The sequence below is a fragment of the Streptomyces sp. NPDC093544 genome, from assembly GCF_040683495.1.
In the GTDB taxonomy this organism is placed as follows: domain Bacteria; phylum Actinomycetota; class Actinomycetes; order Streptomycetales; family Streptomycetaceae; genus Streptomyces.
This window is the reverse complement of sequence record NZ_JBFBEA010000013.1, coordinates 1-56,335: the sequence shown is the minus strand read 5'-3', so window position 1 is coordinate 56,335 and position 56,335 is coordinate 1. Positions and strand designations below refer to the sequence as shown.

The 56,335-nt window shown below is 69.7% G+C and carries 54 protein-coding genes and 1 pseudogene (1 of these 55 cut by a window edge); 15 read left to right on the top strand and 40 right to left on the bottom strand.

The window, feature by feature from the left end; genetic code table 11:
* The 3 genes from AB0N66_RS20925 to AB0N66_RS20915 form a co-directional block, all read right to left on the bottom strand.
* Positions 1-425: the 5' portion of a serine/threonine-protein kinase gene (locus AB0N66_RS20925; RefSeq protein WP_365437501.1), read on the bottom strand. Its footprint begins 1,300 nt before the window's first position; the window shows 425 of its 1,725 coding nt (coding positions 1-425); its start codon is at positions 423-425; the stop codon falls past the left edge of the window.
* 221 nt (positions 426-646) lie between these two features.
* Entirely contained in the window at positions 647-3,814 is a 3,168-nt protein-coding gene (locus AB0N66_RS20920) for a protein kinase (RefSeq protein ID WP_365436996.1), read from the bottom strand.
* A gap of 170 nt (positions 3,815-3,984) precedes the next feature.
* Complete coding sequence (locus tag AB0N66_RS20915) at positions 3,985-6,183, bottom strand: serine/threonine-protein kinase (protein ID WP_365436993.1); 2,199 nt, start codon at positions 6,181-6,183, stop codon at positions 3,985-3,987.
* Positions 6,184-6,518: 335 nt separating this feature from the next.
* Between AB0N66_RS20915 and AB0N66_RS20910 the strand changes: the two genes are divergently transcribed.
* Entirely contained in the window at positions 6,519-7,574 is a 1,056-nt protein-coding gene (locus tag AB0N66_RS20910) for a serine hydrolase domain-containing protein (protein WP_365436990.1), read from the top strand.
* A gap of 131 nt (positions 7,575-7,705) precedes the next feature.
* Here the strand turns inward: AB0N66_RS20910 and AB0N66_RS20905 are convergent, their stop codons facing one another.
* A complete protein-coding gene (locus tag AB0N66_RS20905; protein WP_365436987.1) occupies positions 7,706-9,412 on the bottom strand; it encodes a glycerol-3-phosphate dehydrogenase/oxidase in 1,707 nt (568 codons plus the stop codon).
* Positions 9,413-9,673: 261 nt separating this feature from the next.
* Between AB0N66_RS20905 and AB0N66_RS20900 the strand changes: the two genes are divergently transcribed.
* Both AB0N66_RS20900 and AB0N66_RS20895 read left to right on the top strand, forming a co-directional pair.
* Positions 9,674-10,882 (top strand): nucleotide sugar dehydrogenase, encoded by a 1,209-nt coding sequence (locus AB0N66_RS20900; RefSeq protein WP_365436983.1) that lies wholly within the window; start codon positions 9,674-9,676, stop codon positions 10,880-10,882.
* A gap of 132 nt (positions 10,883-11,014) precedes the next feature.
* The gene (locus tag AB0N66_RS20895) at positions 11,015-11,608 is read left to right on the top strand and encodes a hypothetical protein (RefSeq protein ID WP_365436980.1); all 594 of its coding nucleotides are present in this window, start codon (positions 11,015-11,017) and stop codon (positions 11,606-11,608) included.
* A 104-nt stretch (positions 11,609-11,712) separates the two neighbouring features.
* Here AB0N66_RS20895 and AB0N66_RS20890 read toward each other — a convergent pair whose 3' ends face one another.
* The 4 genes from AB0N66_RS20890 to AB0N66_RS20875 all read right to left on the bottom strand — a co-directional run bounded on the left by AB0N66_RS20890 (position 11,713) and on the right by AB0N66_RS20875 (position 16,468).
* On the bottom strand, positions 11,713-12,837 hold the full coding sequence (locus tag AB0N66_RS20890; protein WP_365436977.1) for a GuaB3 family IMP dehydrogenase-related protein: 1,125 nt from the start codon (positions 12,835-12,837) through the stop codon (positions 11,713-11,715).
* A gap of 128 nt (positions 12,838-12,965) precedes the next feature.
* Complete coding sequence (gene guaB / locus AB0N66_RS20885; RefSeq protein ID WP_365436974.1) at positions 12,966-14,471, bottom strand: IMP dehydrogenase; 1,506 nt, start codon at positions 14,469-14,471, stop codon at positions 12,966-12,968.
* Between the two features lie 541 nt (positions 14,472-15,012).
* Positions 15,013-15,588 (bottom strand): sigma-70 family RNA polymerase sigma factor, encoded by a 576-nt coding sequence (locus AB0N66_RS20880; protein WP_365436972.1) that lies wholly within the window; start codon positions 15,586-15,588, stop codon positions 15,013-15,015.
* A 268-nt stretch (positions 15,589-15,856) separates the two neighbouring features.
* On the bottom strand, positions 15,857-16,468 hold the full coding sequence (locus AB0N66_RS20875; RefSeq protein WP_003948568.1) for a response regulator transcription factor: 612 nt from the start codon (positions 16,466-16,468) through the stop codon (positions 15,857-15,859).
* A 390-nt stretch (positions 16,469-16,858) separates the two neighbouring features.
* On the opposite strand from AB0N66_RS20875, the gene AB0N66_RS20870 reads away from it, so the two are divergent.
* Positions 16,859-17,188, top strand: a complete 330-nt coding sequence (locus AB0N66_RS20870; protein WP_365436969.1) for a WhiB family transcriptional regulator — start codon at positions 16,859-16,861, stop codon at positions 17,186-17,188.
* 108 nt (positions 17,189-17,296) lie between these two features.
* Here the strand turns inward: AB0N66_RS20870 and AB0N66_RS20865 are convergent, their stop codons facing one another.
* Positions 17,297-18,202, bottom strand: a complete 906-nt coding sequence (locus AB0N66_RS20865; RefSeq protein ID WP_365436966.1) for a LysR family transcriptional regulator — start codon at positions 18,200-18,202, stop codon at positions 17,297-17,299.
* 81 nt (positions 18,203-18,283) lie between these two features.
* Between AB0N66_RS20865 and AB0N66_RS20860 the strand changes: the two genes are divergently transcribed.
* Positions 18,284-18,952: an MOSC domain-containing protein gene (locus AB0N66_RS20860; RefSeq protein WP_365436963.1), complete on the top strand. Its 669-nt coding sequence runs from the start codon at positions 18,284-18,286 to the stop codon at positions 18,950-18,952.
* 177 nt (positions 18,953-19,129) lie between these two features.
* Positions 19,130-19,903, top strand: coding sequence for an SDR family oxidoreductase (locus AB0N66_RS20855; RefSeq protein WP_365436960.1), 774 nt, complete (start codon positions 19,130-19,132; stop codon positions 19,901-19,903).
* 100 nt (positions 19,904-20,003) lie between these two features.
* Here the strand turns inward: AB0N66_RS20855 and groL are convergent, their stop codons facing one another.
* The 4 genes from groL to AB0N66_RS20835 form a co-directional block, all read right to left on the bottom strand.
* The gene (gene groL, locus AB0N66_RS20850; protein WP_365436957.1) at positions 20,004-21,626 is read right to left on the bottom strand and encodes a chaperonin GroEL; all 1,623 of its coding nucleotides are present in this window, start codon (positions 21,624-21,626) and stop codon (positions 20,004-20,006) included.
* Between the two features lie 133 nt (positions 21,627-21,759).
* Positions 21,760-22,068, bottom strand: a complete 309-nt coding sequence (groES, locus tag AB0N66_RS20845) for a co-chaperone GroES (protein WP_266455850.1) — start codon at positions 22,066-22,068, stop codon at positions 21,760-21,762.
* 234 nt (positions 22,069-22,302) lie between these two features.
* Entirely contained in the window at positions 22,303-23,079 is a 777-nt protein-coding gene (locus AB0N66_RS20840; protein WP_365436954.1) for a polysaccharide deacetylase family protein, read from the bottom strand.
* Entirely contained in the window at positions 23,076-23,939 is an 864-nt protein-coding gene (locus AB0N66_RS20835) for a polysaccharide deacetylase family protein (RefSeq protein ID WP_365436951.1), read from the bottom strand. Before AB0N66_RS20835 ends, AB0N66_RS20840 begins: the two co-directional genes overlap by 4 nt.
* A 105-nt stretch (positions 23,940-24,044) precedes the next feature.
* Here AB0N66_RS20835 and AB0N66_RS20830 point away from each other — a divergent pair, with 105 nt between their 5' ends.
* The gene (locus AB0N66_RS20830; RefSeq protein WP_365437498.1) at positions 24,045-25,262 is read left to right on the top strand and encodes a class I SAM-dependent methyltransferase; all 1,218 of its coding nucleotides are present in this window, start codon (positions 24,045-24,047) and stop codon (positions 25,260-25,262) included.
* A 10-nt stretch (positions 25,263-25,272) separates the two neighbouring features.
* Here the strand turns inward: AB0N66_RS20830 and AB0N66_RS20825 are convergent, their stop codons facing one another.
* Together AB0N66_RS20825 and AB0N66_RS20820 are read right to left on the bottom strand one after the other, a co-directional pair.
* Complete coding sequence (locus tag AB0N66_RS20825; RefSeq protein ID WP_365436948.1) at positions 25,273-26,559, bottom strand: RNA polymerase sigma factor; 1,287 nt, start codon at positions 26,557-26,559, stop codon at positions 25,273-25,275.
* 29 nt (positions 26,560-26,588) lie between these two features.
* Entirely contained in the window at positions 26,589-26,795 is a 207-nt protein-coding gene (locus AB0N66_RS20820) for an Arc family DNA-binding protein (RefSeq protein ID WP_365436945.1), read from the bottom strand.
* A gap of 28 nt (positions 26,796-26,823) precedes the next feature.
* On the opposite strand from AB0N66_RS20820, the pseudogene AB0N66_RS20815 reads away from it, so the two are divergent.
* Positions 26,824-27,978 (top strand): annotated as a pseudogene (locus tag AB0N66_RS20815) (transposase); the annotation flags it as partial.
* Positions 27,979-28,167: 189 nt separating this feature from the next.
* Here AB0N66_RS20815 and AB0N66_RS20810 read toward each other — a convergent pair.
* Positions 28,168-28,524, bottom strand: a complete 357-nt coding sequence (locus tag AB0N66_RS20810) for a YciI family protein (RefSeq protein ID WP_365436942.1) — start codon at positions 28,522-28,524, stop codon at positions 28,168-28,170.
* 40 nt (positions 28,525-28,564) lie between these two features.
* Complete coding sequence (locus AB0N66_RS20805; RefSeq protein ID WP_365436939.1) at positions 28,565-30,052, bottom strand: MFS transporter; 1,488 nt, start codon at positions 30,050-30,052, stop codon at positions 28,565-28,567.
* A 52-nt stretch (positions 30,053-30,104) separates the two neighbouring features.
* On the opposite strand from AB0N66_RS20805, the gene AB0N66_RS20800 reads away from it, so the two are divergent.
* Positions 30,105-30,782 (top strand): helix-turn-helix domain-containing protein, encoded by a 678-nt coding sequence (locus AB0N66_RS20800; protein WP_365436936.1) that lies wholly within the window; start codon positions 30,105-30,107, stop codon positions 30,780-30,782.
* A gap of 37 nt (positions 30,783-30,819) precedes the next feature.
* Here the strand turns inward: AB0N66_RS20800 and AB0N66_RS20795 are convergent, their stop codons facing one another.
* The 6 genes from AB0N66_RS20795 to tsaB form a co-directional block, all read right to left on the bottom strand.
* Positions 30,820-30,999 carry a hypothetical protein gene (locus AB0N66_RS20795; protein ID WP_365436933.1) on the bottom strand — a complete coding sequence of 60 codons (180 nt, stop codon included), beginning with the start codon at positions 30,997-30,999 and terminating at the stop codon, positions 30,820-30,822.
* 35 nt (positions 31,000-31,034) lie between these two features.
* Positions 31,035-32,120, bottom strand: coding sequence for an LCP family protein (locus tag AB0N66_RS20790; protein ID WP_365436930.1), 1,086 nt, complete (start codon positions 32,118-32,120; stop codon positions 31,035-31,037).
* A gap of 151 nt (positions 32,121-32,271) precedes the next feature.
* Positions 32,272-32,523 (bottom strand): hypothetical protein, encoded by a 252-nt coding sequence (locus AB0N66_RS20785; RefSeq protein WP_365436927.1) that lies wholly within the window; start codon positions 32,521-32,523, stop codon positions 32,272-32,274.
* Entirely contained in the window at positions 32,520-33,635 is a 1,116-nt protein-coding gene (gene tsaD, locus AB0N66_RS20780; protein ID WP_365436924.1) for a tRNA (adenosine(37)-N6)-threonylcarbamoyltransferase complex transferase subunit TsaD, read from the bottom strand. The genes AB0N66_RS20785 and tsaD overlap by 4 nt, the downstream gene beginning before the upstream one ends.
* Positions 33,636-33,640: 5 nt before the next feature.
* Positions 33,641-34,123, bottom strand: a complete 483-nt coding sequence (gene rimI, locus AB0N66_RS20775; RefSeq protein WP_365436921.1) for a ribosomal protein S18-alanine N-acetyltransferase — start codon at positions 34,121-34,123, stop codon at positions 33,641-33,643.
* 71 nt (positions 34,124-34,194) lie between these two features.
* Positions 34,195-34,842 carry a tRNA (adenosine(37)-N6)-threonylcarbamoyltransferase complex dimerization subunit type 1 TsaB gene (tsaB, locus tag AB0N66_RS20770; protein ID WP_365436918.1) on the bottom strand — a complete coding sequence of 216 codons (648 nt, stop codon included), beginning with the start codon at positions 34,840-34,842 and terminating at the stop codon, positions 34,195-34,197.
* A gap of 122 nt (positions 34,843-34,964) precedes the next feature.
* On the opposite strand from tsaB, the gene AB0N66_RS20765 reads away from it, so the two are divergent.
* On the top strand, positions 34,965-35,519 hold the full coding sequence (locus AB0N66_RS20765) for a hypothetical protein (protein ID WP_365436915.1): 555 nt from the start codon (positions 34,965-34,967) through the stop codon (positions 35,517-35,519).
* An 18-nt stretch (positions 35,520-35,537) separates the two neighbouring features.
* On the opposite strand, the gene AB0N66_RS20760 is transcribed toward AB0N66_RS20765, so the two are convergent.
* The 10 genes from AB0N66_RS20760 to AB0N66_RS20715 all read right to left on the bottom strand — a co-directional run bounded on the left by AB0N66_RS20760 (position 35,538) and on the right by AB0N66_RS20715 (position 44,997).
* On the bottom strand, positions 35,538-35,729 hold the full coding sequence (locus tag AB0N66_RS20760; RefSeq protein ID WP_365436912.1) for a hypothetical protein: 192 nt from the start codon (positions 35,727-35,729) through the stop codon (positions 35,538-35,540).
* A gap of 239 nt (positions 35,730-35,968) precedes the next feature.
* Positions 35,969-36,502 (bottom strand): tRNA (adenosine(37)-N6)-threonylcarbamoyltransferase complex ATPase subunit type 1 TsaE, encoded by a 534-nt coding sequence (gene tsaE, locus AB0N66_RS20755; RefSeq protein WP_365436909.1) that lies wholly within the window; start codon positions 36,500-36,502, stop codon positions 35,969-35,971.
* Positions 36,468-37,706, bottom strand: a complete 1,239-nt coding sequence (locus tag AB0N66_RS20750) for an alpha/beta hydrolase (RefSeq protein ID WP_365436906.1) — start codon at positions 37,704-37,706, stop codon at positions 36,468-36,470. The genes tsaE and AB0N66_RS20750 overlap by 35 nt, the downstream gene beginning before the upstream one ends.
* A gap of 87 nt (positions 37,707-37,793) precedes the next feature.
* A complete protein-coding gene (gene alr, locus AB0N66_RS20745) occupies positions 37,794-38,951 on the bottom strand; it encodes an alanine racemase (protein WP_365436903.1) in 1,158 nt (385 codons plus the stop codon).
* 52 nt (positions 38,952-39,003) lie between these two features.
* Entirely contained in the window at positions 39,004-39,852 is an 849-nt protein-coding gene (locus AB0N66_RS20740) for a L,D-transpeptidase (RefSeq protein WP_365436900.1), read from the bottom strand.
* A gap of 274 nt (positions 39,853-40,126) precedes the next feature.
* Entirely contained in the window at positions 40,127-41,557 is a 1,431-nt protein-coding gene (locus AB0N66_RS20735) for an NAD(P)H-hydrate dehydratase (protein WP_365436897.1), read from the bottom strand.
* Between the two features lie 66 nt (positions 41,558-41,623).
* Entirely contained in the window at positions 41,624-41,995 is a 372-nt protein-coding gene (locus AB0N66_RS20730; RefSeq protein WP_365436895.1) for a holo-ACP synthase, read from the bottom strand.
* Between the two features lie 105 nt (positions 41,996-42,100).
* Entirely contained in the window at positions 42,101-42,952 is an 852-nt protein-coding gene (locus AB0N66_RS20725) for a hypothetical protein (protein ID WP_365436892.1), read from the bottom strand.
* Between the two features lie 115 nt (positions 42,953-43,067).
* Complete coding sequence (locus AB0N66_RS20720) at positions 43,068-43,970, bottom strand: GNAT family N-acetyltransferase (protein WP_365436889.1); 903 nt, start codon at positions 43,968-43,970, stop codon at positions 43,068-43,070.
* Between the two features lie 619 nt (positions 43,971-44,589).
* Entirely contained in the window at positions 44,590-44,997 is a 408-nt protein-coding gene (locus tag AB0N66_RS20715) for an ATP-binding protein (protein ID WP_365436886.1), read from the bottom strand.
* 221 nt (positions 44,998-45,218) lie between these two features.
* On the opposite strand from AB0N66_RS20715, the gene AB0N66_RS20710 reads away from it, so the two are divergent.
* A complete protein-coding gene (locus AB0N66_RS20710; protein WP_365436883.1) occupies positions 45,219-46,070 on the top strand; it encodes a helix-turn-helix transcriptional regulator in 852 nt (283 codons plus the stop codon).
* Between the two features lie 8 nt (positions 46,071-46,078).
* The gene (locus AB0N66_RS20705; RefSeq protein ID WP_365436880.1) at positions 46,079-46,321 is read left to right on the top strand and encodes a DUF397 domain-containing protein; all 243 of its coding nucleotides are present in this window, start codon (positions 46,079-46,081) and stop codon (positions 46,319-46,321) included.
* On the opposite strand, the gene glmS is transcribed toward AB0N66_RS20705, so the two are convergent.
* A complete protein-coding gene (glmS, locus tag AB0N66_RS20700) occupies positions 46,282-48,129 on the bottom strand; it encodes a glutamine--fructose-6-phosphate transaminase (isomerizing) (RefSeq protein WP_365436877.1) in 1,848 nt (615 codons plus the stop codon). The genes AB0N66_RS20705 and glmS overlap by 40 nt on opposite strands.
* Before the next feature lie 240 nt (positions 48,130-48,369).
* Between glmS and coaA the strand changes: the two genes are divergently transcribed.
* A complete protein-coding gene (gene coaA / locus AB0N66_RS20695) occupies positions 48,370-49,338 on the top strand; it encodes a type I pantothenate kinase (protein ID WP_365436874.1) in 969 nt (322 codons plus the stop codon).
* Between the two features lie 13 nt (positions 49,339-49,351).
* The gene (locus AB0N66_RS20690) at positions 49,352-50,293 is read left to right on the top strand and encodes a DUF389 domain-containing protein (protein ID WP_365436871.1); all 942 of its coding nucleotides are present in this window, start codon (positions 49,352-49,354) and stop codon (positions 50,291-50,293) included.
* A gap of 42 nt (positions 50,294-50,335) precedes the next feature.
* Here the strand turns inward: AB0N66_RS20690 and glmM are convergent, their stop codons facing one another.
* From glmM to rplM, 3 genes are all read right to left on the bottom strand, one after another.
* Complete coding sequence (gene glmM / locus AB0N66_RS20685; RefSeq protein WP_365436868.1) at positions 50,336-51,694, bottom strand: phosphoglucosamine mutase; 1,359 nt, start codon at positions 51,692-51,694, stop codon at positions 50,336-50,338.
* Positions 51,695-51,900: 206 nt separating this feature from the next.
* Positions 51,901-52,443, bottom strand: a complete 543-nt coding sequence (gene rpsI, locus AB0N66_RS20680; RefSeq protein WP_365436865.1) for a 30S ribosomal protein S9 — start codon at positions 52,441-52,443, stop codon at positions 51,901-51,903.
* A 41-nt stretch (positions 52,444-52,484) separates the two neighbouring features.
* Entirely contained in the window at positions 52,485-52,928 is a 444-nt protein-coding gene (rplM, locus tag AB0N66_RS20675) for a 50S ribosomal protein L13 (RefSeq protein WP_365436862.1), read from the bottom strand.
* Between the two features lie 415 nt (positions 52,929-53,343).
* Between rplM and AB0N66_RS20670 the strand changes: the two genes are divergently transcribed.
* Positions 53,344-54,231, top strand: a complete 888-nt coding sequence (locus tag AB0N66_RS20670) for a hypothetical protein (RefSeq protein ID WP_365436859.1) — start codon at positions 53,344-53,346, stop codon at positions 54,229-54,231.
* Between the two features lie 103 nt (positions 54,232-54,334).
* Here the strand turns inward: AB0N66_RS20670 and truA are convergent, their stop codons facing one another.
* From truA to AB0N66_RS20655, 3 genes are all read right to left on the bottom strand, one after another.
* Positions 54,335-55,192: a tRNA pseudouridine(38-40) synthase TruA gene (gene truA / locus AB0N66_RS20665; RefSeq protein WP_365436856.1), complete on the bottom strand. Its 858-nt coding sequence runs from the start codon at positions 55,190-55,192 to the stop codon at positions 54,335-54,337.
* Positions 55,193-55,283: 91 nt separating this feature from the next.
* The gene (gene rplQ / locus AB0N66_RS20660) at positions 55,284-55,829 is read right to left on the bottom strand and encodes a 50S ribosomal protein L17 (protein ID WP_365436853.1); all 546 of its coding nucleotides are present in this window, start codon (positions 55,827-55,829) and stop codon (positions 55,284-55,286) included.
* A 130-nt stretch (positions 55,830-55,959) separates the two neighbouring features.
* A partial coding sequence (locus tag AB0N66_RS20655; RefSeq protein ID WP_365436850.1) for a DNA-directed RNA polymerase subunit alpha C-terminal domain-containing protein occupies positions 55,960-56,335 on the bottom strand: 376 nt, incomplete at its 5' end.

Sequence of the window (56,335 nt, the reverse complement as noted above, 5' to 3'; positions counted from 1 at the left end):
TTCCCGGGCTTCACGTCACGGTGCAGCACACCGGCGGCATGAGCGGCCCGCAGCGCGCGCAGCACCCACAGCCCTATCCGCGCCGCCTCGGCCGGTTCGACGCGCCCCTTCTCCTTGACCTCGTCGGCAAGCGAGTTGCCCTCGACCAGTTCCATGACGATCCACGGCCGGTTGTCGTGGTCCAGGACGTCATGAACGGTGACGACGGCCGGGTGGTTGATCCGCGCGGCGGCCCGCGCCTCGGCGCGCGTCCGGGCGAGCATCGGAGCCCGGTCGCTCTCGGCGACGTACAGCGCGGCCGTCAACTCCTTGACCGCGACCACACGGTGCAGCACCTCGTCATGTGCGCGCCACACCCGGCCCATGCCACCGCTGCCGATGGTTTCAACAAGCCGGTAGCGGCCCGCGAGGAGCAGGCCCTGCATCTGATTCACGTTTCCCCGCAGTGGTCTTGACAGGGTCAGACTAAGGAGCGGCCCCCCGCGCAGGGAACCGCCGAAGCCGTACGGAAACCGCACTGTGACGGTTATCCCTTCCGCGCGCGGACGGGAACCAAGGGAACCTTGGGCCTACGGAGGCATCTGCCGGTGCCCTGAGTCAGTGTCACCCATGTCCTGAGCAGTGTCACCCATGCCCTGAGCCGGTGTCATCCCATGACCTGATACGTCCCCGACGCCTGCTCATAAAGCCGCGTCACTTCGTCCCGTTCGGCCTCCGGGCCGCGCACCTGCACCACGTGGTAGTGCCCGTCGATGATGATCGCGAGATTGCGCACGAAGAGCTCGTGCCCTTGCCCATCGGTCCAGGTGAACTGCCCCTCGGCCATGGCCAGCCCGCCCACGTCGATCCGCCGCATCCCACTGGACGTGGCCCAGGTCGAGTCGCGGAACGGCTGCAACTCGCCCTCCCGCTCCCGCTGGTACGTCATCGGATCACTGCCGAACGTGCTCGTGCTGTCCCGACCGGGTACGAGGATCAGCTCGAAGTCTCCGTGGGAGTAGATGACTTGGCCACTCCCGTTCTTCGCCGTACGGTCCCAGCCGTTGGCCACGGCCACCCGGAAGCCCTCGGCGTCGTCACGCAGCGTGAACCCCTGGGCGACTTCGGGATCGTTGCCCGTCGAACCCGTCGAACCTGTTGAACCCGTCGAACTCGTCGACGCCGAGGGACTCTTGTCCCCGCTCGGAGACGTCTGATCGGGGCGCGGCTCGCTGCTCGCGCTCCCTCCCGCGCCGGTGTCGGGGGCGGGACTGACCTCTCCGGCGGAACCTGTCCGCTCGCCGTCCGTGCCGCTGTCCGACTCGGACTTCGGCATGAACAGCATGGCGTACGCGACCGCCGCGGCCAGCAGGAGCAGGACCAGCAGAACCAGGTTCCGCCCGAGCCGTCGGGGCTTGACCTGCTTGTTCTGCTTGGCCCGCTTGTGGCGGGCGTGCGGACTGGTCGCGGGGAGCCCGGCCCGGCGCCTGCGGACGAGCTCGCCCCGCCGCCGTACGATCGGCAGCCGACTGGGATTGACCGGGGGCGCGGCGACGACATGGGCGCCCGCCTCGGCCTCCGGTGCCGACCGCACCAAGGACCGCAGCCAGCCGCGCAGTTCCTCGAAGTCGAGCCGCTCGGTGGGGTCCTGCCGCAGCAGTGACTCCACGACCGGCCTGAGCGGCCCGCACTCCTCCGCGAACGCGGGCGGTTCCGCGCACACGAGCTGTACCAGTTCGGCGGTGTTCTCCTCCGGGTAGGGCGCGTGCCCCTGCACGGCCCGGAAGAGCAGCGCCCCCAGTGCCCAGAGATCGGTCGCGGGCCCGATCGGCGCCGCCAACTGCCAGTTCTCGTGCACCGGCCCTGCCTGCTCGGGCGCCCACCGCTCGGTCACGGGCCCGACCACGGACATCCGCGCCTGCCGGGCCCGCTCCGCGGCGAGCGCGGTGGCAGGTCCCCGCCGCGGCGGCGGCGCACCGACGACGATCTGGTCCCAACGGGTGCCCTGCCCTTGGGCGTTACCGGCGGGTGCGCCGGCCACTCCGGGTGCGCCGGCCGCTCCGGGAGCGGGGTGCACTCCGGGGGCACCGACCGCTCCGGGGACTGGGTGTCCGCCGGGGACGGGTGTGGGGACGCTGGTCGCCGGGGCCACGCCGGTGGACGTACCGCTCCCCGCGTACACGCCGGCCGAGGTGTCGCTCCCCTGAACCGTCCCGCGGTTCGCGGCTCCCGGGAGCGCGGGGCGGCCTTCACCGCCGCTGCCGGCTCCTGTTCCGGCTCCGGTCCCAGCCCCCGCCCCGGCTCCGGGACGTGGCTGGGCGCCATGCCAGGGGTTGCTGCGCCCCACTCCATACGGGTCGGCTATCTGGCCGGGAGGCGCGGGGTTCGGGCGGTGCTCCATGCCGTGGCCGGGAACCTGGTACGGGGCCTGGGCCTGACTGTGGCCGGCACCCTGCGCCGGGACCTGCCCGTGGCCGAGCCCCTGAGCCTGGGCCTGCCCGGGACCGGACCTCTGGGCCTGAGCCGGCCCACCGTGCTCCGGGGCCTGCGAGTACCCGCCACCCCCGGATGCCTGCGGATACCCGCTGTACCCCGCGACCTCACGCCCGGATGCCGACGGCGGCCCCTGCCCCTGGGCCTGGGCCTGGGCCTGGGCAGGAGCCTGAGCCTGGATCTGAGGCGCCGATGCATCGCTTTGCGGTGCAGGCCGAGCCGCGGGCAACGCCGCCTGACCGCCCCGCTGCTCTTCCTGTACCCGGGCGGCCGCGCGCGCTCCGGCACGGTAGGCGGCAATGGCCCCGGCACGCGCCGCACGAATGTCGCCCCCGCCGCCTCCAGCGCCCCCCGCGCCGCCGGTTCCCCCGGCACCCGGCGCTTCGAGCGCACGTGGACCTACGCCTCCCGCACCACGGGCCGCCGCCTCCGCGACAGGTCCTCCACGCTCCGCCCGAGCTTCGATCGCGGCCCGCCTCGCGGCTTCGGGATCCCCTCCAGCCGCAGCACCAGCCACACCGCCGACCCCGGCACCCGGCGCAACGGCCGGCCCACCAGAACCGAACCCGCGAGAGGCCCCACCGCCAGCACCACCCGACCGCCCAGCCCCCGCACCACCGGGACCACCAGGACCTCCGGGACCACTCGACCCACCGGGGCCACCCGGCCCAACACCCGCGCCACGGGCTACTACTCCCGCACCCCCACCGACTTCCCCCTCGAAGTCCCGCACCGGCACAGGGTCATATCCGCACAGCGCCTCCTCCGCGGCTCCGGCCGCCAGGCCGGTCAGCATCACGCGGCCGTCGTCGCAGACGAGCACCGTGCGTACGGTGATGTTCCGGTGCACCCACCCGTGGGCGTGCAGCACCCGCAGGGCGGTGAGGACGTCGGCGGCGATCTCGGCCGCGCGATACGGGCTCAGCGGCTTGTCGGCAAGCAACGCGGCCAGCGGCCTCGCCGCCACCAACTCGCTGACGATCCACAGCGACCCGCCCTCGGCGAACACGTCGAAGACCTGGTCGAGCCGAGGATGGTCGGGTATCTGGGCGGCAGCCTGCGCGGCGTCGATCGCCCGCCGTACGGCCGGTTCGGTGGGCCGTCGCGTGGTCCGCGCGGACGCCCGGCGCACCCCGCCGTCCCGCGCCACGAACCCCTCGGGCAGCCCGTCCGCATCGAGCACCTCGGCCTCGACGACCTCTGGCAACGGCACCTGCCGGACCAGGACTTCCTGCCCGCTGTAGGTGTCGTACGCCCGGGTCTCGGCGAGTTCGTACTCGTCGGACGGCGGCAGCGGCAAGCGGTAGCGATCGGCGAGAACCCGTCCCGCGTACTCGTCCACAATGCCTCCCCCGGCCGCCCGGTTGGTCAATTCCGTTCGCCTTGCGTCCCGTTGTGGTTCCGTACGGTCCGCAACCACTCACGATACGTGCCGGAGGCAACTCGCAAAGTAGGGATGCGATATCTCAGGGTGCCCATGCATGGCGGAACGTCACATCGGCGAGTGGTACGTCATGACTTCGGCTGGAACGTCTCGGTCAGCGTCTTCCACGTGTCCTCACGCAGATCACCGTCCCAGTCGGCCGCCTTCGCCGTATACATCAAGGCGTATCCCTGTTGCGGGCTGACGACGAACCCGCGGTCGATCGACCGGTACTTCGTGCCGCCGTCCTCGTAGGTGAACTCCCAGTCGGCCGTGTTCCAGCCTCGGTAGTCCACCGCCTCTATTCGCACCCGCTTATACTTCGACCGCGTCATGCTCCGCTCTTGGTTCTCCCAGTCCGCCACCGGGTCGTCCTTGGGCGTGGTCGTCCAGCCGATCAGGAGCTTCTGCCCGTCGGGACCGGTGAACCGGGCACCCGCCGCGTCCGTGGACGCGTAACTCCACCCGTCAGGCAGCACGATCGAGAACCCTTGACTGCCGTTGTACGTCTTTCCGTCCGCGGAGTCCGAGTCCGACGCCTCGTCGTCACTGTCCGCCCCGCTCGACGTACCGGCCTCGGCGCTGACATCGGTACTCGGCGTGCCGCCCGAGGCCGCTTCCCCGGCCGAACCCGCGGCAGAGTCGTCCGCCCCGGCACCGCTGTCCGGGTTGGTGCCGCTGTTCTCCTCGCTGCCACTTCCGGCGGTCGCCGCACCGGACGCGGCCTTGGTGCCACCGCTCTTGGAGTCACCCGAGCTGTCGTCACCCCCGTTGAGCGTGAGGGCCAGCACGATCCCGATCAACGCCAGCGCCACGACCACCGCGATGATCACCAGCGTCCGCCGCGGCACCACATCCGTCAACGGCGCCCGAGGCACCGGCCGCGGCGGCCGCTCCGGAGCCACGGGCCACCCGGAAGCCTTGGCGGCGGGCGTCGAAGCAGCGGGCGTATCAGCCGAGACAGACGCGGAGACAGAAGTAACGGCAGCAGTGCCATCCTTCCTCGACACAGGCTTGGACGCAGGTGCGGCCGGAGGCGTGGCCTTCGGTGCGAACGAAGGCGCTGACTGAGGCGTGGACTTAGATGCGGACGCAGGCTTGGCCGCGCCCGTACCCGCCGCACCCGCAGCTACCCCCGCACTGCCCGTCGACCCAGAAGCCCCCGGGCCCGAGCCCGAGCCCGAGCCCCCTGACTTGGCCCGCGCCGTCGCCGCAGCGCCGGCCGCAGCCGTGGCCGCCCCGGCCGCCGAGGCTGCCTGCCGCACGGAACGCATCGCCCCACGCAGCCGCTCCCCGGCCTCCTCACCCCGCTTGGCCCCGGAACCACCCGAGCCGGCAGAACCCGAACTCCCCTTGCCCGACTCCTCGTCCGGCAGCGGCGGCATCGCCACGACCTTCGTCGCGTCCACCTGCTCCGGCACGACGACCCTGGGCGCGGGCGCGTGCAGCACCTCGGTGAGCATCGCCCGCGCACCCTCGACATCGAGCCGCTGCTCGGGGTCCTTGGCGAGCAGCCCGTAAATCACGTCTTCCAGCGGGCCCGCGTTCTTCGGCTGCTCCACCGGCTCGGTCATCACCGCGGTGAGCGTCGCGATCGCGGAACCCTTGTCGTACGGCGGCGCACCCTCCACCGACGCGTACAACAGACCGCCCAGCGACCACAGGTCGGCGGCAGGCCCGGGCTTGTGCCCGCGCGCCCGCTCCGGCGAGATGTACGAGGGCGCGCCGACGAGCATGCCGGTCGAGGTGATGGACGGGTCACCCTCGACCTGCGCGATCCCGAAGTCGGTCAGCACGACCCGGCCGTCCTCGGAGATCAGCACGTTCGACGGCTTCACGTCGCGGTGCAGGATGCCCTCGCGGTGCGCCGAACGCAGCACATCGAGAATCGCCAGCCCGACCTCGGCCGCCCGAGTGGGGGTGAGCACGCCGTCCTCGCGGATGACCTCGGCGAGCGACTTGCCCTCGACGAGCTCCATCACGATCCACGGCCGGTTGTCCTCGTCGACCACGTCGAAGACCGTCACCGCGCCGTTGTTACGGATCCGCGCGATCGCCTTGGCCTCGCGCAGGGTGCGCGTGATCAGCCGCCGCTTTTCGTCCTCGTCGATGCTCGACGGGAACCGCAGCTCCTTGACGGCGACCGTACGGCCCAAGGTCTCGTCCTCGGCCCGCCACACCGTGCCCATGCCACCGCGGCCGAGAACATCTCCCAGCCGGTACCGCCCGGCGAGGAGACGTTCGCTCCTGTCCTGACGGGATGCTCCCGCCCGCTCCGCCTCCGACATGCGTCCCCTCAAGCAACCCGCCCTGACAGAGCCTTCATTGTCCCTCACCCGACAAGTGCCCGATGCCGTGGGGCCCCTCAAGAGTGGACCGCCCGACGTCCCGTACCCCGCGGTCCCGCATGATGGCCCTCAACAAGGAAGGACCGCCGATGCCGCCCCGCCGGACACCTCGGACACTCCTGGCGATACCCGCCGTCCTGGCGTTCCTCGGCCTGGCCCCGACCGGCGTGCTCGCCTCGGCTCCAACCAGCGCGCAAACCCCCACGTCCCAGCCCTCGGCCGGCGTGCAAGCCCACACGTCCGAGCCCTCAGCCGGCGCGCAATCCTCCACGTCCGTGCCCCCAACCGGCCCGCGAACCCCCACGTCCGCGCCCTCCACCACCTCTCGAACCCTCACGTCCCCGGCACCAGCCGAATCGCAAGCCCCCGCCGCCCCTTCCACGGACGCCGCCCTCGCCGCCTTCGTCACCCGCGGCAAGGCCCCCGGCGCAGCCCTGCTGGCTCAGGACGACTCCGGCTCACGCTTCGCCACCGCCGGTGACGGAATCGGCCGCTCCGACCACTTCCGCGCGGGCAGCATCACCAAGACGTTCATCGCGACCGTGGTCCTGCAACTGGCCGCCGAACACCGGCTGTCCCTGTCGGACACCGTGGACGCCCACCTCCCGGGCCTGGTGAGCGGCGCGGGCAACGACGGCAGCCGTCTGACCCTGCGCACCCTGCTCACCCACACGAGCGGCCTGTACGACTTCACCGCCGACACCTTGGGCACCGTCCCCGTGACCCCGCTTCAGGCCGTACGCATCGCGCTCACCCACCCCCCGGCCGCCCCCGGCCACTACGCCTACTCGAACACCAATTACGTACTGCTCGGCATGATCATCGAGCAGGTCACCGGCAACTCGTACGCCACCGAGGCCGAGCGCCGCATCCTCACCCCCCTCCGTCTGACCGGCACCTCCTTCCCAGGCACCCGCACCTCTCTCCCCGCACCGCACGGCCGCGCATACGCCGCCGACGGCTCCGACGTCACCGAACTCGACCCGCGCGTGGCCGGCGCGGCGGGCGAGCTGGTCACCACGCTCACCGACCTGGACCGCTTCTACTCGGCCCTCCTCACCGGCGAGCTGCTCCCGCCCGGCCAACTGCGGGAGATGCTCGACACCCGCGCCGCACACGGCTCGTACGGCATGGGCCTCTACCCGGTGAAGCTGCCGTGCGGCACCACCGTGTGGGGCCACAACGGCCGCATATCCGGCAGCTACGTGCGCACCGCAGCCACCGTCGACGGTCGTCGTGTCCTCACCTTCCGGGTGAACACGGACGGGATCGCAGACCCTGACCTCGAACCGGCCCTGCTCGCCGCCGAGTTCTGCCCCCGCACCCAGTAGAACGGACACGTTCCGAGCAAAGATCCCAGCTCACGACACTCGTTCGAGTGACATCAACGGGAGCCATCAGCGGGAGCCATCAGCAGGAGCCATCAGCAGCCGGAGTCCAGGTAGCCAGCGGTGCCCGCCGGTCAGAGCGGCACGATGTCCGGCGCCCCCAGCCGCGCCGCGTCCGCCGTCAGGTCGTCCGGCTGCCGCTGCGACTCCCGCTCGGCCTCGACCCGCTTTTCGTAGTGCTCCACTTCCCGTTCGATCTGGTCCTTGTCCCAGCCGAGCACCGGCGCCATGAGCTCCGCGGCCTCCCGAGCACTGCGCGTTCCACGGTCGAAGGTCTCGATCGAGATGCGGGTGCGCCGGGTCAGCACGTCGTCCAGGTGCCGGGCTCCCTCGTGCGAGGCGGCGTAGACGACCTCGGCCCGCAGATAGTCCTCGGCGGCCCCCAGGGGCTCACCGAGTGAGGGATTGACGGCGATGAGGTCGAGCAGTTCCTCGGCGAGTACGCCGTACCGGTTCAACAGGTGCTCCACGCGCACCACATGGAGCCCGGTGCGTGCCGCGATCCGTGCCCGCGCGTTCCACAGCGCCCGGTACCCCTCGGCACCGAGCAGCGGAATGTCCTCCGTGACGCACTCGGCGACCCGCTGGTCGAGACCGTGCACCGCCTCGTCCACCGCGTCCTTGGCCATCACCCGGTACGTCGTGTACTTGCCGCCCGCCACGACCACGAGCCCGGGCACCGGATGCGCCACGGTGTGCTCGCGCGACAGCTTGCTGGTGGCGTCCGACTCACCGGCGAGCAACGGCCGCAGCCCCGCGTACACACCCTGGACGTCGTCGCGGGTGAGCGGCACCGAGAGCACCGAGTTCACGTGCTCCAGCAGATAGTCGATGTCCGCGCTGGACGCCGCCGGATGGGCCTTGTCGAGGTCCCAGTCGGTGTCGGTGGTGCCGATGATCCAGTGGCGCCCCCACGGGATCACGAAGAGCACGGACTTCTCGGTGCGCAGGATCAGCCCCGACGTCGAGTTGATCCGGTCCTTCGGTACGACCAGATGGATGCCCTTGGACGCCCGTACATGGAACTGTCCCCGCTCCCCCACCATCGCCTGGGTGTCGTCGGTCCACACACCCGTGGCGTTCACCACCTGCTTGGCGCGGACCTCGTACTCCCCGCCCCCTTCGACATCCTGCACCTTGGCACCGACAACGCGCTCGCCCTCGCGCAGGAAGCCGGTCACGCGCGCGCGGTTGGCGACCTTCGCGCCGTACGCCGCCGCCGTACGCACCAGGGTCGCCACATAGCGGGCGTCATCCATCTGCGCGTCGTAGTACTGCAGGGCGCCGATCAGCGCGTCCTTCTTCAGGGCGGGGGCGACGCGTAGGGCGTGGCGGCGGGTCAGATGGCGGTGATGGGGCAGGCCCCGGCCGTGTCCACGGGCCATCGCCATGGCGTCGTAGAGCGCGACGCCCGAGCCCGCGTACAGCCGCTCCCAGCCCTTGTGCTGGAGCGGGTAGAGGAACGGAACGGGTTTCACGAGGTGTGGCGCGAGCCGTTCGAGGAGGAGCCCGCGTTCCTTCAGGGCCTCGCGCACCAGTGTGAAGTCGAGCATCTCCAGATAGCGCAGGCCACCGTGGATCAGTTTGCTGGACCTGCTCGACGTGCCCGACGCCCAGTCGCGCGCCTCGACCAGGCCTGTGGACAGGCCGCGTGTCACGGCGTCCAGCGCGGTGCCCGCACCGACCACGCCCGCGCCCACGACCAGCACATCCAGTTCACGCTCGGCCATTCCCGCCAGTGCCTCGGCGCGCTCCGCCGGCCCCAGTGTCGCTGTCCTCACCGCTGCCTCCCGCTCTTGGTCGCGCCGGCCTCACCTGTCAGGCGGGCCCGTGCTCACATCCCCCATGCCCAAAGTCTGACCTTCTTCCCCTCCTTCGGCCACCAGTCACCGGCAGCCTGTGGACAACACTCGGGGAATCCCGAACGCGCAATCCCGCAAATCGGTCATATTTACTCCTAGTCTGACATTGCGCTCGCCCGTCCTGTCCACAGGGCTTGCGCACCTGTCCCGCTTCGGCTATTGGGAAGGACGGCCCACTCCATGCCCGCAGACCTCGCCGTCATCGGACTCGGTCATCTCGGCCTGCCCCTGGCCCAGGCCGCCGTCGCGGCCGGCATCCCCACACTCGGCTACAAGACCGGCCCTGAAGGCGGCTCCCTCAGCCCCGCCGAACTGCGCCGGATGCTCTCGGGGGGCTTCCGGCCCGCCACCGACCCCGCGGAACTCGGCCGCGTCCGCACCGCGGTCATCTGCGCCCCGACCTCGCGCGGCGCGGACGGCGCACTGGACCTGAGCCAGCTGGAGGCGGCCGCCCGCACCCTGGCCGCACAGCTGCGCCCGCACACCACGGTGATCCTCGAATCGCCCGTGCGCCCGGGCACCACCGAGGAATTCCTCCGCCCGCTCCTCGAAGAGGGCTCCGGACTGCGCGCGGGGCGCGATTTCCATCTCGCCTATTCGCCCAGTCGGGTCGACCCCGGCAACCGCGACTTCGGCCCCGCCAACACCCCGAAGGTCATCGGCGGCCTGACACCCGCCTGCACCGAGTCGGCCGCCGCCTTCTACGGACGCCTCACCGACAAGGTGGTACGCGCGCGTGGCCCACGCGAAGCGGAAACCGTGCAGCTCCTTGAGACCAATTTCCGGCACGTCAACATCGCCCTGGTCAACGAGATGGCCGTGCTCTGCCACGACCTGGGCGTCGACCTGTGGGACGTCATCCGCTGCGCCGAGACCAAGCCGTTCGGCTTCCAGGCGTTCCGGCCGGGCCCCGGAGTCGGCGGCCACGGAATCGCCCAGGACCTGACAGGCCACTCCGGGCGCACCCTACGGATGGTCGAACTCGCCCAGCAGGTCAACAACCACATGCCCCAGTACGTCATCCAGCGCGCCGCCACGCTCCTCAACGAGCACGGCAAATCTGCCCGCGCCGCGCGCGTGCTCCTCCTCGGCGTCACCTACAAGGCCGACCTCGCCGACCAACAGGGCACCCCCGCCCACGAGATCGCCCTGCGTCTGATGGAACTCGGCGCGTCCGTCAGCTACCACGACCCGCTCGTCCCGGCGTGGCGTGTCCTCGGCCGCCCGGTCCCGCGTGCCGACTCCCTCTACGAGGCCGCGGCCGACGCAGACCTCACGATCCTGCTCCAGCAGCACCGCACGTACGACCTCCAAGGACTGTCCGTGAAGGCCCAACTCCTCCTGGACACACGAGGAGCGACCCCGACCGGGGCGGCCCACCGGCTCTGACCCCCCGGAAATACCTCTCCCGTATGTCAGTGGTGACTGCTAGTGTCCGGGGCCGTTGTCGCACACGCGTGCGCCCACGTCCCACGCACATCAGTGCGCCCACCATCCAGACATCTTCGGGGGATCTCCACCATGAGCCAGCCCACGCCGCCTTCCCAGCCCACCGAGGGCAACCCGTACGCCGGCCAGCAGCCTGTCGGCGGCAATCCGTACGCCGATCAGCAGCCCACGGGCGGCAACCCGTTCGCGGGTCAGCAGCAGCCCACCGGTGGCAACCCGTTCGCGGGCCAGCAGCAGCCCGGCTTCGTCCCGCCGGCGCCGCGCCGGGGCAATGTCGGCCTCGGCATCGTGGCCGCCGTTGTCGCGGCGCTGGTGACCGCAGGTATTTACGGCGCCATAGTCGGCGCCACGGGGTACGAGATCGGCTACGCCGCGGTCGGTGTCGGCTTCCTCATAGGCCTCGCCGCGGGCAAGGTCGGCGGCAGCAACCCCGTACTGCCGGTCGTGAGCGCCGTCGTCTCCCTGGGCGCCGTCTACATGGGCCAGCTCATCGGTGTCGCGATGATCGGAGCCGACGAGTCCGGTATCTCCGCGACCACGCTCCTCACCGACCACTTCGACCTGGTGCGCGCGGCCTGGAAGGAGACGGCCGACTTCATGACCTACCTGTTCTTCGCGATCGGCGCCTTCGCCGCTTTCTCGGGGACCAAGAAGGCCGCCGCGTAACCCGGTTCACGTACCGGTTCACGTAAGGCGAAGGGGCCCGCATCACCACCAGGTGACCGGGCCCCTTCGTGCCGTACGAGCTGTCCCACGAGCTGTCGCACGACCTACCGCTTGTGCTGCGAGTCCGCCACCGTCACCTCGACGCGCTGGAACTCCTTGAGCTCGCTGTAGCCGGTCGTGGCCATCGCCCGACGCAGCGCGCCGAAGATGTTCATGGAGCCGTCCGGGATGTGCGAGGGGCCGGCCAGGATCTCCTCGATGGTGCCCACCGTGCCGAGGTCGACCTTCTTGCCGCGCGGGAGCTCGTCGTTGACGGCCTCCATGCCCCAGTGGTGGCCCTTGCCGGGCGCGTCGGTGGCGCGGGCCAGCGGAGAGCCCATCATCACGGAGTCGGCGCCGCAGGCGATCGCCTTGGGGAGGTCGCCGGACCAGCCCACACCGCCGTCGGCGATGACGTGCACATAGCGACCGCCGGACTCGTCCATGTAGTCACGGCGGGCGGCCGCGACATCGGCGACCGCGGTCGCCATCGGGACCTGGATGCCCAGCACGTTGCGCGTGGTGTGCGCGGCGCCGCCGCCGAAGCCGACGAGGACACCGGCCGCGCCCGTACGCATCAGGTGCAGGGCCGCGGTGTACGTGGCGCAGCCGCCGACGATCACCGGGACGTCGAGCTCGTAGATGAACTGCTTGAGGTTCAGCGGCTCGGCGGCACCGGAGACGTGCTCCGCCGACACCGTCGTACCGCGGATGACGAAGATGTCCACACCCGCGTCCACGACGGCCTTGGAGAACTGCGCCGTGCGCTGCGGTGACAGGGCCGCGGCGGTGACGACGCCGGAGTCGCGCACCTCCTTGATGCGCTGCCCGATCAGCTCCTCCTTGATGGGAGCCGCGTAGATCTCCTGGAGGCGGCGGGTCGCGGTGTCCGAGTCCAGCTCCGCGATCTCGTCGAGCAACGGCTGCGGGTCCTCGTACCGCGTCCACAGCCCTTCGAGGTTGAGCACGCCCAGTCCGCCGAGCTCTCCGATACGGATCGCGGTGGCCGGGGAGACGACCGAGTCCATCGGGGCGGCCAGGAAGGGCAGCTCGAAGCGGTAGGCGTCGATCTGCCAGGCGATCGAGACCTCCTTCGGGTCCCGGGTACGGCGGCTCGGGACGACGGCGATGTCGTCGAAGGCGTACGCCCGGCGGCCGCGCTTGCCGCGCCCGATCTCGATCTCAGTCACGTGTGTGGCCTTTCCCTCTTTGGTTCTGCGTCTCCCAGTATCGCCGACGCCCACGACAAGGGCGGCCCCGGGAACCCCCGGGACCGCCCTCAAGCCGTACGGCTACTGGTTACGGCTGCTGCTGACGACTACTGACTACGGCTGTAGTTCGGCGCCTCGACCGTCATCTGGATGTCGTGCGGGTGGCTCTCCTTGAGGCCCGCCGAGGTGATGCGGACGAAGCGGCCCTTGGACTCCATCTCGTCGATGGAGGCGGCGCCCACGTAGCCCATGGTCTGGCGCAGACCGCCGACGAGCTGGTGAAGTACGTTGCCCAGCGGGCCGCGGTAGGGCACCTGGCCCTCGATGCCCTCGGGGACGAGCTTGTCGTCGGAGGCCACGTCGGCCTGGAAGTAGCGGTCCTTGGAGTACGACCGGCCCTGGCCCCTGGACTGCATGGCGCCGAGGGAGCCCATACCGCGGTACGACTTGAACTGCTTGCCGTTGATGAAGAGCAGCTCGCCGGGTGACTCCTCACAGCCCGCGAGGAGGCTGCCGAGCATCACCGTGTCGGCGCCGGCCGCGAGGGCCTTGCCGATGTCGCCGGAGTACTGGAGGCCTCCGTCGCCGATCACCGGGACACCTGCGGCGCGCGCCGCGAGGGCCGCTTCGTAGATGGCGGTGACCTGGGGGACGCCGATGCCGGCGACCACGCGGGTGGTACAGATCGAGCCGGGGCCCACGCCCACCTTGACGCCGTCGACACCGGCGTCGATCAGGGCCTGGGCGCCGTCACGGGTGGCTACGTTGCCGCCGATCACGTCGACGCCGACGCTCGACTTGATCTTCGCCATCCAGTTGAGGGCGTTGCTGTTGTGTCCGTGCGAGGTGTCGACGATCAGGAAGTCCACACCGGCCTCGGCCAGCGCCTGAGCCCGCTCCAGGGCCTCGGGGCTGGCGCCGACGGCGGCACCCACCAGCAGGCGGCCCTCGGCGTCCTTGGCGGCGTTCGGGTACTTCTCGGCCTTCACGAAGTCCTTGACCGTGATGAGGCCCTTGAGGATGCCCGCGTCGTCGACCAGCGGAAGCTTCTCGATCTTGTGGCGGCGCAGCAGCTGCATCGCGTCGTTGCCCGAGATGCCGACCTTGCCGGTGACCAGGGGCATCGGGGTCATGACCTCGCGCACCTGGCGCGAGCGGTCGGTCTCGAAGGCCATGTCGCGGTTGGTGACGATGCCGAGCAGCTTGCCGTTGCCGTCGGTGACGGGGACACCGCTGATGCGGAACTTGGCGCACAGCGCGTCGGCCTCGCCCAGCGTCGCGTCCGGGTGCACCGTGATCGGGTCGGTGACCATGCCGGACTCGGAGCGCTTCACGAGGTCGACCTGGTTGACCTGGTCCTCGATGGAGAGGTTCCGGTGCAGCACGCCCACGCCGCCCTGCCGTGCCATGGCGATCGCCATGCGCGACTCGGTCACTTTGTCCATCGCCGCCGAGAGCAGCGGGATGTTCACACGTACGTTGCGGGAGATGCGGGACGAGGTGTCGACCGCGTTGGGCAGCACTTCCGAAGCGCCCGGCAGCAACAGCACGTCGTCGTAGGTCAGCCCGAGTGTCGCGAATTTGGCGGGCACTCCGTCGACGTTGGCAGTCATGACACCTTCCCCAAATGGCCTTGATCGGTGCGGATGTCCATGCTAACGGGAAGCAAGGGTCTCTCATTCCATGGCCTGGGTAAGCCCGGGGCTTCGTACTTTCGTACGGGTCTCGAGGCGTCGCCGTTCATCCCGGCACCGGAAGCCCTGTCCTGGGCTCGAGCCCAGCTCCGTGAACCCGGCCCGCTCGGCGCGGGCCGGTACCTTTCGGCGCGAGCCGGTCACTTCAGCGCGGGCCGGTTTTCGACGTCCGGCTCCCCGCTGTCGCGGTGGACAACAACAGCCGCCCCGGCCGAGCCAAGCCCGGCACCGCCGGAAACCGCCGTCCAGCTCCCCACCGTCGCGGCGGGAAAACCCGCCGTCCCGGCCGGGCCGCACACGGCACCGCCGTCCCGGCCGAGCCAAGCCCGGCACCGCCGGAAACCACAGTGCAGCTCCCCCACCATCGCGGCGGGGGAAAACCCGCCATCCCAGCTGGACAAGCCCGGCACCGCCATCGCGACCGAAAGGAACCGGAAACCCGCCCCCGAACAACGCTCGACTACTGCTCCGCCAACGCCCGCAGCCGGCTCAACGCCCGGTGCTGAGCCACCCGCACCGCCCCGGGTGACATTCCCAACATCTGTCCGGTCTCCTCGGCCGTGAGGCCCACCGCGATCCTCAGCAGGAGTAGCTCGCGTTGGTTGTCGGGGAGGTTGGCCAGGAGTTTCTTGGCCCATTCGGCGTCGCTGCTGAGCAGGGCGCGCTCTTCGGGGCCGAGGGAGTCGTCGGGCCGCTCGGGCATCTCGTCCGAGGGAACAGCGGTGGAACCGGGGTGTCGCATCGCCGCGCGCTGCAGGTCGGCGACCTTGTGCCCGGCGATGGCGAAGACGAACGCCTCGAAGGGGCGCCCGGTGTCCTTGTAGCGCGGCAGCGCGAGAAGCACCGCGACGCAGACCTCCTGCGCCAGGTCCTCCACGAAGTGCCGCGCGTCACCGGGAAGCCGGGACAGCCGAGTGCGGCAGTAGCGCAGCGCGAGGGGGTGAACATGGGCGAGCAGATCGTGCGTGGCCTGCTCGTCACCGTCGACCGCGCGATGGACGAGCCCACCGATCCCCGTCGTCTCGTCGTCGCGCATCGGTCCATGGTGCCTCGGCGTCGTCCGATCCGTGGCACCGCGTCCGTAGTTGTGCACCGAAGCGTTATGAGCAGGTGCGCCGGAACTCATCTCCTGCGCCCTCCCCTTCCGCTCGACCGAATCGTCCCCGAGGAACTCCACACCTCAAGGATGCGGCATCCGCCGGGAAACGGGGCTCAGGCATCGGAGCGACTCTCTCCGAGGGCCCGACCCCGCCCGCCACAAGACGGGCAGGGACTACTGCCGTTGTACCCCCACGGCGGCTCACTTAGCGAACCAGGCCCCACCGGAAACCGAGCGCCACGGCGTGCGCACGGTCCGAGGCACCGAGCTTCTTGAAGAGTCGCCTGGCATGCGTCTTCACCGTGTCCTCGGAGAGGAACAGCTCACGGCCGATCTCCGCGTTGGAGCGGCCGTGGCTCATACCCTCCAGGACCTGGATCTCCCGCGCGGTGAGCGTGGGAGCGGCGCCCATCTCGGCCGACCGCAGTCTGCGCGGGGCGAGCCGCCAGGTGGGGTCGGCGAGCGCCTGGGTCACGGTCGCGCGCAGTTCGGCACGCGAGGCGTCCTTGTGCAGATAGCCTCGGGCGCCGGCGGCGACGGCGAGCGCCACGCCGTCCAGGTCCTCGGCAACGGTGAGCATGATGATGCGCGCACCGGGGTCGGCGGACAACAGCCGCCGAACAGTCTCGACGCCGCCCAGACCGGGCATGCGTACGTCCATCAAAATCAGGTCCGAACGGTCGGCACCCCAGCGGCGGAGTACTTCCTCACCGTTGGCCGCCGTCGTCACACGCTCGACGCCGGGCACGGTCGCCACCGCACGACGTAGCGCCTCTCGGGCAAGTGGGGAGTCGTCGCAGACGAGGACGGATGTCATGGCCGTCCTCCGCAGCTGATGCGCGTCACCTTGAGCCTCCAGGCTGGTACGAATCGTCACCGATGCGGTCGACACTCGCCGACGGAAACTGCCGTCTGCCCGAGCGCTTGTTCCTTCGACCGCCTCGGCAATCTCAACGATGGTCACTCGAAAGAGTTACGGGGCAGCCAGTCGTCTTCGGCACTGTACGTGAGGGTGCGGACACGGTGCAGACATGCGCGGCGGACCCACAACCTTTCATCACAACCCATGCCCCATTTAGCCCGATTTCTTCGCTTTTACTGGTGTCTGTGGGTAGATTCGCAATGAGTCATATTTTCATCTCCTTAGATCGTAGATGTACGGTCGGTGGGCACATAGCAGCCCAGAACGGCAACAAGGGGACACGCAATGGCAGATTTCTCCCGCCTTCCCGGTCCGAACGCGGACCTCTGGGACTGGCAGCTCCTCGCGGCTTGCCGCGGGGTCGACAGCTCGCTCTTCTTCCACCCGGAGGGCGAGCGCGGTGCGGCACGGAGCGCACGCGAGAACTCGGCCAAAGAGGTCTGCATGCGATGCCCGGTGCGCGCGGAGTGCGCGGCACACGCGCTGGCGGTGCGCGAACCGTACGGCGTATGGGGCGGGTTGACCGAGGACGAGCGCGAAGAGCTCATGGGACGGGCACGCAACCGGCTGGTCTCGGCATCGGCCACCGGAAGCAGTCCACCTTCGAACAACTGAAGGAACGTTTCTGCTTGCCGGGCACGCGCACGCCGTGCCCCTACTTTTCCGATCCAGCGCCCGTAGCGGCCCGCGCCCTGACCGGCCCGCGTCCTACCTGCGCAGGGGCTACCGCCGCGCGGCCCACGCCAGTCGGTCCAGCGTCGCCGCCACCGCGGGCACCTGGGCGAGATCCGGCAGCGTGAGCGCGACGATCTCCCGCCGCAACGGGGGCTCCACCGTCACCATGCGCGCCCCCTTGGGCCGTACGGACTCGATGGCGAGCTCCGGAAGAACCGCGACCCCGAGACCGGCGCCCACCAGGCCGACCACGGCCGGGTAGTCGTCGGTGGCGAAGTCGATTCGGGGCTCGAAGCCCGCGCCGCGGCAGACCTCGACCAGTTGTCGGCGGCAGCGCGGGCAGCCCGCGATCCACGGATCCTCGGCGAGTTCGCCGATGGCGACCGACCCGGCCCCGGCAAGTCGGTGGCCCTCGGGGACGAGCCCGACAAGGCGGTCGAGGAGCAGGGGACGTACGACCAGGTCGTCCCACATCTCGACCTCATCGACGCCCGTCACCCCCTCGTACCGGAACGCCAGTGCGATGTCGCAGTCACCTTCGCGGAGCATCTCGACGGAGCGCGGCGGCTCGGCCTCCTCCAGGGAGACCCGGGTGCCCGGGTGCGCGGCACGTAGGGCGGCGAGGGCCGTGGGTACGAGCGTGGAACTGCCGCTGGGGAAGGAGACGAGCCGGACTCGGCCCGCGCGCAGGCCCGCGATGGCGGCGACCTCCTCCTCGGCGGCCGTCAGCCCCGCGATGATGCCGGCCGCGTGCCGGACCAGTGCGTCGCCCGCCTGCGTCAGACGCATCTCGCGGCCCGTACGGATCAGCAGCGGTGTGCCGACGGACGCTTCGAGCGCCTTCATCTGCTGGCTGACGGCGGGCTGGGTGCAGCCGAGTTCGCGTCCCGCCGCCGAGAAGGAACCGGTGGCGGCGACGGCGCGCAGGACACGGAGATGACGGGCCTCGATCACATTTTGAGCATAAGGGTTCCTTGGGTGTAGAAGCGAATATTACGTCGATCCTTTGACTCCCTATCGCCTACCGTGGTCGTCATGAAGCTTCTGTCGCTGAATCTCGGCCGGGCGCAGGCCGTCGAGTACACGGACCAGGCCGAGGGCGTGACCGGCATCGACAAACAGCCGGTGCCGGGTCCTGTGCGGGTCGCGGCGCCCGGGCCCAAGGGGACCGGTGGGAGCGGCCTCGTCGGGGACGCGGTGTGCCACAAGCGGTTCCACGGCGGGGATCACCAGGCCGTGTACGCGGTCGCGCGCGAGGATCTCGACGACTGGGAACGCGAGCTGGGCCGGACGCTGCGCTCCGGCTCCTTCGGTGAGAACCTCACGACGCAGGGAGTCGACGTGTCCGGGGCCCGGATCGGGGAGCGCTGGCGGATCGGGCCCGAGGTGGTCCTTGAGGTCACCTGCGGGCGCATCCCCTGCCGGACCTTCCAGGAACACCTCGGTGAGAAGGGGTGGGTGAAGCGGTTCACCCAGAAGGGGGCACCCGGCGCGTATCTGCGTGTCGTCGAGCCCGGCGAGATCCGCTCCGGCGACCCGATCGAGATCGTGTACAGGCCGGACCACGACGTCACGGTCGCCCTCCAGTTCCGTGCGGTCACGACCACGCGGGAACTGCTGCCGCGACTGCTGGACGCGGGCGAGTCGCTGCACCCGGAGTCGCGCGCGATCGCCGAGAAGTACGTGGCGTCGCTCGGCGTCTGAGGACCTGTCCGGGCAGCGGATGCGCAGGCGGTCGCGCACCCCGTGTCCCGGCGCCTGAGGACCTGTCCGGGCAGCGGATGCGCAGGTGGTCGCGCACCCTGCGCGGAAGTCGCGCGGCGCGCGCGGGCGTTGGGGCGCGGGGCGTCGGACCACAGTTGAGGTCATTAACCTTGCGCCATGACAACGGCTCTGATTACTGGATCGACCGCGGGTATCGGCGCCGCCTTCGCGCGGCGTCTGGCGGCTGACGGGCACAACCTCGTGCTGGTGGCGCGTGACACCAAGCGGCTGGGCGAGCAGGCGACCGAGCTGCACGACCGGCACGGCATCGAGGCGGAGGTGCTGACAGCTGACCTGGCGACCGACGACGGCATCGAGGCGGTCGTAAAGCGGCTGAGCGACCGCAAGCACCCAGTCGACCTGCTGGTCAACAACGCCGGCTTCGGCAACAAGGGCCGCTATCTCGACGTATCGATGGCGGATGAGCTGACGATGCTCAAGGTGCACTGCGAGGCGGTGCTGCGGCTGACCTCGGCGGCGACCGAGGCCATGCGGGAGCGCGGCCGGGGCGGGGTCGTCAATGTCGCGTCGGTGGCGGCGTTCGTGCCCCGGGGGACGTACGGGGCATCCAAGGCGTGGGTCGTGCAGTTCACGCAGGGCGCGGCGAGGGATCTGGCCGGCAGCGGTGTACGGCTGATGGCGCTGTGCCCCGGATTCGTGCGCACGGAGTTCCACCAGCGCGCCGGCATGGGCACGGACAACATCCCCAACTGGATGTGGCTGGACGCCGACAAGCTGGTCGCCGCCGCGCTCACGGACCTGGCCCGCGGCAAGAGCCTGTCGATTCCCGACCCGCGCTACAAGGCGCTGATGGGTGTGGTGAAGGTGACGCCGCGGGCGTTGCTGGGCGGGGTCACGTCGAGGACCGGGCGGAAGTACGGGCCCCAGTAGGGCCGACAAGACCAGTGGGAGCGGCAGGACCGGAGCCCGTAGCGCACGGGAGAAGCCCCCGTTCCCTGCGGGAACGAGGGCTTCTTCGGAAGCTGGTGCCTCAGTGCGAGTGGCCGTGGCCGTGGCCCGCGTCGGCCTCTTCCTCGGCCGGCTTCTCGACGACCAGGGTCTCGGTCGTGAGGAGCAGGGAGGCGATGGAGGCGGCGTTCTCCAGGGCGGAGCGGGTGACCTTGACCGGGTCGATGACGCCGGCCTTGACCAGGTCGCCGTACTCGCCGGTGGCGGCGTTGAAGCCCTGGCCCTTGTCGAGCTCGGCGACCTTGGAGGTGATGACGTAACCCTCCAGGCCGGCGTTCTCGGCGATCCAGCGCAGCGGCTCGACAGCGGCCTTGCGGACGACCGCGACACCCGTGGCCTCGTCGCCGGTCTTGCCGAGGTTGCCCTCGAGGATCTTGACGGCGTGGACGAGCGCGGAGCCACCACCGGAGACGATGCCCTCTTCGACCGCGGCGCGGGTCGCGGAGATGGCGTCCTCCAGACGGTGCTTCTTCTCCTTGAGCTCCACCTCGGTGGCGGCGCCGACCTTGATCACGCACACGCCGCCGGCCAGCTTCGCGAGGCGCTCCTGCAGCTTCTCGCGGTCCCAGTCGGAGTCGGTGTTCTCGATCTCGGCCTTGATCTGGTTGACGCGGCCCACGACCTCGGAGGAGTCGCCGCCGCCGTCGACGACCACGGTGTCGTCCTTGGTGATCGTGACACGGCGGGCGGTGCCCAGCACGTCCAGACCGATCTGATCGATCTTGAGGCCGACCTCTTCGGCGACGACCTGGCCGCCGGTGAGGGTGGCGAGGTCGCCCAGCATCGCCTTGCGGCGGTCGCCGAAGCCGGGGGCCTTCACCGCGACGGCGTTGAAGGTGCCGCGGATCTTGTTCACGACCAGGGTCGACAGGGCCTCGCCCTCGACGTCCTCGGCGATGATCAGCAGCGGCTTCGAGGCGTTTGCCTGGATGACCTTCTCAAGCAGCGGCAGCAGGTCCTGGATGGAGGAGATCTTGCCCTGGTGGATGAGGATGTACGGGTCCTCCAGGACGGCCTCCATACGCTCCTGGTCCGTCACGAAGTACGGCGACAGGTAGCCCTTGTCGAAGGCCATCCCCTCGGTGAACTCCAGCTCCAGACCGAAGGTGTTGGACTCCTCGACGGTGATGACACCGTCCTTGCCGACCTTGTCCATCGCCTCGGCGATGAGCTCGCCGACCTGGCTGTCCTGAGCGGACAGACCGGCGACGGCCGCGATGTCGGCCTTGTCCTCGATCGGACGGGCGGTCGCGAGGAGCTCCTCGGACACGGCCTTGACCGCGGCGTCGATGCCCTTCTTGAGGAGGGCGGGGGACGCGCCGGCGGCGACGTTCTTGAGGCCCTCGCGTACGAGCGCCTGGGCGAGCACGGTGGCGGTGGTCGTACCGTCACCCGCGATGTCGTTGGTCTTGGTCGCCACCTCCTTCACCAGCTGGGCACCGAGGTTCTCGTACGGGTCGTCGAGCTCGACCTCGCGGGCGATGGTGACGCCGTCGTTGGTGATGGTGGGAGCGCCGAACTTCTTGTCGATGACGACGTTGCGGCCCTTGGGGCCGATCGTCACCTTGACCGTGTCGGCAAGCTTGTTGACGCCGCGCTCGAGGGCGCGACGGGCGTCCTCGTCGAACTTCAGGATCTTCGCCATGGGAGCGATTCAGCCCTCTCGAAACTCTGGAAAATCTGGGGAGAACGAACGGCGCCCCCGACGCCCGACTACTTGCGGTCGCGGGGGGCCAGGGGCGCAGTTCACTACAAAACCGGTTGGGAACCGGGGTGAATTACTTCTCGATGATCGCGAGCACGTCGCGAGCCGAGAGGACGAGATACTCCTCGCCGTTGTACTTCACCTCGGTGCCGCCGTACTTGCTGTACAGCACGATGTCGCCGACAGCGACATCGAGCGGAAGACGGTTACCGTCCTCGAAACGGCCCGGGCCCACCGCAAGGACGACGCCCTCTTGGGGCTTCTCCTTCGCGGTGTCCGGGATGACCAGGCCAGAGGCCGTGGTCTGCTCGGCTTCGAGCGGCTGGACCACAATGCGGTCCTCGAGCGGCTTGATGGCAACCTTGGAGCTGGTGGTCGTCACGATCCGACCTCCCCCTTCGGAGATCTCACGGGGTTAACTGTCTGAGGTGGCGACCAGGTGGACCCGTCGTCGCGGGAGCCGGATCTACCTGTCGTCATTGGCACTCTCCAGGGGGGAGTGCCAGACCCGAGACTATGACTGCGATTAGCACTCGGTCAAGCGGAGTGCCAACGCGGCGCCTGGCGACCCGTGAAAATCACAGCCCCTGGATGCCCGCGGATACCCCTGAATACGTCAGAGGTAGTCCTCCAGCCGCGCCGCCGTGAACCCCTCCGCCTGGACCCGGCGCAGCAGTCGGACCGTCGCCTCCGTGAGGTTCGGTTCGTCGAAGCCGGACAGGATGTCGCCGGTCTGCAGCGGCGCGTCGTCGCCGGCGTCCCGCCCTCGTACGACGGCCGCGATCCCGCAGTCCGCGGCGGCACGCAGCGTGGTGGTGTCGTACGTCCCGTACGGGGGCCGCAGGAAGCGGGGGCGGATGCCGAAGCGCTGCTTGAGCTTGTCCTGCTGGCCGCAGATCTCGGCGCGCTGGCCGACGTACGGCAGGCCTCGCAGGGAGGGGTGGTCGAGGGTGTGGTTCTGCACGGTCGCACCGACCGCCCGCAACCGCGCGAAGTGCCCGTACCCCGGCCCGACCACACTGTCCGTGAGGAACATGCTGACCGGCAGCCGCAGTTCACGGACCATGTCGACGAACCGCGGATCGCGCTCGGCACCGTCGTCGTACGTCAGGAAGACCACCTTGTCGCGGGTGGGCACGCGGTCCACGACCGGCGCGAGGCCCGGGCCCGCGGCGGGCGCGGCCCGGGCGGACGGTTTCGGTGCGGGGGCGAGCGGCACGGACAGCCCCCAGCGGCGGTACGTCGCCAGGGTCGGCCCGTGCGAGCGCGCCTTGCTCACCTCGTGCGCCGCCTTCTTTCCCAGCCGTTCGATCGGGTCGACGGACTGGGCGCAGCCGGACAGCAGCACGCAGGCGAGCAGTCCGGCGACGATCCCGCAGGGCCGCGGTCTCACAAGTAGTCCTCGATGCGGGCCACCGCGTACCCCTTGTCGGTCACCATCTTCATGAAGCGGCGGACCATGTCGGGCATCGTGCCTTTCCAGTCCTCCTTGCCGCGGAAGTGGGTGAGGACGATGTCGCCGGGATGCAGATCGCGGTCCCACTCGCGGTACTCCCAGTGGTCGACGAAGATCTCCTCGTTCCACAGCGGGGCGGCCTTGATACCGCAGGACTTGGCGGCGCGCAGGGTGTCCTCGTTGTAGTTGCCGAACGGCGGGCGGAAGAGCGTCGGGCGCTTGCCGAACTGCTTCTTCATCACGTCCTGCATGCCGCAGATCTCGCGCTTCTGCTGCTCGTAGGAGAGTCCGGGCAGGTAGGGGTGGTGGAGGGTGTGGTTGTTGAGTACGACGCCACGGTCGCGCATCTTGCGGAAGTACCCGTAGTCCTCCTTGACCAGGTAGTCGCTGAGGAAGGCGGTGTACGGGATCTTCAGGTCGCTCATCATCCGCAGGAACGCCGGGTCCTTCTCGGCGCCGTCGTCGATGGTGAGGAAGATGACCTTGTCCTTGGTGGGGATGGTCGTGAAGACCGGCGGCAGATCCTCCCCGTCCTCGACCTCGAAGCCGTCGCGGAACTCGATGACCGGCTTCTTCGCCGGGGGCGCCGGCGCGGCGAGCGGCGTCCTGGCCAGGCCCCAGCGCTTGACCGCGGCGGCTTGTGCGGCCTTCGCGAGGCGGAGCTTGGCGGCGGCGTCGAGGGCGGGCGGCGCCTGACGGCCTGGCGCCGGTTTCACGGACCTGGAGTCGGCGCCGCCGGCGCAGCCGGTCACGAGGGCGAGCGCGGCGATGCCGACGCGGGCAGCCGTCAATTTCATACCGTTTTTGTAATTTTGTCTTACTGATCGCATGGCGCCGGATCCTCGCAGGGCAGAGCCCGTACGAGGCCACGACACCGCGGCCGGACGCACACCGTCCACCGACTGGCCCACAATGGCCCGGTGAACGACCTGGATCCGCCGTCCCCCCTCGCCTCCTTCGCCGACCTCCTCACCCCCGAGGGCCGCGCCCTGCTCGACGAGGTGCGCGGCACCGATCCGGCGCGGGAACTGGCCGTCGCCACCCGACTGCGCCGCGAGCACCCCGCCGAACTGGTCTCGGCGGCCCTCGGGCAGGCGCGGCTGCGACAGCGGGCAGCGGCGAAGTTCGGGGCCGGGGACGCGGAGCGGATGTTCTTCACCCCCAACGGGGTGGAGCAGTCGACCCGTACGACCGTCGCGACGCATCGCGCGCAGCGGCTGCGCACCCTCGGCGTCCGCTCGGTCGCCGACCTCTGCTCCGGCATCGGCGGTGACGCGATCGCGCTCGCCCGCGCCGGGATCCGGGTCCTCGCCGTCGACCGGGACCCGCTGACCGTGGCGGCGGCGCGCGCGAACGCCGACGCGCTCGGCCTCGCGGACCTGATCGAGGTGCGCGAGGCGGACGTCACCGAGGTGGACGTGTCCGCGTACGAGGCCGTCTTCGTGGACCCCGGGCGCCGGGGAGGCCGCGGCCGGATCTTCGACCCGGAGGCTTACTCACCGCCCCTGTCGTGGGCCGTCGGCGCCGCCTCGGACGCTCCCCTCGCCGCCCTGAAGATCGCTCCCGGTATCCCGCACGAGGCGATTCCCGCAGAGGCGGAAGCCGAGTGGATCTCGGACGGCGGCGATGTGAAGGAAGCGGTGCTGTGGTTCGGCACCGAGCCGGGGCTGGTGCGGGCCACACTGCTGCCGGGGCCGCGCGAGGTGCGGGGACGCGGGCTGCCGGACCCGGCGGTGCGAACCGTCGGGCCCTATCTGTACGAGCCCGACGGCGCCGTCATCCGTGCCCATCTGGTCGCGGAGGTGGCCGAGGAGCTGGACGGCGGGCTGATCGACGAGACGATCGCGTACATCACGGCGGACAAGGCGCGTGCGACCCCGTACGCCGCCGGTTACGAGATCACCGATCAACTCCCCTTCGGCGTGAAGAAGTTGAAGGCGCTGCTGAGGGAGCGGGGGGTGGGCGTGCTGACGGTGAAGAAGCGGGGGTCGGCCGTCGAGCCGGAGGAATTGCGGCGCAAGGTTCTGCCGAAGGCACAGGGTCCGCATTCGGCGACGGTGTTCCTGACCCGGGTCGCGGGGGCGCCGACGATGCTGGTGGGGCACCCGCTGACGGTCTGACCTCGGCGTCTCAGGACTGCGGCGGGTCCAGCTCACGGATCCGCGCCCGCAGCAGCTCCCTCTCCTGCTCGTTGCGCGTCAGCGCGATCGCCCGTTCGAACTCCGCCCGCGCCTCAGCCGTACGCCCGAGCCGGGCGAGCAGATCACCGCGGACGCTGGGCAGCAAGTGGTAGTCGCGGAGGGCGGGTTCGGCGGTGAGGGTGTCGATGATCTCCAGGGCGGGCGCCGGGCCGTCCACCATCGAGACGGCGACCGCGCGGTTCAACTCGACCACGGGAGACGGGGATCGGGCGGCCAGGAGGCCGTACAGGGCGGCGATCTGTCGCCAGTCGGTGTCCTCGTACGCGTACGCCTGCGCGTGACTCGCGGCGATGGCGGCCTGGAGGGCGTACGGGCCGGGGCCCGTGGTGGTGACGGCGTTCGCGCGGCCCAGGGCGGCGAAGCCTCGGCGGATCAACATGCGGTTCCAGCGGCGGCGGTTCTGGTCCTTGAGCAGGACCGGCTCGCCCGACGGACCGGCGCGGGCGGTCGCGCGTGACGCCTGGAGCTCCAATAGGGCCACGAGGCCGTGCACTTCGGGTTCTTTGGGCATCAACTCGGCCAGCACGCGGGCCAGTCGCAGGGCGTCCTCGCACAGGGCGGGGCGCAGCCAGTCCTCGCCCGCGGTGGCCGCGTACCCCTCGTTGAAGATCAGGTAGATGACCTCGAGGACGGACCCGAGGCGCGCCTCCCGCTCCGGGCCGTACGGCACCTCGAAGGCGACGCCCTTCGTCGCCAGTTTCCGTTTGGCGCGCACGATGCGCTGGGCGATCGTCGCCTCGGGGGCGAGGAAGGCACGGGCGATCTCGGGGGTGGTCAGGCCCCCGAGCAGCCGAAGGGTGAGCGCGATGCGGGCCTCGGCGGAGAGGACCGGGTGGCAGGTGGTGAAGACGAGCCGCAACAGGTCGTCGTCGATGTCGTCCGGGTCGGCGGGTTCCTCGAAAGGAGTGGTCGTGTCCAGGTCACGCCCGATCTCCGCCAGCTTGGAGGCATACCGCTCCCGGCGGCGTACGAGATCGATCGCACGGTGCTTGGCCGTGGCCGTGAGCCAGGCGCCCGGGTTGTCCGGTACCCCGTCCCGCGGCCACTGCTCCAGCGCCGCGACCAGGGCGTCCTGCGCCAGCTCCTCAGCGATGCCGACGTCGCGGACGATGCGGGTGACGCCGGCGATGACGCGCGGGGACTCGATCCGGAAGATCGTCTCCACGGTTTCGGCTGCGTCGGACACGGGCGCGGTGATGGGGGGCTGCTGTTTCACCTTAGTTTCCTCGCAGGCTGCCCGGTCCCTTAGCGCCGGGGTGAATGCGAGCCCCTGCGGAGCAGGGCGGGTATAGCCGAATCGCCGCCGGGCGATTCGGTGTCCACGTAGACGGTGGCGAGCCCGACCTCAAGCAGGTAGATGATCTCGGAGTTGAGAGACCGCCGGTCGGCAGCCGCCTGGGTGTCCAGCCGTTCGCGGAGTTCGTCGGGGAGGCGTACGTTCAGCTTGTTCATGGCCCCATTGTAGGGCTAGCGTGGGGCCATGGCCAGGTTCCGGATATACCCCGACGCGCAGCAGGAGCAGCAGATGCTCGAACACTGTGCGTCCGCCCGGTACGTGTGGAACCTTGCCGTCGAGCAGCATTCGCACTGGTCCAAGGGCCGGAAGGCCGCTCCGGGCTTCGCGGAACAGTGCAAGCAGCTCACCGCAGCGCGCCGCGACAATGACTGGCTGGCGTCGGGGAACGCGGATGTGCAGCAGCAGGCGTTGAAGGACTTCGCCAAGGCCAAGGCCGCGAAGTTCAACTCGGGGTTCGGTGAGCCGACCTGGCGCAAGAAGTTCACGCATGAGGGTTTTCGGGTCATCGGGACCGACCGCGTTCCGGAGTTCAACGACGACGGCACGGCAAGGATCAGTCCGAAGACCGGTAAGCAGGTCATGAACCGGTCAGTCGTGGTGCAGGGGCTCAATCGCAGGTGGGCTCAGGTCAAGGTGCCCGGATGTGGCTGGGTCCGGTTCCGCCTCAGCCGCGCCGGGCTGCCGCAGGCGAAGACTTTCCGTGTGACCTTCGGCAACGGCCAGTGGCACGTCGCCTTCGCGATCATCCCCGAGCCGATCGCCGCACCCGGTACGGGTGAGGTCATCGGCATCGACCGGGGCGTGAAGATCACTGCCGCACTGTCGGACGGCCGCAACCTCAACTGCCCCCAGTTCACAACTCGGGAGCGGGCGCAGATCCGCAAGCACCAGCGCAGGGCCGCACGCGCCCCCAAGGCCAGCCCCGCCAAGACGGCCGAATATTCCAAGGTCGCCAAACTCAAAGCCCGTGAGGCGAACCGCCGCAAAGACTGGTGCGAGAAGAACAGCACCATGCTCGCCCGTACCTACGATCTGGTGCGGTTCGAGAAACTGAACATCAAAAACATGACGCGCTCAGCGAAGGGAACCGTCGAGGAGCCGGGCAAGCGGGTCCGCCAGAAGGCCGGGCTGAACCGGGCGATTCTCGCCCAGGGATGGGGCCTGCTCCGGCAACGCACCGAACACAAGGCCCCCCACCGGGTCGAAGACGTCCCCGCCCCCTACACCTCCCTGCGGTGCAGCGAATGCGGATGGATCGACAAGAACTCGCGCAAGAGCCAAGCCGAGTTCGTCTGTTCGTCCTGCGGTTTCACCTGCAACGCAGACACAAATGCAGCAACCAACGTCGCGGCAGGACAGGGCGCAAGCCCCGGGCGCTCAACCCGTGCCGGAGGGGCGACAACGGCCACCCGCCGTTCGAACGCCCGTGAACCTCAACCCACCTGGGTTGAAATCCCCCTCTGTCAAGAGGGGGAGGATGTCAAAGCCCCCCATCAGACACCCGGCGGCCGTAGGCCAAGGAACCGCTCAGCCCTCCGCGATCTCCCGCACCTCGGACGTGACCGTCCAGTGCTCCTCGTGGACCCTGAGGAAGCGCTTGGTCCACTCGATCGCCTCGGCCTTGTCCTTGGCCTGGATGAGCGCGTAGCCGCCGACGACCTCCTTGGACTCGGTGAACGGGCCGTCGGTGACGGTCAGTTCACCCTTCTCCCAGCGGACCCGGGTGCCCTGCGAGGTGGGCGTGAGCCCGGCGGTGTCCAGCATCACGCCCGCCTTCGTCATCTCCTCGATCAGCTCCCCCATCCGCTGCATCAGCTCGGGGCTGGGGCCCTCGGCGGGGGCATTGGCCTCGTCGATACGGACCATCGACAGGTAACGCGGCATGGTGACTCCTTCAGCAGCGGGCGGGGACAGTCCCTGCCTCTCACTCATGCGTCGAACGGGAGACGCCTGTCTCGACACTGTCTCCGGAAACTTTCGAGATTTCTTCCCCAGGGAGCGTTTTCGCAGGTCGCAGCCGCCGTTGCGGCTTCCCGTGCAGCACGGCGGCCGCCACGGACGCCGCGGCCAGCAGCCCGGAGGTCAGCCAGAAGGCCGCCGAGAACCCCTGCACGCGCCCTGCGGGACCGGCTCCCGTCGCGCTCGCCGCGACCGTGACCAACACCGCGAGCCCCACGGCTCCGCCGACCTGACGCGAGCTGTTGAGCAGCCCGGAGGCCATCCCGGTCTCTGGCGCGGCCACCCCCGTCGTGGCGGCAGTCCCCACCGGTACGAAGCACATCCCGATGCCGACACTCGCCACGGCGGACGGCCCGAGCACCGACAGCCAGAAGCCTCCGTCGACCGCCACGGCAAGCGCGAACCACGCGAACCCGGCCGCGCCCAGCAGCCCGCCCGCCACCAGCAGCGCCCGCGCGCCGACTCGCCCCATCAGGCGGGTGGCGAGGGCCGAGCCCACGACGATGCCCGCGCAGAACGGCAGGAACGCGTACCCGGTGGCCGTGGGCCCATACCCGAGCACCTGCTGCATGTAGAGCGAGGTGAAGTAGAAGGCGGCGATCTGGCCCGCCGACATCAGCAGGGTGAAGACGTTAGCGGCGAGCACCGGGCCACCGGCCAGGATCCCGAGTCGCAGCAGCGGGCGCCGTACGCGCGCCTCCGTGATGGCGAAGGCGCCGAAGAGCAGGACCGCCCCGGCGAGGGTGCCGAGGGTCGGTCCGGCCGTCCAGCCGGACGCCTGCGTGCGAACCAGTCCGAAGACGAGTGCGGTCGTCCCGGCCGTGACCAGCAGGGCGCCCGCCAGGTCGAGCCGCTCCCTCGTCCCCGTATGCCGGTCGGTGGGGACGGCGTACCGGGCTACCGCCAGGGCGGCGATCACCACCGGCACGTTGATGAGCATGACCGCGCGCCAGCCCGCCCAGTCGGTGAGCAGGCCGCCCGCGAGCACCCCGACCGCACCGCCGACCGCACCGGCCGCGCCCCACAGCCCGAGTGCGCGTGAACGGGCCGCCCCCGCCGGGTAGTTGGCGGTGATGAGGGCGAGCGCGACGGGGGCCAGACAGGCAGCGCCGACACCCTGCACGGCGCGCGCGGCAATCAACTCCCCCGGCGAGCCGACGAGTCCGCCTGCGAGGCTCGCGGCGCCGAAGACCGCGAAGCCGCCCATGAGCACCCGTCGCCGGCCGACGATGTCGGCGAGCCGCCCGCCGAGCATGAGCAGGCCGCCGAATGTGAGCGCGTAGGCGTTGACGACCCAGGTCAGCGACTCGCCGCCGAATCCGAGGTCGCTGCCGATGGCCGGCAGCGCGACATTGACGACGGACATGTCGAGCGAGACGAGGAACTGCACGGCGAGGAGTACGGGCATGAGCCCGGCTCGCCAACGAGCTTGCTGTATCTGCGAGTTCACCATGCGAGGCAGGTTACTATACGCGTATAGAAATTCAACGGGGGAGAATGCTCCCGTGGCAGAAAAAGGGAGTGCGGAGCGCGGGCCCAAGACAGTGGGGCGCCCGCGCCGCATCGAGGCATCGCAGATCGTCGACGTGGCCCGGCGGATCATCCGGGAGGAGGGCGTCGACGCCGTCTCCATGCGCCGGGTTGCCAAGGAGGTCGGCACGACGCCGATGGCGCTCTACCACCACGTACGCGACAAGGACGAGTTGCTGATGCTCACCCTGTCCGGCATGGCGGCCACGGTCCCGCGCCCCGCGCTGCCCGAGGACCCGCGCGACCGAGCCCTCGCCACCGCCCTCCACATGCACGCGGTGCTGCGCAGCATGCCCTGGGTGGTCGAGGTCCTGGGTCTCGGCGACCTCACGGACAGGGGCGCGCTGTGGATGGTCGAGGAGATCATCGCCTCCGCCGTCGCCTGCGGTCTCACTCCCGACGAGGCGGTCCGCGCGTACCGCACCATCTGGTACTGCGTGTACGGCGACCTCGTCTTCCGCCGAGCCGTCGACCGCCGGGCGGCGGAGCCGGACCGCAAGCGGCACTTCCCCGCCCTGCTGAAGGACGAGGACGCTGCTGAACTCCCCTACCTGACAGCCCTGTCGGACCGGTGGGAGGACCTGACGGAGGGGTACGACGTGACGGTGCAGCTGCGGGCAGTGGTGGACGGGGCGCTGCGGCGGGACTCCTAGACGTCCGGGGCCTGACTGGAGCGCTGCCGGAGTTTGCTCAGTCGGCGAAGTCCTTCAGATTCTCGGTGACCAGGGTGAAGCCGACGGAATCGGGCAGCTCGATCGCGGCGCCGAAAGGCCGAGCGGTACCCGAGCGGTATGTGCCGTCTTCCGGATCTGAATACACCGTGACAGCCGCAGCCTCCCTGTCGATCAACAGGTAGCCGGCGATACCCATGGCCGCGTAAGCAGTCCCCCGAAAGGGCCACGCCGTCACCTGAGCGACTCCCACAGCTCGCTCGCCTCCGGCTCGTTCGCCACCACCCTGTTCGGGTCCGAGGCCGCCGTCACCACCGGCATCGTGACCGTCTTGAGCGCGTCCGAGGGCAGCGACCTCAGGCTCTGGCCGAGGCTCATCAGCTCGGTCAGCGAGTCGAGGCCGGTGTCTGTCGTGAGGCTGCCGGTGACCGTGTCGGCGACCTTGTAGAGCTTGGCGGGGTCGGTGAGCAGGTCGGTCGCGGAGATCTGCTCCAACAGGGCCTTCACCAGCGTCTGTTGGAGGCCTATGCGGCCCAGGTCGCTGCCGTCGCCTATGCCGTGCCGGGTGCGGGCGAGGGCCAGCGCCTGGGCGCCGTCGAGGTGGTGCTCGCCGGCCTCCAGCTTCAGGTGGCTGTCCTCGTCGTCGATGTCCTCGTCCGTCGTGACCGTGACGCCGCCGAGCGCGTCCACGAGGTCGGCGAAGCCGGAGAAGTCGATCTCGATGAAGTGGTCCATGCGGACGTTCGTGATCGACTCGACCGTCTTCACGGCGCAGACCGGACCGCCCACCGAGTACGCGCTGTTGAACATCGAGCCGTACGCCACCGAGGTCGTCCCGCCGGAGGAGGTGGGGCACGACGGGCGGGTGACCAGGGTGTCGCGCGGGATGCTGACCACCGTGGCCGCCGTACGGCCCTCGTCGATGTGGAAGACCATCGCGGTGTCCGAGCGGGCACCCGCGCTGCTGCCGCCGCCCAGCGCCGCGTTCTCGTCACCGCTGCGGGAGTCGGAGCCGAGGACCAGGATGTTGAGCGCCCCGCTGGGGAGCGGGGTCGCGGACGCCGAGGCGGAAGCGCCTGCCGAGGGGGTCGACACGACCTTCGGCGGGCGGTCGTCGCCGAGCGCGCTGTTGATGTCGACGCTCCTGATGTTCTGGTTCAGGTGCCAGTAGATCCAGCCCGCCCCCGCGGCGGAGAGTACGAGGGCGCCGGCGAGCACGATGCCGGCGGCTTTCAGCAGGCCACGCCGCCGGCCCCCGCGTCTCCCGACGCCCTCGTTGTCGTCCCCGCGCTCGTCTTCAGAAGTCACGCGGAGGAACATAAGTCCGAATTATTACGAGCAGGAACCTCTTCTGGGGTTTCCTTCGGAAAATCTCAGACTTCTCAGGCGTGCCTAAGACCCGAACGCGAAAAACTCAGCCCAGTGTCACGCCCGGAAGCCCAGCCTGAAACGGAGGCATGCCGGACAGGCGTCAGGACACCGACTCGAACCGCCACCGATGGACGGCTCGGCCGACCAACTCACCGTCCGGCTCCGGCAGTTCGGGCAGCTCGGCGTCGTAGGGCGCGTCCCACCACGTGATGACGAGCACACGGTCCTGCGGCGCCCGGAAGATCTCCTGACGCAGTGGCGGAGCCGCCAACTCCTGCTCCCGCACCCAGTCGAGCAACTCCGCGCCCCGCCCGGAGACGGCCCGCGCCTCCCACATCAGCGCGACGCTCACGGGTACAGGTTCTCCTTGCTTACCTCATGCACGTGGTCGTGAGAATGCGCGTCGTCATGAGAATGCCCGCGCCCCGGCACATGCGTGTCCGTCACCGGCAGCGACGAATCCGCCGACAGATCCCAGTCGGAGGCGGTCCGGTTCCGCGCCACCATCTCGGCGCCCAGCGCGGCCACCATCGCGCCGTTGTCCGTGCACAGCTTCGGCCGCGGCACCCGCAGCCGGATCCCGGCGGCCTCGCACCGCTCCTGGGCGAGCACCCGCAGCCGGGAGTTGGCGGCCACCCCGCCGCCGATCATGAGGTGGTCGACGCCCTGGTCCTTGCAGGCCCGTACGGCCTTGCGTGTCAGCACGTCCACCACCGCCTCCTGGAAGGACGCGGCGACATCGCGCACCGGCACCTCCTCCCCCGCCGCCCGCTTGGCCTCGATCCAGCGGGCCACCGAGGTCTTCAGGCCGGAGAAGGAGAAGTCGTACGCCGCGTCGCGCGGCCCGGTGAGCCCGCGCGGGAACGCGATCGCCTTCGGGTCGCCCTCCTTCGCGTACCGGTCGATGACAGGGCCGCCCGGGAAACCGAGGTTCAGCACCCGCGCGATCTTGTCGAAGGCCTCGCCGGCCGCGTCGTCGATGGTCGCGCCCAACGGCCGTACGTCGGACGTGATGTCGGTCGAGAGCAGCAGCGAGGAGTGACCGCCGGAGACGAGCAGCGCCATGGTCGGCTCGGGCAGCGGGCCGTGCTCCAGCTGGTCCACGCAGATGTGCGAGGCGAGATGGTTCACGCCGTACAGCGGCTTGCCCAGCGCGTACGCGTACGCCTTCGCCGCCGAGACCCCGACGAGCAGCGCGCCCGCGAGCCCGGGCCCGGCGGTCACGGCGATCCCGTCCAGGTCCGAAGCGGCGACCCCCGCCTCCTTCAGGGCGCGCTCGATGGTCGGCACCATGGCTTCGAGGTGCGCCCGCGAGGCGACCTCGGGCACGACCCCGCCGAAACGCGCGTGCTCGTCGACGCTCGACGCGATGGCGTCGGCGAGGAGCGTGGTGCCGCGGACGATGCCGACACCGGTCTCGTCGCAGGAGGTCTCGATGCCGAGGACGAGCGGTTCGTCAGCCATTGCTCTCAACCATTGATCTCGGTTCCTTGTACGCCGTTTACTGAGGTGGAAGGGTCGTTGAGGCGCATCACGAGGGCGTCGATGTTCCCCGGCTGGTAGTAGCCGCGCCGGAACCCGATGGCCTCGAAGCCGAAGCGCTCGTACAGCTTCTGCGCGCGGACGTTGTCCACCCGGCACTCGAGCAGCACCTCGGCACACTCGAACGCGGTCGCGGCCCGCAGCAGTTCGGTCAGCAGCCGTCCGCCGAGCCCGGTGCCCCACTGCTCGCGGCGTACGGCGATCGTCTGTACGTCACCCAGATCGCCGGAGGCCGCGAGTCCCGCGTACCCGAAGAGGTGCCCGTCCTCCTCGGCCACGAGATAGCGCCGCGTCGCCTCCGGCCCACGCGAATGGGCCAGCTCGGACCAGAACATCCCCCGCGACCAGGCGTCCTCGGGGAAGAGATCCTTCTCCAGCTCCAGTACGGGATCGATGTCCCACCAGCGCATCTCGCGCAATGTGGGAGGGCCGCCGTGCGGCGGCGTCGTTGAGGGGCGGTGGTCTGGAGACGGGTGGGCGGTCACTTGGGGGTGACCACCTTGTAGTTCTTGGGCACCTGGGCGTCCGGGCGGCGCAGGTAGAGCGGCCGGGGGGCCGCCAGTTCCTCGCCCGCCGCGAGCTTCTCCGCGGCCAGGGAGGCCAGCGCGGCGGCCGAGACGTACTCCGGCGCGCGGGCGTCCGGGAAGGTGTCGGGGTAGAGCAGCGCGCCCGCCCCGACCGCGGGCAGACCGCCGAGGTCCAGGTCCGCGGGCCGGTCCACGGCGGGCTCCGACACGCGGGTACGGGGATCGGCGTACCGCGCCCAGTAGACCTCCTTGCGCCGTGCGTCGGTCGCCACGACGAAGGGGCCCTCGATGTCGGCCGCGTACGCGAGCCCGTCGAGGGTGCAGAGGCCGTACGCGGGCACGCCGAGCGCGAGAGCGAAGGTGTCGGCGGTCATGAGCCCGACGCGCAGCCCGGTGTAGGGGCCGGGGCCGACGCCGACCACGATGCCGGTGACGGCGTCGAGGCGCAGATCCGCCTCGGCGAGCACCCGGTCGACGGCCGGCAGCAGCAGCTCCCCGTGCCGACGCGCGTCCACCTGACTCGACGAGGCGATGACGGATGTGCCGTCGTGCAGGGCGACGGTCACGGCGGGAGTGGCGGTATCCAGAGCGAGCAAGAGCACGCAAACAGCCTACGGCGCCCGAGCCGGACGTATGGCCGCCCCGGTCTGCCGGGTGCCTGCTGCTACCGTCACCACAAGCGACGTACAGGGTAAGAACGTGGTTCGAAAGGTGGGCGTACAAGGTGGCTAGGAGCAGCTCGGGAATCGTGGCCGGGCTCACCGTGGCGGCGATCGCCGGGGTCAGTTTCCTCGCCTACCAGGCGTCCGCGAGCGTGCCGGACACCCTGGGCAAAGCGGACAAGAGCGCGACGCCCAAGGCCTCCGCCTCGAAGACCCCCGGGGGCACGACGAACCCGAACGCGCTGCCCACCGCGTCCGGCACCGGTGAGCGCGTCGTCTACGCGACCGCGAACGACCGTGTGTGGCTGGTCGCCGCGAACAACAAGGTGCAGCGCACCTTCGAGGTCACGCCCGGCACGGTGGACCCGGTCGCCGGCACGTACGCCGTCACGACCCGCGCCAACGCGGTCACCGGTTCGGACGGGGTCCAGATCGAGCACGTCGTACGGTTCACGACGGTCGACGGCATCGCGATCGGCTTCAGCGCGGCCCTCAACGGCTCGACAACCGCCCCGGACCCCGCCAAGAAGCTCGGCGGCATCCGCGAGTCCCGCAAGGACGGCGACGCGATGTGGAACTTCGCGACGGTGGGCGTGAAGGTCGTAGTGGTTCAGTAGCCGCCCTGCAAGGAAGGGCTACGCGGCCCGACAGGGCTGTTCGACACCGGCGGGCCCGGACACCTCGGGCAGTGGCGCGCGCGGCGCCCGCGACACCACCTCGGCGAGAACGCAAGACGCCAGCAGATCCCGCATCGACACCCCGACGGCCACCCGCGGCTGCTGCGCCGGCACGTCACGTTCTGAAGCCGACCGTTCTGAAGCCGACATGGACGCCTCCTGGAGCTTCGGGGGCCACCATGGTTAGGTAGACCTAACCACGGACTGATGTCCATGTGACCACGCCCAGGACGCGAAACGCAACATCTTGCCGACGTCTTGTCGGAACGTTATTCGAATGTACGAAGAATTCGAATGTACGAAAAAACCGACGCGCCCCCTGTCTCCAGGCTGAGCGCGTCGGTGTTCGGTCCGAGGGCACACGTGTTCAAGGCTGACGGCACGCGAGTTCAGGCCGAGAGCGCGCTCAGATCGGCCGTCGCCCAGCGCCCGCCGAGCCCGGTCAGCGTCACGTGCCGTACCTCATCGGTGGTGTCGCCCACCGCCCGGTGGATGACGACATGCAGCCGGTCGTCGGTCAGCTCCTCGACCTTGCCCTCGCCCCACTCCACGACGATCACCGAGTCGGACAGCGAGACGTCGAGATCGAGGTCCTCCATCTCGTCGAGCCCGCCGCCGAGGCGGTACGCGTCCACGTGGACGAGCGGCGGACCCTCGCCGAGGGAGGGGTGCACGCGCGCGATGACGAAGGTCGGCGAGGTGACCGCGCCTCGCACCCCGAGCCCCTCACCGAGGCCGCGCGTCAGCGTCGTCTTGCCCGCGCCGAGCTCGCCGTTCAGCATCACCAGGTCGCCCGCGCGCAGCAGCTTGGCCAGGCGGAGACCCAAGTCGCGCATCTGCTCCGGGGAGTTGACGGTGATCTGGACGCCGACGCCCCCCGCGGTGGGCTCAGCCGGGTTGTGCGGTGCTGCTTGCCGTTCCATAGCCACCAACGGTAGCCCCTGCCGGGACGGCTCCCGCGCGCATCAGGAGGTCGGCGAGACGGTCTATGACGACCTCGGGGTGCTCCAGCATCACGAGGTGTCCGGCGTCGGGGACGAGCACCAACTCGGCGTCCGGCAGCAGGTCCGCGATCGCCTCACTGTGCTCGCTCGGGGTCACCAGGTCCTTGACGCCGGCGAGGACGAGCACGGGCATGTCCGCGAAGTGCACGAGCGCCGCGGTCTTGTCGTGTTCGGTGAACGCCGGGTAGAACTCGGCGACCACGTCGATCGGCGTGCCCTCGATCATCCGCTCGGCGAACCGCTCGACCGCCGGGTCGACGTCCTTGCTCGCGAACGAGTACCGCTTGATGATCCCGGCGAACAGATCCGCCGTGACCCGCCGCCCCCGCTCCACCAGGGCGGCCTGCTGCCCAAGCGCCCTCAGCACACCGGGCAGCGCCCACCGCACCGCGTTGACGCCGGCGACGGGCAGCCCGAAGTTGACCTCGCCGAGCCGCCCCGACGACGTACCGACGAGTGCGGCGGCGACGACCCGGTCACGGATGAGGTCGGGGTACTGGTCGGCCAGCGCCATCACCGTCATGCCGCCCATGGAGTGCCCGACCAGCACGATCGGCCCCTCGGGCACGGCCGCGTCGATGACGGCCTTGAGGTCCTCGCCGAGCTGGTCGATGGTGACCGGCTTCCCGTCCTTGACCTGCGCGACGCCCCGCCCGGACCGCCCGTGGCTGCGCTGGTCCCAGTGCACCGTGCGCACCACTCCGCGCAGCGCGGCTCGCTGGAAGTGCCAGGAGTCCTGGTTGAGGCAGTAGCCGTGGCTGAAGACGACGGTGACGGGGACCGGGGCCTTGCGGCCGAAGAGACGCCGACGGCGGCCGCCCAGCGGGGCCTCTGTCTCGACGTCGTCGACCTCGTAGTACAGCTCCGTGCCGTCGTCCGCGTACGCCTTGCCGGGAGTGCCGCGCAGCGCGCCGTACGGTCCCGCCGAGTCGAGGGCGAGCCGGGCCCGTTCCCGCATGCCGCGGCCGACCGTGAGCCGCTCTATGGCGACTCCGGCGGCGGCACCCGCCGCGACCACGCCTATGGCGACGCCCGCGATACCGGCTCCCTTGCGCCAGTTCCCGACGGAGGCGGCGACCGCCGAGGCCGCATCCGCGACGGCCTCCGCGTTGCTCTCGCTCACTTCCCGCTCCTCTTCGCCGGTTTCTGCACTGTTCGGGGTCCTGGCGCGCTCACGCCGCACACCTGTTCGCTACGCACCTCTTCGCTGTTACCCGTTTTGTTCGTCATTCACCTTCACGTAGACACGAGGTACGCGGGTTCCGATCCGGGTGACGATTTCGTACACGATGGTGCCCGCGGCCCGTGCCCAGTCCTCGGCGGTCGGCTCGCCCCGGTCGCCGGGCCCGAACAGCACCGCTTCGGTACCCACTTCCGGCTCGTCCCCGCCTAGGTCGACGACGAACTGGTCCATCGCGATCCGCCCGGCGACCGTTCGCAGCTTGCCGCCGACCAGCACGGGTCCGGTGCCGGAGGCGTGCCGCGGGATGCCGTCCGCGTAGCCGACGGGCACTAGGCCAAGGGTCGTGGCGCCGGGGGTGATGTAGTGATGCCCGTAGCTGACGCCGTGACCCCCTTCGACCTGCTTCACCAGCGCGATCGACGCGCTCAGCGTCATCACCGGGCGCAGCCCGAAGTCGGCCGGGGTGCCGATCTCGGGGCTCGGCGAGAGGCCGTAGACCGCGATTCCCGTGCGTACGAGGTCGAAGTGGCTCTCGGGAAGGGTCAGCGTGGCGGGCGAGTTGGCGATGTGCCGCACCTCGGGGCGGACGCCCCGCTCCTCGGCGTACGCCACCAGCTCGCGGAAAAGGGTGAGTTGGGCCTGGATGGAGGGGTGGCCGGGTTCGTCGGCGCAGGCGAAGTGCGACCAGAGGCCGGTGACGGTGATCAGCCCGTCGGCCTCGGCGCGCAGGGCCTGTGCGACGAGTTCGGGCCAGTCGGCGGGCTGAGCGCCGCCCCGCCCGAGTCCGGTGTCGGCCTTGAGCTGGACGCGGGCGGGGTCGCCGACGTCGCGCGCCGCCCGGATGACTTCCTCCAGCGCCCACAGACCGCTCACCGACACGTCGAGGTCGGCCTCGATGGCCTGGGCCCAGGGGCCGCCGGGCGTCCAGAGCCAGCACATGATGCGCCCCGGCAGCCCCGCCGCCCGCAGCGCGAGTGCCTCTTCGGGGGTGGCCGTGCCGAGCCAGGTGGCACCCGCCTCGCGCGCCGCGCGGGCACACGGGACCGCGCCATGGCCGTACGCGTCGGACTTGACCACGGCCATCACGGCAGCGGACGGCGCATGGGCGCGCAGAGTCCGCACGTTGGCCCGGAGGGCGGCCAGATCGATCTCGGCGCGGGCGCGCAGGGGTGCTGTCTCGTTCATAGCGCCTCCAGTGTCTCAGAGGCGTCTGACAGCACCCCGACACCGGTCGCTCTCAGGAACCGGCCCTGCGACCCCACACATAAACCCGGTCGCCCTTCTTGAGGACGCCCCACAGCTTGCGTGCGTCGGCGAGCCGCAAATTGACACAGCCCCACGAGCCGACCGTGGTGTGGATGCTGCCGTAGACGGCGTGGAAGGCCTGTCCGCCGTCGAAGAACTGGCTGTACGGCATGGGGCTGTTGTAGAGCGTCGACCAGTGGTTCTTGTGCTTCCAGTAGATCTTCTTCCACCCGGTCCGCGTCCCGTACCCGGCCCGCCCACTCCTCATCGGCACCGGCCCGTACACGACCTTCTTGCCCTTCTGCACCCAGGTGAGCTGACGGGTGAGATCCACACAGGCCACGCGGTACGACCGGACGGGACACTTCTTGGCCGCGTTCGGGTTCTTCTTCGCCGACAGCAACTGCATCTGGGCCCAGGTGACGGGCCCGGCGAAACCGATGCTCGGCTTGATCTTGTGCTTCGTCTGGAAGCCACGGATGGCGAGACAGTCGGCGCCGGACTGCTTCCCGTCCACCTTCAGCTTCAGCCACCGCTCGACCTGCCGCTGGTAGGGCCCGGTCTGCTTGCTGCACGCCACCTTCGCGGCGGCGTCCCCGAGCGGCACGTACTCGACGAGCGCGTACGTCCCCTCCATGGCGTCCCGCGGCTCGACCGCGTCCTCCGCGGCAGTCGGCGCGTACACCTTCGGCGCCAGCACCTGGTCAGGCGTGTCGATCTGCCACGGCTGATACGGCCCCGGCGCCACCCCGGGCACAAGCTCCGCCTCCGGCCCAGAAGCAGGAGGAACAGGCTCCGCATACGCCACCCCGACAGGCAGCACAGTCACCGCGGCAAGCATCACCGCAATCCCACGACAAGTCATTCGTCTGCTGATCATGCGATCAGCCATACGCAACGGAACGGCGGTGGCGGGTGAGCCGCGCGGAGGGGGTCGCCCGTTAGGCGGGGGCGAAGGCTTTCAGCCTGGGGCTCAGGCTTTCAGCGCCGGCCGGGCACCTTCAGCCCGTCCGGCGTTTGAGGACGAGGCCGTCCAGGCCGAAGCGGGGGCCTGGGGGCGGCAGCCCCCAGAAACGGGACGGGAAGGGGCGGAGGGGGCGAAAAAAACCACCCACTCAGCCAGACACATCCCGCCAGGCCTCCGGAATCGCATCAGCCACATCATGAGCCCCCACAGGCGCCCCATCCGCAGCAAACCGCCCCGCAAGCCCATGCAGATACGCGGCAACACTCCCGGCATCGAGGGCCGACAGCCCAGCCGCAAGCAACGACCCAGAAAGCCCCGACAACACGTCCCCACTCCCCGCAGTGGCAAGCCACCCGGTCCCAGTCGAATTCACCCGCACAACCCCACCCCCCGCATCGGCCACCACCGTGGTCGACCCCTTGAGCAGCACAGTCGCCCCATACACCCCCGCAAGCTCCCGCACGGCGGCCAGCCGACCCCCCTCGACCGCCCCCCGCGCAACCCCGAGCAGCGCCGCCGCCTCCCCGGCATGCGGAGTCATCAAGGTCGGCGCCCCCCGCCCCCGTACCGCCTCCCGCGAGGCCAGCCGCAACCCGTCCGCGTCCAACAGCACAGGCACATCCGCCGCCAGCGCCTCCGCCACGCCCGACGCGTCGTCCCCGACCCCGGGCCCCACCACCCACGCCTGCACGCGCCCCGCCTTCGCGGGCCCCTGGTCGGACACCAGGGTCTCGGGGAAGCGGGCGAGCACCGCGTCCGCCGCCGGCCCCACGTACCGCACGGCCCCCGCCCCACCCCTCAACGCCCCCGCCACGGCGAGCACGGCCGCCCCGGGATACCGGGCCGACCCGGCGGCGATCCCGACGACGCCCCGCCGGTACTTGTCGCTCTCCGCCCCCGGCACCGGGAGCCGCGCCGCGACATCCGCGTGCTGTAGTGCCTCCAGCTCGGGCTCGTCCGGCAGTTCGAGCCCGATGTCGACGAGCCGCACCGACCCGGCGTACTCCCGCGCCGGGTCGATCAGCAGCCCCGGCTTGTGCGTCCCGAAAGTGACCGTCAGGTCGGCGCGGACAGCGGCGCCGCGCACCTCGCCGGTGTCCGCCTCGACCCCGCTGGGCAGATCGACGGCGACGACGGCGGCGCGGGAATCGTCGACGACCCCGACCAGCGCGGCCGCGTCGGGCCGGAGTCCGCCCTTGCCCCCGATCCCGACGATCCCGTCGAGGACGAGATCGGCCCGCCGGATCGCCTCCTCAGCGGTGCCGGAGGGGGCCACCGTGCCACCAGCCCGCCGCAGCGCGAGCAGCCCACCGCCATGAGTCCGTTCGGGCGCGAGCAGCACCGCGGTGACACCCGCTCCGCGCCGCGCGAGCCGGGCTCCGGCGTAGAGGGCGTCGCCCCCGTTGTCGCCACTGCCCACCAGCAGCACGACCCGGCTGCCGTACACCCGCCCCAGCAATTGCCCGCAGGCGGCGGCAAGTCCGGCAGCCGCCCGCTGCATCAGGGCACCCTCCGGAAGCCTGGCCATCAGCTCCCGCTCAGCAGTCCTCACGGTCTCCACGCTGTACGCAGTACGCATACGGTCGAGTCTCCCGTACGGCACCCCGAACCACAGCCCCAGCCGTGGACGCGCCCGCCGGCCGGGCTACCCCTCCGCCACCACCACAGCCGAGGCCACCCCCGCGTCATGGCTCAGCGAGACATGCCACGACCGAATCCCCAGCTCGGCCGCGCGGGCCGCCACCGTCCCCTTCACCCGCAGCCGCGGCTGCCCGCTGCTCTCGACGTAGACCTCGGCGTCGGTCCAGTGCAAGCCGGCCGGGGCGCCCAACGCCTTGGCCAGCGCCTCCTTCGCCGCGAAGCGAGCCGCGAGCGAGGCAGCACCCCGTCGCTCACCACTCGGCAACAGCAACTCGCTCTCCACAAAGAGCCGTTCAGCCAGCCCGGGCGTCCGCTCCAGCGAAGCCCGGAACCGATCGATCTCAGCCACGTCGATACCGACCCCGATGATGCTCATGCCGAGCACCTTACGGGCGTGGGCAGCTGGCGCCGTGACCTTGGCGGCCGCGCAGAGGGCAGCCGCCAAGGTGGACTGTGGAGCGGCCGTTCCTCAGGCCTCTACCTACTTGACGTCGACAAAGTCACCGGCCGCACTCACAGAGCCGGTGGTGGTGGTGCCGGCGAAGGCGAAGCGGTAGTAGCCGTCGAGGCCGGCCTTGGTGGTGGTCTTCAGGGCGCCGGTGCTGCTGGACTTGACCGTCTTGACGGTGGTGTAGGTGGTGCTTCCCTTCTTGCGGAACTGGAGCTTCACGGGCTGGGTCGCGTAGCCCGCGTACTTGCCGGTGGTCCAGTTGGCGCGGCTCAGTTTGCCGGTGACCGTGATGGTCTTGCCCTTCTTCACCGGCTCCGGGGAGGCGTTGACGGTCAGCTTGGCGGCACGCTTGATCTTGGTGGTGGCGACGTTGTCGTCGACGCTGGCGTTCGCGTAGAGGTCGTAGGCGCCGAGGAACAGTTTCCAGGTCCCGGCGGCGCCGTTGCCCTGAAAGTCGCTCGCGGCGTCGAGGTTGAAGACGCCCTTGCAGCTGTAGACGCCGATCTGGGTCGTCGACTCCGTGCACTCGACGTTTTCGTCCGTCCCCAGGGAGCCGGTGATGCCCTCCACGGTCGAGCTGTCGGTGCCCTGCCACAGGTACGCCACGGAGAGGGCGATGCCGTTCTCGTTGGCTGCGGTGTACGTGACGGTGACGGACTTCTTGGTGGTCGTGCCGAGGACGATGTCCTTGCCGCCGTTGATGACCGCCTTCGAGAACTCGGTGCCACCCAGCGAGTCGTTCGGAAGAACGGTCTTCGAGCCGAAGGTTCTGAGTTCCGTCGACACACCTGAACGCTCCGACGTCTGGGCGACGGCCGGAAGGGCGAGCGCGGAAAGAACGAGAGCACCGGCAAGAACGCCGGCAGCAGCGCGTACACGCATGAAATCCCCCACAGTGAAGTCGAGAGACCCCGCCGAACTATCCCCCCGGCAGGGCCTGTTGAGACGCTGAATCGTACATAACCAGGGATGACGTACCCACACCTTGTGAGCTGGATTACGTAGAACTACGCAGGTCGCGCGCCGGGGCCGCAACCGGCGCGGCAGACGAGAAGTCGTACACGGCCCAGTCGGCGACCAGGACGTACCCGAGTCGCTGGTAGAGGGCGTTGCTGGTGGGGTTGGCCGGGTCCGTGTACAGCACGACCTCCTTCGCGCCTGCGGCCAGCGCGGCCCGGCTCACCGCCACCGTCACGGCGCCCGCGTAGCCGCGACCGCGGAGGTGGGCCGGGGTGTAGACGGGGTCCACCCGGATCTGGCCGCCGATCAACGAAGTCATGGCCGCCATGGAGACCGGAGTGCCGTCCGGGGTCTCCCAGAACGAGAAGTGTTTGTCCGCGAAACGGGTGTCGGCCCAGGAGTCGGGGAGGACCTCGTCGACGGTGGCAGCGAACTCGTGGCACCAGCGCATGACTTGCTCAAGGTCTTCCTCGCCCGCGACTCGAACCCGGCCCTCCGGAACCGGCTCCGGTGGGGTGAGCGTGCCGAGACGGTAGAGGTGGAGCGGCTGGCGGAGTACCGGCACCGCGCCTGAAAGCCGCTGCCATGCCTCGGCGAAAGCGGTGGCGGTGTCGTGGTCCGCGCTGACGCCGGGGAGCGTGTGACCGAGGCCGGCCAGGCGGGCGGCAAGCATGTCGGCCTCGTCACGAGTGAAGGCGGGCGTGAGGCCCAGAGGACCGGACCGAGTACGGCGGTAGAAGATGGCGCGAACCTCTCCCCCACGCTCCAGCCACCCGAATACAGGGGCTTCGGCACCGCCCGCGTCCGCCCCGCGCGTTCGCAGCTTGTCGATCACCGTCAGCGGCGTGGTGTGCAGGTCAGGCCGTGAACGCAGAAAGTCTCCAGCCCGAGCAAGAAATTCGTCGACGTCATCGGTGAGGTGCCAGCCATCCAGTCGCATGCTCCATGATTTCCCACGGTGCTGCTGTCCCCCATGGTTTTCCGCCAGCCCGAGGAGCGAGACAGCAGGACAACCTCGTGCGGCACACCGGAAGTCGTCAGGAGCCCTGGACAGGCGGCAACCATTGGCCGGTCGGCGAGCCAACACAACGCCTCACAAGTCACACCAACCTCACTGATCACCCCGCAGGAAGCAACAGAAAGCAATTGGCAGATCTGTCCCACGTATCTGCTGCCGCCCTGGGGTTCCCTCTCCCTCAGGTGGGACAAATCTGCCAATCCCTGGCGCGCGGCCTGCTCGCCGGATCCTGTCGGGATATACACCGCACCGCCCGCATGCCGCTAAGCCCACCCGGCGTGCATGCGAGGCGCGACCGCGCCCGCCACCGCCGGCCCACCCCACAACCCACGCCGCCGTCGGCCGACCTGGGACCCCGCTTTCCGGGCCGCTCGCTCGCTTCTCACCCGTGCTGGAGCGGACCGGGTCAAGGGTGGCCCGCAGGGCCATCGCCGCAGGCGACGCGCAGCGCCCTTGATGCGGGCCGCGGAAGCACGACACTCGCAAGAAGCGGGCGGCCCCGACGGTGACGCAACCAACAGGCGTCCACTCCAACACGGTTCTACGCGGCAGCAAGCTCGCACCACACGTACTTGCCCCGCCTGCCGTCCCTGGCCAGTGGCTGCCAGCTCCACAGATCGGCGCACGCCCGGACCAGCGCAAGACCGCGCCCCTCCTCCAGGTCAGTGCCCACGTCGAACGGCCGAGGCGGCTCCGGCGGCCGAGGATCGGCGTCCCACGCCCCGATCCGCAGCACACCCGCCGACCAGCACACCCGCAGGGCAGCGGGTCCCTCCGTATGCCGTACGGCATTGGACACCAGCTCCGTCGCGAGAAGTTCGCCGACGTCGACGAGGCGGATCAGGCCGTGCATGGTGAGGATCAGGCGGAGGGTGCGGCGACTGACGGTGACTGCGCGGAGGTCGTTCGGGAGGTACAAGAAGTACTCCCACGGTTCGTTTTCGGGCATGCGTCAACTCCGGTTCGGTGGTTGAGGGGTGCGGTCGGCGGGCGGTGCCAGTGCCGCAGCCGTCATGGCAGGACGGAGCGGTGCGCTTCCGGGGCCCCGGGTTCCGCAGAGTGTGCGTCGCATCACTGACCGTAGACCTAGTTTTTTAAGTTTCGCAAGCGGATCGCGTAACCTGACCCCCGAACGAGTCACGCGCGCAAGCACGTTGGGAGAAGCAGTCGATGGTGTTGAGGAGCGAGCCAACGGCACGTCAGATGCGCCTGGCGGCCGAACTGCGCCGACTCCGGGACGCGGCAGGCCTCGCAGCCCGCGAGGCGGCAGCGCTACTTGGGGTGAGCTCCGCACAGATCAGTCAGATCGAGGCCGGACTCACGGGCGTGAGCGAGAAGCGGCTGCGTCTCCTTGCCGCCAACTACGCCTGCTCCGACGACGAGTTGATCGATGGCCTGGTAGCCATGGCGACCGACCGGACCCGCGGCTGGTGGGAGGAGTACCGGGGCCTGCTGCCCACGCCATTCCTCGACCTCTCCGAACTGGAGCACCACGCCACATTCCTGCGGGAGGTCCAGTTCCTGTATATCCCGGGACCGCTTCAGACGGAGGGCTACGCCCGCGCCGTGTACGCCTATCGCGTCCCTGAACTCCCCCACGAGGAGCTTGAGCTGCGCGTCCGCCACCGAATGCAACGCAAGGTGATCATCGAAGGCCCCGCTCCCACCCCTTACGAGGCGGTCATCCATGAGGCGGCGCTACGCATCATGGTCGGCGACCGCGCCGCCTCACGAACCCAGCTCACCCGCCTGCTCGAACTCTCCGAAGCAGGCCACATCACGGTTCGTGTCATCCCCTTCGACCTGGAGGGGTTCGCCGGAGCCACGAGCGCCATGACGTACACGGGAGGCCTCGTACCCAAGTTGGACACTGTCGTACGTGACGCGCCCCATGGTGCGGCGTTCGTCGACTCCGAAGCCCAACTCGACGCCTTTCGAACACTCTTCCGTAAGGTGGAAGGTGTGTCGCTCGACCCCGAACGGTCTCGCGACTTCATCCACAAGCTGGCGAAAGAGCTGTGAGGCACCCCATGGACACCCCCGACAACTGGCGAAAGTCATCCTACTCAGGCCCCGGCGACGGCGACTCCTGCGTAGAGATCGCGAACTCACCCACCCACATAGCCATCCGCGACTCCAAGACCCCAGCCACCGCCACCGCCACCGCCACCGCCACCGCCACCCTCACCTTCCCGACCGGAGCCTTCACCCCCTTCATCGAAGCCCTGAAAACTCACTCCACCGTCACCGACTTGGCAAGGTTCCGAGGCTGATCCACCTCGTTCCCCCGAGCCGTCGCCAACTCACAAGCGAACACCTGCAACGGCACGGTGGCGACGAGCGGCTGAAGCAGAGTCGGCGTAGCCGGAATCCGAATCAAGTGGTCCGCATACGGCACCACCGCCTCGTCCCCCTCCTCCGCGATCACGATCGTGCGCGCACCCCGCGCCCGGATCTCCTGGATGTTGGACACGATCTTGTCGTGGAGTACGGACCGCCCACGGGGCGAGGGCACGACCACCACCACCGGCAGATCCTGCTCGATCAGTGCGATCGGCCCGTGCTTCAGCTCGCCGGCCGCGAAGCCCTCGGCGTGCATGTACGCCAGCTCCTTGAGCTTGAGCGCACCTTCCAGGGCCACCGGATAGCCCACGTGCCGCCCGAGGAACAGCACCGTGTTCTTGTCGGCGAGAGACCGCGCCAGCTCCCGTACCGGCTCCATGGTCTCCAGGACCCGCTCCACCGAGCCGGAGATCTCAGCCAGATCCCGGATCACGTCCTGGATCTCGTCCCCCCATTTGGTCCCGCGCACCTGACCCAGATACAGCGCGACCAGGTAACAGGCCACCAGTTGCGTCAGGAAGGCCTTCGTCGAGGCGACGGCGACCTCCGGCCCCGCGTGCGTGTACAGCACCGCATCCGACTCACGCGGAATCGTCGAACCGTTGGTGTTGCAGATCGCCAGCACCTTGGAGCCCTGTTCACGGGCGTGCCGCAGCGCCATCAGCGTGTCCATGGTCTCGCCGGACTGGGAGATGGCGATCACCAGGGACCGCGCGCCCAGAATCGGATCCCGGTACCGGAACTCGCTGGCCAGTTCCACCTCGCACGGGATCCGCGTCCAGTGCTCGATGGCGTACTTGGCGATCAGCCCGGCGTGGAAAGCGGTCCCGCACGCCACGATGACGACCTTGTCGACCTCGCGCAGCTCGTGAACCGGGATCCGCACCTCGTCCAGACTCAGCACGCCGTCCGCGTCGATGCGACCGAGCAACGTGTCGGCGACCGCCTTGGGCTGCTCGGCGATCTCCTTGAGCATGAAGTAGTCGTAGCCGCCCTTTTCGGCGGCTGACGCGTCCCAGTCCACGTGGAAGGCGCGTACGTCGGCGGGAAGGCCGTCGAAGCCGGTGACCGTCACGCCGTCGCGGCGCAGCTCCACCACCTGGTCCTGGCCCAGCTCGATCGCCGACCGTGTGTGGGCGATGAACGCGGCGACGTCCGAGGCGAGAAAGGCCTCGCCCTCGCCGACGCCCACCACGAGCGGCGAGTTCCGGCGCGCCCCCACGACGACGTCGGGCTCGTCGGCGTGCACCGCGACCAGCGTGAACGCGCCCTCCAGGCGCCGGCACACCAGCCGCATCGCCTCCGCCAGGTCCGCGCAGACCGAGAACTCCTCGGCGAGCAGATGCGCGACGACCTCGGTGTCCGTCTCGGAGACGAGGTCGTGTCCGCGATCGGCCAGCTCGGCCCGCAGCGCCGCGAAGTTCTCGATGATCCCGTTGTGCACGACGGCGACCCGTCCGGCGTTGTCGAGATGCGGGTGGGCGTTCGCGTCCGTGGGCCCGCCGTGCGTGGCCCAGCGCGTGTGCCCGATCCCCGTCGACCCGGCCGGCAGCGGCCGTTCGACCAGCTCCTTCTCCAGGTTGACCAGCTTCCCGGCCTTCTTGGCGGCGGCGAGCCCCCCGTCCGCCGGCACGGCAACACCGGCCGAGTCGTAGCCCCGGTACTCCAGCCGCTTCAGCCCGGCCATCACCACATCAAGCGCCGACTGCGACCCCACGTATCCCACAATTCCGCACATGAGCGGCAGCCTAAAGGCCCACACCCGCCCCATCCCGGCACCGCGTGCCCGATATCGGAAATTCCCACCACCGCGCGAAGGCCACCGCACGAAAGCCTCAACCGGGCCGCTCGCCGGGCCGCTCGCCGGGCCGCTCACTGAGCCGCTCACCGGGTCGCTCACCGGGTCGCGTGACGGACCCCACCCCCCACCCCATCCATACTCCCGTAACAATGGAGTGTGATCTCTCCGGTCTCCTCGATGCCCCGGAGCGCCCACCGGCCCAGGCCGGAGGCGACTCCCTACCTCGACCTCACCCGTGCCGAGTGGAGCGCGCTGCGCGAAAAGACGCCGCTCCCGCTGAACGCCGAGGAGGTCGAGAAGCTGCGCGGCCTGGGCGATGTCATCGACCTCGACGAGGTGCGGGACATCTACCTCCCGCTGAGCCGCCTCCTCAACCTCTACGTAGGCGCCACCGACGGCCTGCGCGGCGCCCTGAACACCTTCCTCGGTGAGAAGGGCTCCCAGTCCGGCACGCCCTTCGTCATAGGCGTCGCCGGCTCGGTGGCCGTCGGCAAGTCCACGGTCGCCCGTCTCCTCCAGGCCCTGCTCTCCCGCTGGCCCGAGCACCCGCGCGTCGAGCTGGTCACCACGGACGGCTTCCTGCTCCCCACCAAGGAGCTTGAGGCGCGCGGCCTGATGTCGCGGAAGGGCTTCCCCGAGTCGTACGACCGTCGCGCGCTCACCCGGTTCGTCGCCGACATCAAGGCGGGCAAGGACGAGGTGACGGCCCCCGTCTACTCACACCTCATCTACGACATCATCCCCGGCCGGCGGCTCACGGTCCGCCGCCCGGACATCCTGATCGTGGAGGGCCTGAACGTCCTGCAGCCCGCCCTCCCCGGCCAGGACGGCCGCACCCGCGTAGGCCTCGCCGACTACTTCGACTTCAGTGTGTACGTCGATGCCCGCGCCGAGGACATCGAGGCCTGGTACCTCAACCGCTTCCGCAAGTTGCGCGCCACCGCCTTCCAGAACCCGTCCTCGTACTTCCGGAAGTACACCCAGGTCTCCGAGGAGGAGGCCCTCGACTACGCCCGCACGACCTGGCGCACCATCAACAAGGTCAACCTCCTGGAGAACGTGGCTCCGACCCGCGGCCGCGCAACCCTCGTCATCCGCAAGGGCCCGGACCACAAGGTGCAGAAGCTGAGCCTGCGCAAGCTGTGACTACGCTGCGGGGATGCTGCACCTCCGCCTCATCACCCCGCCCGACCGCACCGACGAAGTCCTGAGCCTGATCGAGAACACGGTCGGCACCGCCCACCTCGTCGTCATGCCCGGTACCGCCCGCAATCCGGTCGGAGACGTGGTGATGGTCGACGTCGCGCGCGAGGCAGGCGACGAACTCATCGGTGCGCTCACGGAGTTGGACCTCGACGAGAACGGTTCGATCGCCGTCGAGAACATCGACCTGTCGCTCTCCAAGCGAGCCGACAAGGCGGAGGACGAGGCACCGGGCGAGGGCGTGGACGCGGTGTTGTGGGAGCACCTGGCGGACGCGACGCACGAGGAGTCGACGCTCACCGTCACCTATGTGGGGCTCCTGGCGGTCGCGACGATGCTCGCGGCCTGTGGTGTGATGCTCGACAACGCGATCCTGATCGTCGGCGCGATGGCCGTGGGCCCGGAGTTCGGGCCGCTCGCGGGGATCTCCACGGCGCTGGTGCGGCGCGCCCCGCACCTGGTGTGGCGGTCGCTGTGGGCGCTGCTCGCCGGGTTCGCCGTCGCCATGGTGCTGACGGTGGGCTTCAGTTGGCTGCTGGACGTGCTCGGGCTGTTCGAGAGGTCGATGGTGGAGGCGGCCCGGCCGAACACGGCCTTCATCTGGAAGCCCGACTGGATGTCCTTCGTCGTGGCCTTCCTGGCGGGCATCGCGGGCACCCTGTCCCTCACGTCCGCGAAGTCGGGCGCCCTGATCGGCGTCGCGATCTCGGTGACGACGGTCCCGGCGGCCGCCAACGCCGCCGTGGCCTTCAGCTACACGGACTACTCCCAGACGTGGGGCTCCACCTGGCAGCTCCTCGCCAACCTCGGCGGCATCATCGCCGCCGGCACGCTCACGCTGCTCGCCCAGAAGTGGTTCTGGGCGAGACAGCGCGCGCGTACACCCGAAGTGGCTTAGCCGAGCGCGGACTTCACCGCGTCCGCGCTCCTAGGACAGGTCCTAACCGAGTGCGGACTTGACGGCGTCCGCAAGCCGCCCGGCCACCGACCGAGCGTGGTCGATGTCGGCGGCCTCGACCATGACACGTACGAGCGGCTCGGTACCGGACGGACGGAGCAACACCCGCCCGGTGGAACCGAGTTCACGCTCGGCGTCGGCAACCGCCGTCGCCAGCTCGGCCGAGGTGTTCACCCGCGACCTGTCGACGTCCGGCACATTGATGAGCACCTGCGGCAGCCGCTCCATGACGGACGCGAGATCCCGCAGCGTACGGCCGGACTGGGCGACCCGGGCCGCGAGAAGCAGCCCGGTCAGCGTGCCGTCGCCGGTGGTGGCGTGGTCGAGGATGATCACGTGCCCGGACTGCTCGCCGCCGAGCGCGTACCCGTGCTCCTTCATCGCTTCCAGCACATAGCGGTCACCGACCGCGGTCTGCACGAAGGACAGCCCCTCGCGCTCCATGGCGAGCTTGAACCCCAGATTCGACATGACAGTCGCGACAACGGTGTCGGAGCGCAGTGCGGAACGCTCCCGCATCGCCAGCGCGAGAACAGCCAGAATCTGGTCGCCGTCCACCTCGGCACCCGTGTGATCCACGGCGAGGCAGCGGTCGGCGTCGCCGTCGTGCGCGATGCCGAGGTCGGCGCCGTGTTCGAGGACGGCGGCCTGGAGTTTCTCCAGGTGGGTGGAGCCACACCCGTCGTTGATGTTGAGCCCGTCGGGCTCGGTGCCGATCGTGACGATCTCGGCACCGGCACGCGTGAAGGCCTCGGGTGACACCCGGGCGGCGGCCCCGTGCGCCTCGTCGAGGACGACCTTCAGACCGTCGATACGGTTCGGGAGTACGGCGACGAGGTGGGCGACGTACTGGTCGAAGCCCTCGTCGTAGGAGCGCACGCGTCCCACGCCGGAGCCGGTCGGCCGGTCCCAGGGAGCGCCGGTGCGGTGCTCCTCGTAGACGCCCTCGATCCGGTCCTCCAGCTCGTCGGCGAGCTTGTGGCCACCGCGGGCGAAGAACTTGATGCCGTTGTCGGGCATGGCGTTGTGGCTGGCGGAGAGCATCACGCCGAGGTCGGCGCCCAGCGCACCGGTGAGGTACGCCACCGCGGGGGTGGGCAGCACACCGACGCGCAGGACGTCCACGCCCGCGCTGGCCAGACCGGCGACCACGGCGGCCTCCAGGAACTCCCCGGACGCACGCGGATCACGACCGACCACCGCGACTGCCCGGTGGCCCTCGAACGTGCCCGCCTCGGCCAGTACGTGCGCCGCCGCGACGGACAGACCGAGCGCGAGCTCGGCCGTCAGATCCGCGTTGGCGACACCGCGCACGCCGTCCGTGCCGAAGAGTCGTCCCACTTGTCCTCCTGAGGAAAGCTTCAGAATTCGGAAGTCATCCGATCACACGAGCCTTTGAGCACCTTGTGCCGTTATACGCCTAAGGCTGTGATAAACGAACGCCCCGACGGCACTGTGGCGTGCCGCCGGGGCGTTCGGACGTACTACGCGTAACCACGCGTGCTCCACGGAGCGCACGTGCTACGCGTACGAGCAGGCAGCGAAGATTAACGCTTGCTGTACTGCGGGGCCTTACGGGCCTTCTTGAGACCGGCCTTCTTACGCTCGACCGCACGGTCGTCGCGCTTGAGGAAGCCGGCCTTCTTGAGGGCGCCGCGGTTGTTGTCGACGTCGGCCTCGTTCAGCGCGCGGGCGACACCGAGACGGAGCGCACCGGCCTGACCGGAGACGCCGCCACCCGTGATGCGGGCGACAACGTCGTAGCGGTTGTCGAGCTCGAGCACCTTGAAGGGCTCGTTGACTTCCTGCTGGTGCACCTTGTTGGGGAAGTACTCCTCAAGGGTGCGACCGTTGATCTTCCACTTGCCGGTGCCCGGGACGATCCGGACGCGGGCGATGGCTTCCTTGCGACGGCCCAGGCCGGCGGCCGGCTGCGGGTCGCCGAAGCGGCCCGCGAGCGACTCCGAGGTGTACTCGCCCTCGACGGGCGGCACCTCGGACTCGGTGGTGTAGCTCTCGACGTTCTCGACGTTCTCGGTGAGCTCGGTCTCGGTCTCTTCGACCGGCTGCTCAGCGGTGGTCTCGGCCACGATTTTCCTCAGATTCTCTTTGTCTTAGGGGGTGGCCGGAACTACTGCGCGACCTGGGTGATCTCGAACGGCACCGGCTGCTGGGCAGCGTGGGGGTGCTGGTCGCCCGAGTAGACCTTCAGCTTCGAGAGGCACTGACGGCCCAGGGTGTTCTTGGGGATCATGCCCTTGATGGCCTTCTCCACGGCCTTCTCGGGGTTCTTCGCCAACAGCTCGTCGTAACGAACGGAGCGCAGACCACCCGGGTAACCGGAGTGGCGGTACGCCATCTTCTGGGTCTTCTTGTTGCCGGAGAGGTGCACCTTGTCGGCGTTGATGATGATGACGAAGTCACCAGCATCGACGTGAGGGGCATAAATCGGCTTGTGCTTGCCCCGCAGAATGGTCGCGGCAGTGGTTGCCAGACGGCCCAGGACGACATCCTGAGCGTCGATGACGTACCACTGGCGAGTGATGTCGCCGGGCTTGGGGCTGAACGTACGCACGGTCGTAGCCTTCGCTTCTTCAGTGAGTGGGTCCTGACATGGCCACCACGGACGATCACGACAGCCCTGACCGCACTGCGGTGACGCATACCGCGTGCTGGTCGCTGGTCATCGGCCCCGGTGGACCGGTGTAAGGGCCTCTCACGTGAGAATGAGCAAGCCAATACACATAACGAAGGACCAGCGTACCTGGGCTGCCCCGGACGGGTCAAAACGCGTCCCGGGGCCACCATCGACCCCGACCATGCCTCGTACGAATGTACGAAATCAGTGCGCCCTCCCGCACACCGGGTGGCACGACGCACCAACCACCCGGAGATATCACTTTTGCCCGTACGCGGTCAGGTCACGCCGGAGTCTCAAGTGAACGGCAGAGCGGAACGACACCCCCCAACTCACGTCTAAGATGCGGCGCATGAGCTATGGGCAGGGTGGGCAGGGGCAGCCCCCGTGGGATCCCTGGAATTCAGGATCGCAGCGGCCCCAGTGGGTCAGTCAGTCGGACGACCGGACTCCGGACTGGGCGGCGCTCGCCGACGCCTCCGAGTCGCGCAACAAGCGTCGCAGACTACTGCTGATCTGCGGCGGAGCGCTCGCCACGGTCGCGGTCGGCGTCGCCGTCGCGGTGGCTGTCGTGTCCGCGAACGGCAGCAACCAGGCCGCGAACTCGCCCAGCAACCTGCCCGCCACAGCGGACATCCCGAGCAACACCAGCGGGCTGACACCGTCCTTCGAGCCGACCTCGGCCCCTCCGCCGCTGGACCCCGAGGAATTCATATCGAGCGTGAAGAAGGACACAGCACCGCTCAGCCCGGACATCCTCTTCCCCGGTTCGTCGCTGACCATGGGTGACCGCGTCTACCTCAAGGGCCAGAAGGCCGACACGACGAACTGCGCCTCGGCCGCGAAGGGCACGCTCGCCACGGTCCTCACGAAGAACAAGTGCACACGCCTCCTGCGCGTCACCTACAGCAAGGACGGTGTCGCTGCGACCGTCGGCGTGGCCGTCTTCGACACCGAGGCCCAGGCGGCCAAGGCCAAGGGTGAGGCGGACGCCAAGAGCATCATCGCCTCGCTGTCCGGCGGCGACGTCAAGGCCTTCTGCAACTCGGCGGTCTGCCGCTCGACCACCAACTCCTACGGCCGCTACGCCTACTTCACCCTCGCCGGCTTCACCAACGGCAAGGACGTGACCACGAAGGACACCGCGGTCTTCACGACGGGAGATGACCTCGCCGAGTTCGCCTTCCGCCAGATCCGCCGCCGCGGCGAGGCCCAGGCGTCGACAGCGGCCAACGAGTAGGCCCTCCAGCCGACGCAGTAGGCCGCCAGGCAACGCAGTAGGCCTCCGGGCCACAAGGCAGGCCCCCGCCCGCCCCTCGCGCCACGCGCGGGCACCCAGCCGGTCAGCAGCACCCCGCAGACGGCAACGTGCGCTTGTTCCGCGCCTCCTTGCTCCGCGCGGCCAGCAGCTCGTCGGCGGGGTAACCGACCTCTTCGAGCGTCAGCCCGTGCGGCCGTACGACATGAACGGCCGAGTCCCGTACGCCGGCACCCAGCACCTTTCCGGGCCACTCCGGCCCCCGGTGCCCGTCCCCCACGAACAGCAGCGCCCCGATCAGCGACCGCACCATGTTGTGGCAGAAGGCGTCGGCGCGAACGGTCGCGGTGATGACCCCGTCGCCCCCGCGCACGAGGCTCAGCTTCTGCAGCGTACGAATGGTCGTGGCCCCCTCCCGCTTCTTGCAGTAGGCGGCGAAGTCGTGCTCCCCGACGAGGAGTTGGGCGGCCTCGTTCATGGCGTCGACGTCGAGCGGCCAGTCGTGCCACAGGACGTGGCCACGCAGCAGCGGATCGACGCCACCGGGGTTGTCGGTCACCCGGTACGCGTACCGCCGCCAGACCGCCGAGAAGCGGGCGTTGAACCCGCTGGGGGCCTCGACCAGCGACCAGACCCGCACATCCTTCGGCAGCCGCCCGGCAAGCCGCTTCAGCAGCTTCTCCCGGTGCTCGCCCCACACCTCCTCGGGCAGATCCACATGCGCCACCTGCCCCCGCGCGTGCACCCCGGCATCGGTCCGCCCGGCCACGGTCAGCTCATACGTGGCCTCCCCCGACCGCGTGACCGTCCGCAGGGCATCCTCGATCTCCCCCTGCACGGTCCTGCGCCCACTGGCCTGCTTGGCCCACCCGGAGAACTCCCGCCCGTCATACGCCAGATCCAGCCGCACCCGCACGAACCCGGTCTCTACCTCATCGCTCACAAACAGATCCTCTCAGGGCTACGAGCAGCAGCGGAACGCGAAAGCGGGCCCGCCCCGAAGGGGGCGGACCCGCTCAGACACGAGCAGAAGCTCAGGCGTCCTTGGACTCGGCGTCCTTGGACTCGACCTCGGCGTCAGCCGGCTTCGCGTCCTCGACGACCTCGTCGGCAGCCTCGGTCTCGACCGGGGCGTCCTTCGGGGCGTCCTTCTTGAGGACGTCTTCCTTGACGGCACGCTTCGTCGCCGCCTCGGCCTCACCGGTGGCCGCCTGGGCCACGGTCAGTGCCTCCACCAGCTCGATGACAGCCATGGGCGCGTTGTCGCCACGGCGGTTACCGATCTTGGTGATACGGGTGTAGCCACCCGGACGGTTCTCGTAACGCGGGCCGATCTCGGTGAAGAGCGTGTGCACGATGCTCTTGTCCGTGATCACCGTGAGCACCTGGCGGCGGTTGTGAAGGTCACCCTTCTTCGCCTTGGTGACCAGACGCTCCGCGTACGGGCGCAGGCGCCGGGCCTTCGCCTCCGTGGTGGTGATGCGGCCGTGCTCGAAGAGCGACTTCGCAAGGTTCGCGAGGAGCAGCTTCTCGTGCGCGGCGCTGCCGCCCAGACGGGCACCCTTGGCGGGCTTCGGCATGATGTTTCTCCTTGGTGTCTGCCCCGGCCGTATCAGGTACCGAGGTCAGTGTCCGAGCGGGCGATCGCCCGTCGGAGATCCGGGACCCCGAAGGATCCCGGAGGGGTGGCTCCCGATCAGTACTGGTCGGTCAGTACTGCTCGGTCTCCACGAAACCCGCGTCCACGTCGTCGTCGGCGCCAAAGGCGTCGGCGGCTGCGGTCGGGTCGAATCCGGGCGGGCTGTCCTTGAGGGCCAGGCCCATGCCGGCCAGCTTCGCCTTGACCTCGTCGATGGACTTCGCACCGAAGTTGCGAATGTCGAGGAGGTCGGCCTCGGAGCGGGCGACGAGTTCGCCCACGGAGTGGATGCCCTCACGCTTGAGGCAGTTGTAGGACCGAACGGTGAGCTCGAGCTCCTCGATCGGCAGGGCGAGATCAGCGGCGAGGGCGGCGTCCGTCGGGGACGGGCCCATGTCGATGCCCTCGGCGTCGATGTTGAGCTCACGGGCAAGCCCGAACAGCTCC

Excerpts from the sequence above, each read along its gene's own strand:
- AB0N66_RS20895 (WP_365436980.1), top strand. The coding sequence starts at position 11,015 with ATGAGCCAGCCCACGCCGCCTTCCCAGCCCACCGAGGGCAACCCGTAC.
- AB0N66_RS20835 (WP_365436951.1), bottom strand. The coding sequence starts at position 23,939 with ATGAAATTGACGGCTGCCCGCGTCGGCATCGCCGCGCTCGCCCTCGTG.
- AB0N66_RS20760 (WP_365436912.1), bottom strand. The coding sequence starts at position 35,729 with ATGTCGGCTTCAGAACGGTCGGCTTCAGAACGTGACGTGCCGGCGCAG.
- AB0N66_RS20710 (WP_365436883.1), top strand. The coding sequence starts at position 45,219 with ATGGTGTTGAGGAGCGAGCCAACGGCACGTCAGATGCGCCTGGCGGCC.
- AB0N66_RS20860 (WP_365436963.1), top strand. The coding sequence starts at position 18,284 with ATGAAGCTTCTGTCGCTGAATCTCGGCCGGGCGCAGGCCGTCGAGTAC.
- AB0N66_RS20880 (WP_365436972.1), bottom strand. The coding sequence starts at position 15,588 with ATGCGCGACGACGAGACGACGGGGATCGGTGGGCTCGTCCATCGCGCG.
- AB0N66_RS20705 (WP_365436880.1), top strand. The coding sequence starts at position 46,079 with ATGGACACCCCCGACAACTGGCGAAAGTCATCCTACTCAGGCCCCGGC.
- AB0N66_RS20900 (WP_365436983.1), top strand. The coding sequence starts at position 9,674 with ATGCCCGCAGACCTCGCCGTCATCGGACTCGGTCATCTCGGCCTGCCC.
- AB0N66_RS20810 (WP_365436942.1), bottom strand. The coding sequence starts at position 28,524 with ATGCCGCGTTACCTGTCGATGGTCCGTATCGACGAGGCCAATGCCCCC.
- AB0N66_RS20805 (WP_365436939.1), bottom strand. The coding sequence starts at position 30,052 with ATGGTGAACTCGCAGATACAGCAAGCTCGTTGGCGAGCCGGGCTCATG.
- glmS (WP_365436877.1), bottom strand. The coding sequence starts at position 48,129 with ATGTGCGGAATTGTGGGATACGTGGGGTCGCAGTCGGCGCTTGATGTG.
- AB0N66_RS20740 (WP_365436900.1), bottom strand. The coding sequence starts at position 39,852 with ATGCTTGCCGCGGTGACTGTGCTGCCTGTCGGGGTGGCGTATGCGGAG.
- rimI (WP_365436921.1), bottom strand. The coding sequence starts at position 34,123 with ATGCGCTGGTGGGACATCGATCCCGTACTGGAGCTGGAGAAGGATCTC.
- guaB (WP_365436974.1), bottom strand. The coding sequence starts at position 14,471 with ATGACTGCCAACGTCGACGGAGTGCCCGCCAAATTCGCGACACTCGGG.
- AB0N66_RS20795 (WP_365436933.1), bottom strand. The coding sequence starts at position 30,999 with ATGGGTATCGCCGGCTACCTGTTGATCGACAGGGAGGCTGCGGCTGTC.
- AB0N66_RS20915 (WP_365436993.1), bottom strand. The coding sequence starts at position 6,183 with ATGTCGGAGGCGGAGCGGGCGGGAGCATCCCGTCAGGACAGGAGCGAA.
- AB0N66_RS20670 (WP_365436859.1), top strand. The coding sequence starts at position 53,344 with ATGAGCTATGGGCAGGGTGGGCAGGGGCAGCCCCCGTGGGATCCCTGG.
- rplQ (WP_365436853.1), bottom strand. The coding sequence starts at position 55,829 with ATGCCGAAGCCCGCCAAGGGTGCCCGTCTGGGCGGCAGCGCCGCGCAC.
- tsaE (WP_365436909.1), bottom strand. The coding sequence starts at position 36,502 with ATGGAACGGCAAGCAGCACCGCACAACCCGGCTGAGCCCACCGCGGGG.
- AB0N66_RS20790 (WP_365436930.1), bottom strand. The coding sequence starts at position 32,120 with ATGTTCCTCCGCGTGACTTCTGAAGACGAGCGCGGGGACGACAACGAG.
- AB0N66_RS20720 (WP_365436889.1), bottom strand. The coding sequence starts at position 43,970 with ATGCGACTGGATGGCTGGCACCTCACCGATGACGTCGACGAATTTCTT.
- AB0N66_RS20730 (WP_365436895.1), bottom strand. The coding sequence starts at position 41,995 with ATGAGCATCATCGGGGTCGGTATCGACGTGGCTGAGATCGATCGGTTC.
- AB0N66_RS20725 (WP_365436892.1), bottom strand. The coding sequence starts at position 42,952 with ATGCGTGTACGCGCTGCTGCCGGCGTTCTTGCCGGTGCTCTCGTTCTT.
- tsaD (WP_365436924.1), bottom strand. The coding sequence starts at position 33,635 with ATGGCTGACGAACCGCTCGTCCTCGGCATCGAGACCTCCTGCGACGAG.
- AB0N66_RS20735 (WP_365436897.1), bottom strand. The coding sequence starts at position 41,557 with ATGCGTACTGCGTACAGCGTGGAGACCGTGAGGACTGCTGAGCGGGAG.
- coaA (WP_365436874.1), top strand. The coding sequence starts at position 48,370 with ATGCCCCGGAGCGCCCACCGGCCCAGGCCGGAGGCGACTCCCTACCTC.
- AB0N66_RS20820 (WP_365436945.1), bottom strand. The coding sequence starts at position 26,795 with ATGAACAAGCTGAACGTACGCCTCCCCGACGAACTCCGCGAACGGCTG.
- AB0N66_RS20690 (WP_365436871.1), top strand. The coding sequence starts at position 49,352 with ATGCTGCACCTCCGCCTCATCACCCCGCCCGACCGCACCGACGAAGTC.
- alr (WP_365436903.1), bottom strand. The coding sequence starts at position 38,951 with ATGAACGAGACAGCACCCCTGCGCGCCCGCGCCGAGATCGATCTGGCC.
- groL (WP_365436957.1), bottom strand. The coding sequence starts at position 21,626 with ATGGCGAAGATCCTGAAGTTCGACGAGGACGCCCGTCGCGCCCTCGAG.
- AB0N66_RS20870 (WP_365436969.1), top strand. The coding sequence starts at position 16,859 with ATGGCAGATTTCTCCCGCCTTCCCGGTCCGAACGCGGACCTCTGGGAC.
- AB0N66_RS20715 (WP_365436886.1), bottom strand. The coding sequence starts at position 44,997 with ATGCCCGAAAACGAACCGTGGGAGTACTTCTTGTACCTCCCGAACGAC.
- AB0N66_RS20875 (WP_003948568.1), bottom strand. The coding sequence starts at position 16,468 with ATGACATCCGTCCTCGTCTGCGACGACTCCCCACTTGCCCGAGAGGCG.
- AB0N66_RS20855 (WP_365436960.1), top strand. The coding sequence starts at position 19,130 with ATGACAACGGCTCTGATTACTGGATCGACCGCGGGTATCGGCGCCGCC.